The sequence below is a fragment of the Paenibacillus foliorum genome, assembly GCF_013141765.1.
In the GTDB taxonomy this organism is placed as follows: Bacteria; Bacillota; Bacilli; order Paenibacillales; family NBRC-103111; genus Paenibacillus_S; species Paenibacillus_S foliorum.
This window is the reverse complement of sequence record NZ_WHOD01000065.1, coordinates 57,672-99,033: the sequence shown is the minus strand read 5'-3', so window position 1 is coordinate 99,033 and position 41,362 is coordinate 57,672. Positions and strand designations below refer to the sequence as shown.

39 protein-coding genes are annotated in these 41,362 nt (G+C 44.1%); 26 read left to right on the top strand and 13 right to left on the bottom strand.

All coding sequences use genetic code 11. The features are described from left to right. The 3 genes from GC093_RS36435 to GC093_RS16900 all read left to right on the top strand — a co-directional run. On the top strand, positions 1–882 hold an 882-nt coding region (locus GC093_RS36435; protein WP_216624671.1), incomplete at its 5' end, for a BclA C-terminal domain-containing protein. Between the two features lie 334 nt (positions 883–1,216). Then, positions 1,217–2,026, top strand: coding sequence for a hypothetical protein (locus tag GC093_RS16905; RefSeq protein ID WP_171652999.1), 810 nt, complete (start codon positions 1,217–1,219; stop codon positions 2,024–2,026). Positions 2,027–2,177: 151 nt separating this feature from the next. After that, a complete protein-coding gene (locus GC093_RS16900) occupies positions 2,178–3,257 on the top strand; it encodes a glycosyltransferase (RefSeq protein WP_216624670.1) in 1,080 nt (359 codons plus the stop codon). 68 nt (positions 3,258–3,325) lie between these two features. Here GC093_RS16900 and GC093_RS16895 read toward each other — a convergent pair whose 3' ends face one another. The 4 genes from GC093_RS16895 to GC093_RS16880 form a co-directional block, all read right to left on the bottom strand. Continuing rightward, the gene (locus GC093_RS16895; RefSeq protein ID WP_171653069.1) at positions 3,326–4,219 is read right to left on the bottom strand and encodes a right-handed parallel beta-helix repeat-containing protein; all 894 of its coding nucleotides are present in this window, start codon (positions 4,217–4,219) and stop codon (positions 3,326–3,328) included. Positions 4,220–4,237: 18 nt separating this feature from the next. Then, positions 4,238–5,197 carry a glycosyltransferase family 4 protein gene (locus GC093_RS16890; protein WP_246314623.1) on the bottom strand — a complete coding sequence of 320 codons (960 nt, stop codon included), beginning with the start codon at positions 5,195–5,197 and terminating at the stop codon, positions 4,238–4,240. Between the two features lie 23 nt (positions 5,198–5,220). Next, positions 5,221–6,024 carry a glycosyltransferase family 2 protein gene (locus GC093_RS16885; RefSeq protein WP_246314621.1) on the bottom strand — a complete coding sequence of 268 codons (804 nt, stop codon included), beginning with the start codon at positions 6,022–6,024 and terminating at the stop codon, positions 5,221–5,223. 85 nt (positions 6,025–6,109) lie between these two features. Next, positions 6,110–6,811, bottom strand: a complete 702-nt coding sequence (locus GC093_RS16880) for a class I SAM-dependent methyltransferase (RefSeq protein WP_171653066.1) — start codon at positions 6,809–6,811, stop codon at positions 6,110–6,112. A 141-nt stretch (positions 6,812–6,952) separates the two neighbouring features. On the opposite strand from GC093_RS16880, the gene GC093_RS16875 reads away from it, so the two are divergent. Together GC093_RS16875 and GC093_RS16870 are read left to right on the top strand one after the other, a co-directional pair. Beyond that, positions 6,953–7,093, top strand: coding sequence for a hypothetical protein (locus GC093_RS16875; RefSeq protein WP_171653065.1), 141 nt, complete (start codon positions 6,953–6,955; stop codon positions 7,091–7,093). A 9-nt stretch (positions 7,094–7,102) separates the two neighbouring features. Further along, complete coding sequence (locus tag GC093_RS16870) at positions 7,103–8,467, top strand: MATE family efflux transporter (RefSeq protein WP_171653064.1); 1,365 nt, start codon at positions 7,103–7,105, stop codon at positions 8,465–8,467. A gap of 213 nt (positions 8,468–8,680) precedes the next feature. Here GC093_RS16870 and GC093_RS16865 read toward each other — a convergent pair whose 3' ends face one another. From GC093_RS16865 to GC093_RS16855, 3 genes are read right to left on the bottom strand one after another with little or no spacing between them, the layout of a single operon-like run. Continuing rightward, positions 8,681–9,631, bottom strand: a complete 951-nt coding sequence (locus GC093_RS16865) for an NAD-dependent epimerase/dehydratase family protein (protein ID WP_171653063.1) — start codon at positions 9,629–9,631, stop codon at positions 8,681–8,683. Continuing rightward, positions 9,628–10,926 carry a UDP-glucose dehydrogenase family protein gene (locus GC093_RS16860; protein ID WP_171653062.1) on the bottom strand — a complete coding sequence of 433 codons (1,299 nt, stop codon included), beginning with the start codon at positions 10,924–10,926 and terminating at the stop codon, positions 9,628–9,630. Before GC093_RS16860 ends, GC093_RS16865 begins: the two co-directional genes overlap by 4 nt. Beyond that, a complete protein-coding gene (locus GC093_RS16855; RefSeq protein WP_171653061.1) occupies positions 10,923–11,906 on the bottom strand; it encodes a sugar phosphate nucleotidyltransferase in 984 nt (327 codons plus the stop codon). The genes GC093_RS16860 and GC093_RS16855 overlap by 4 nt, the downstream gene beginning before the upstream one ends. Before the next feature lie 238 nt (positions 11,907–12,144). Between GC093_RS16855 and GC093_RS16850 the strand changes: the two genes are divergently transcribed. Further along, positions 12,145–12,441, top strand: coding sequence for a hypothetical protein (locus GC093_RS16850; protein ID WP_171653060.1), 297 nt, complete (start codon positions 12,145–12,147; stop codon positions 12,439–12,441). Positions 12,442–12,631: 190 nt separating this feature from the next. Here the strand turns inward: GC093_RS16850 and GC093_RS16845 are convergent, their stop codons facing one another. From GC093_RS16845 to GC093_RS16835, 3 genes are read right to left on the bottom strand one after another with little or no spacing between them, the layout of a single operon-like run. Continuing rightward, the gene (locus tag GC093_RS16845; RefSeq protein WP_171653059.1) at positions 12,632–13,774 is read right to left on the bottom strand and encodes a glycosyltransferase family 4 protein; all 1,143 of its coding nucleotides are present in this window, start codon (positions 13,772–13,774) and stop codon (positions 12,632–12,634) included. Between the two features lie 19 nt (positions 13,775–13,793). Further along, complete coding sequence (locus GC093_RS16840; RefSeq protein WP_171653058.1) at positions 13,794–15,569, bottom strand: CotS family spore coat protein; 1,776 nt, start codon at positions 15,567–15,569, stop codon at positions 13,794–13,796. 30 nt (positions 15,570–15,599) lie between these two features. Then, positions 15,600–16,895: a glycosyltransferase gene (locus tag GC093_RS16835; RefSeq protein ID WP_171653057.1), complete on the bottom strand. Its 1,296-nt coding sequence runs from the start codon at positions 16,893–16,895 to the stop codon at positions 15,600–15,602. 189 nt (positions 16,896–17,084) lie between these two features. Here GC093_RS16835 and GC093_RS16830 point away from each other — a divergent pair, with 189 nt between their 5' ends. Both GC093_RS16830 and GC093_RS16825 read left to right on the top strand, forming a co-directional pair. After that, a complete protein-coding gene (locus GC093_RS16830; RefSeq protein WP_171653056.1) occupies positions 17,085–17,657 on the top strand; it encodes a hypothetical protein in 573 nt (190 codons plus the stop codon). Continuing rightward, a complete protein-coding gene (locus tag GC093_RS16825) occupies positions 17,629–18,705 on the top strand; it encodes a phosphotransferase (RefSeq protein ID WP_171653055.1) in 1,077 nt (358 codons plus the stop codon). Before GC093_RS16830 ends, GC093_RS16825 begins: the two co-directional genes overlap by 29 nt. A 40-nt stretch (positions 18,706–18,745) precedes the next feature. Here GC093_RS16825 and GC093_RS16820 read toward each other — a convergent pair whose 3' ends face one another. After that, on the bottom strand, positions 18,746–19,900 hold the full coding sequence (locus GC093_RS16820) for a Gfo/Idh/MocA family protein (protein WP_171653054.1): 1,155 nt from the start codon (positions 19,898–19,900) through the stop codon (positions 18,746–18,748). A gap of 226 nt (positions 19,901–20,126) precedes the next feature. Between GC093_RS16820 and GC093_RS16815 the strand changes: the two genes are divergently transcribed. The 13 genes from GC093_RS16815 (at position 20,127) to GC093_RS16755 (ending at position 35,552) form a co-directional block, all read left to right on the top strand. Next, positions 20,127–21,605: a response regulator transcription factor gene (locus tag GC093_RS16815; RefSeq protein WP_171653053.1), complete on the top strand. Its 1,479-nt coding sequence runs from the start codon at positions 20,127–20,129 to the stop codon at positions 21,603–21,605. 20 nt (positions 21,606–21,625) lie between these two features. Beyond that, a complete protein-coding gene (locus tag GC093_RS16810) occupies positions 21,626–23,443 on the top strand; it encodes a sensor histidine kinase (protein ID WP_216624669.1) in 1,818 nt (605 codons plus the stop codon). A 98-nt stretch (positions 23,444–23,541) separates the two neighbouring features. Continuing rightward, positions 23,542–25,065: an extracellular solute-binding protein gene (locus GC093_RS16805; RefSeq protein WP_171653051.1), complete on the top strand. Its 1,524-nt coding sequence runs from the start codon at positions 23,542–23,544 to the stop codon at positions 25,063–25,065. 20 nt (positions 25,066–25,085) lie between these two features. Further along, positions 25,086–25,883: a helix-turn-helix domain-containing protein gene (locus GC093_RS16800; protein WP_171653050.1), complete on the top strand. Its 798-nt coding sequence runs from the start codon at positions 25,086–25,088 to the stop codon at positions 25,881–25,883. A gap of 164 nt (positions 25,884–26,047) precedes the next feature. After that, entirely contained in the window at positions 26,048–26,881 is an 834-nt protein-coding gene (locus GC093_RS16795) for a phytanoyl-CoA dioxygenase family protein (RefSeq protein ID WP_171653049.1), read from the top strand. Positions 26,882–26,941: 60 nt separating this feature from the next. Further along, on the top strand, positions 26,942–28,042 hold the full coding sequence (locus GC093_RS16790; protein ID WP_171653048.1) for an amidohydrolase family protein: 1,101 nt from the start codon (positions 26,942–26,944) through the stop codon (positions 28,040–28,042). A gap of 35 nt (positions 28,043–28,077) precedes the next feature. Beyond that, positions 28,078–28,488, top strand: coding sequence for a Rieske (2Fe-2S) protein (locus GC093_RS16785; RefSeq protein WP_171653047.1), 411 nt, complete (start codon positions 28,078–28,080; stop codon positions 28,486–28,488). Between the two features lie 29 nt (positions 28,489–28,517). Continuing rightward, positions 28,518–29,570 (top strand): amidohydrolase family protein, encoded by a 1,053-nt coding sequence (locus tag GC093_RS16780; RefSeq protein ID WP_171653046.1) that lies wholly within the window; start codon positions 28,518–28,520, stop codon positions 29,568–29,570. Positions 29,571–29,602: 32 nt separating this feature from the next. Then, positions 29,603–30,886 (top strand): hypothetical protein, encoded by a 1,284-nt coding sequence (locus GC093_RS16775; RefSeq protein ID WP_171653045.1) that lies wholly within the window; start codon positions 29,603–29,605, stop codon positions 30,884–30,886. Between the two features lie 13 nt (positions 30,887–30,899). Next, complete coding sequence (locus GC093_RS16770; protein ID WP_171653044.1) at positions 30,900–31,928, top strand: Ldh family oxidoreductase; 1,029 nt, start codon at positions 30,900–30,902, stop codon at positions 31,926–31,928. Between the two features lie 39 nt (positions 31,929–31,967). Further along, positions 31,968–33,473: an extracellular solute-binding protein gene (locus GC093_RS16765; protein WP_171653043.1), complete on the top strand. Its 1,506-nt coding sequence runs from the start codon at positions 31,968–31,970 to the stop codon at positions 33,471–33,473. A gap of 95 nt (positions 33,474–33,568) precedes the next feature. After that, on the top strand, positions 33,569–34,534 hold the full coding sequence (locus tag GC093_RS16760; RefSeq protein WP_171653042.1) for an ABC transporter permease: 966 nt from the start codon (positions 33,569–33,571) through the stop codon (positions 34,532–34,534). Positions 34,535–34,673: 139 nt separating this feature from the next. Continuing rightward, entirely contained in the window at positions 34,674–35,552 is an 879-nt protein-coding gene (locus GC093_RS16755) for a carbohydrate ABC transporter permease (protein ID WP_171653041.1), read from the top strand. A 99-nt stretch (positions 35,553–35,651) separates the two neighbouring features. Here GC093_RS16755 and GC093_RS16750 read toward each other — a convergent pair whose 3' ends face one another. Further along, the gene (locus GC093_RS16750; protein ID WP_171653040.1) at positions 35,652–35,828 is read right to left on the bottom strand and encodes a hypothetical protein; all 177 of its coding nucleotides are present in this window, start codon (positions 35,826–35,828) and stop codon (positions 35,652–35,654) included. 95 nt (positions 35,829–35,923) lie between these two features. Beyond that, complete coding sequence (locus GC093_RS16745; RefSeq protein ID WP_171653039.1) at positions 35,924–37,405, bottom strand: oligosaccharide flippase family protein; 1,482 nt, start codon at positions 37,403–37,405, stop codon at positions 35,924–35,926. Between the two features lie 146 nt (positions 37,406–37,551). Between GC093_RS16745 and GC093_RS36010 the strand changes: the two genes are divergently transcribed. From GC093_RS36010 to GC093_RS16725, 5 genes are all read left to right on the top strand, one after another. Next, positions 37,552–37,965, top strand: coding sequence for a LysR family transcriptional regulator (locus GC093_RS36010; protein ID WP_246314613.1), 414 nt, complete (start codon positions 37,552–37,554; stop codon positions 37,963–37,965). A 9-nt stretch (positions 37,966–37,974) separates the two neighbouring features. Beyond that, entirely contained in the window at positions 37,975–38,520 is a 546-nt protein-coding gene (locus GC093_RS36005) for a LysR family transcriptional regulator substrate-binding protein (protein WP_312886552.1), read from the top strand. 451 nt (positions 38,521–38,971) lie between these two features. Next, positions 38,972–39,742 (top strand): HAD-IIA family hydrolase, encoded by a 771-nt coding sequence (locus tag GC093_RS16735; RefSeq protein WP_171653038.1) that lies wholly within the window; start codon positions 38,972–38,974, stop codon positions 39,740–39,742. Between the two features lie 47 nt (positions 39,743–39,789). Then, positions 39,790–40,344 carry a glycerol-3-phosphate responsive antiterminator gene (locus tag GC093_RS16730; RefSeq protein ID WP_171653037.1) on the top strand — a complete coding sequence of 185 codons (555 nt, stop codon included), beginning with the start codon at positions 39,790–39,792 and terminating at the stop codon, positions 40,342–40,344. Between the two features lie 238 nt (positions 40,345–40,582). Further along, positions 40,583–41,338 (top strand): MgtC/SapB family protein, encoded by a 756-nt coding sequence (locus GC093_RS16725; protein ID WP_171653036.1) that lies wholly within the window; start codon positions 40,583–40,585, stop codon positions 41,336–41,338. The last annotated feature ends 24 nt before the right edge of the window (positions 41,339–41,362 follow it).

Genomic DNA, 41,362 nt, shown 5'->3' with positions numbered 1-41,362 from the left:
GGAGCAACGGGAGTAACAGGTGAAACTGGAGCAACGGGAGCAACGGGTGTAACAGGTGAAACTGGAGCAACAGGAGCAACCGGAGCAACGGGAGCAACGGGAGTAACAGGTGAAACTGGAGCAACAGGAGCAACGGGAGCAACGGGAGTAACAGGTGAAACTGGAGCAACAGGAGCAACAGGAGCAACGGGAGCAACGGGAGTAACAGGTGAAACTGGAGCAACCGGAGCAACAGGAGTAACCGGAGCAACGGGAGCAACCGGAGCAACGGGAGTAACAGGTGAAACTGGAGCAACTGGAGCAACTGGGGCAACAGGAGTAACAGGTGAAACTGGAGCAACCGGAGCAACCGGAGCAACGGGAGCAACGGGAGCAACGGGAGCAACAGGGGCAACAGGAGCAACGGGAGCAACGGGAGCAACAGGTGAAACTGGAGCAACGGGAGCAACAGGTGTAACTGGAGCAACAGGGGCAACCGGAGCAACGGGAGAACCAGCTGCAGGTGTTCTATCTTCTTTGGCTGCCACGAATGCTGCCGCTCAAATTGTTGCTTTAGGTAGTCCAGTCGCATTTCCGACAACCATCTCTACATTAGGTACTGATATTACCCCGAATGGTACTGGTACTGTCTTTACAGTAACTTCAGCTGATGATTATCGTGTACGGTTTAATTTACCGACAACACTTGCAAATACAGGGAGTGCACAAGTATTTCTAAATGCAGCAGCTTTTGGGCCAATATTTAGTTCCACGCCTGGTACTCCAATAATTGGTGATGTAACAGTTGCTGCACCAGCGGGTGCTACATTGGAAATACGAGCTGTAGTTGCGGCACTAGATCTAGATACGGGTGCCATTATATTAATTGAACGATTGTTGTAATTTATACCTGTAAGTCTTGAGTACACTGCAAACTTGGGTCGAATATTCACCCACGCTAATCTTCTTATAGACGTTTCACGGAAATAAAGCATTTTCCTGCTGTCCCTTTCTACTATGGCTAAAACCATTGTAGAAGGGGATCTTTTGTATTATTAAGTCAGCCGGAAGTTTCTGCTTGGTTTATATCTTGTATAAATTCCTTCCTACATATGAACTAGTGACCATTTTTACATTTAATGTATGTTCTTTCTCATTCGTACAAACATGCCTCTTTAGTCATAACAATTAAAGGAGGGTGGCAAGTTTCATGAGTAAAGAATAAAAATTCGAGAAAGTGTTAGATAATCTTGATATTGAAGATAGTAAAGAGATTGAGTTTAAGTATTATAACAGCGATAAGTACGAGTTGAAGTTTGATGAAGATGAGGACGAGGATACAAGAGAGGAAATGCTAGAAGATTTTTTGGAGAGAATTAACTGGAAGCATGTAGAGGAAATTGAAATAGAACTGTACAACGGAACCAAAATCGAGATCGAGTTTTATGATGGTGATCATGATTATTATCATGGGTCGACAGGGCCAACTGGTGCAACAGGTGTGACAGGTGCGACAGGAGCCACGGGAGCAACCGGAGCAACGGGCGTAACAGGTCCTAATTTTGCTGTCGAAGGTTTTTCTGCCTTCATACCTACATTAACAGCTATTACTACAAGCACACAACTCTCGGGTTGGAGTGTATCAACTCCTTATTTCGATACTACAGGGTTCGATGAAGCGACAGGAAGCTATACGGTTCCAACTACAGGAAGATATTCGATAAAAGCAACCATAAATTATTCCACATCCGCAACAATTTCAGTTTCCCTCGGCGCTGGTGTGAGTCCTGCATTCGTTGTCCAGAGAACAAGTCCAGTAACAACGAACTTGATAAGTGGCCTGTCCCCTATCTTGGACGTTAATGTTGCACTATTGTCCTTACGAGCCATTCTGGGAGACGGAACAGTAACGCTGGCAGGTGACGTATTGTTAACTGCAGGGGATGTCGTTGGTTTTTTATATGTAGCGAATGGATTGACGATACCTCTAAACCTTGGAGGTTCTAACTTCGCGGGTGTTGTTTGGTCCGTGTATCGATTGACGTAGCTAGAACAACAAATGATCCCTCCCTCCTAAGTATAGCTCGGAGTTATTCCCTGACTATTAACCTGGGAGGGAGTTTTTTATGGCCACACCACCCTGTTACTGCTTGAATATGATAAATGCATAAATAATAATTATGCTGGGAGTGAACTCTTTGGTAACGGTAAGTCTTTGCATGATCGTAAAAAATGAGGAGGGGACGATCGGCAGCTGCTTGTCCTCGATTGCAAAAGCAGTGGATGAAATCATAATCGTCGACACCGGCTCCACAGACCAGACGAAAGCGATTGTACGCACTTTTACCGATAAAGTATATGATTTTAAATGGATAGACGATTTCGCTGCAGCCCGTAACTTCGCTTTTCGTCAGGCCACTATGGACTATATTCTTTGGCTGGACGCCGATGATATATTGAAGGAAGAGGATTGCAACAAATTAGTGAAGCTAAAGAAGGATCTCGACCTATCCGTCGATTCGGTAACCATGGTTTATAACTATGCGTTCGATGAGTACGGTAATCCGACTTCCAGATTCAGGCGTAACCGATTGGTGAAAAGAGAGAATAACTTTAAATGGATTGGTGCGATACATGAGTATCTGGAGGTTAAAGGTAACATAGTGAACAGCGACATTTCCGTTACACACTGCAGAGTTCATCATAAAAGCGACAGAAATCTCAAGATATTTCAGAACAGGTTGATGCGCGGAGAGATATTTACACCTCGGGACTTATATTACTACGCTAATGAGCTGCTGGATCATCAAAAGTACAATAAGGCCATTACTTACTACGATAAGTTTCTTGCGACCGGCAAAGGATGGGTAGAGGACGAGATCTCGTCTTGTGGTAAGCTTGCAGATTGTTACAACAAAATAGGCAATAAGGAAAAGGAACTGGAATCGGTATTCAGATCCTTTCGTTATGATAGTCCGCGTGCTGACTTTTGCTGCCGCCTTGGATTTCATTTCTTGAATCGGAATCTTTATGAAACTGCGATATTCTGGTATAAGTTAGCGACCCAGTTGAAAAGGCCGGATGATGACTGGGGATTTTCTGACCCTACTTGCTCGACATGGTTACCTCATCTTCAGCTTTGCGTCTGTTACGATCGTCTAGGGCATCATGAAACGGCATATGAGCACAATGAAAAGGCACGCAGCTATCGTCCTAGGGATTCAAGTGTCCTGCAAAACAAAAAGTATCTGGAGTCGATCCTAAAAAAGAATGAGTAAGCCAAACACAAACGGCGACCGCTCCCCGGATTATGTCTGGGTGAACAGCCGCCGCTTTAATTAAAGGGCTATAGAGGGGGTTGCAGACTTTCAAAATAAAGCTTAATTACCATTAGGCTTGCTTCTTGTGATGTTCGTTGTCTGTCCGGTACTTGGTCGAGTGTTTGCTGCACTCTCTCCAATAGTTCATTTACAATATTCCTATATTGAACCGATTTATTTTCTGATGTCAACTCCCCATGGCTTTCTGTAGCGCTGGTTGAATTCCTAAATAGAGTAATACCTTTGGATGTGTTATTAACGGCTTCATTGTTGTCAGTTATGCCAGTGTTAGCGAAATCCTCTTCATTGTAAAGAACAATGCCCCAGTGGTTGCTTCGCAGCTCGTTCTCATAGATAAGGGTGCTTGGTCCTAATATGGAAAACCCGGAACTTCCTGTATTTCGCAGAACCATATTACCTAGAAGGGTGTTATGGGTACCCGAAAAGACAGCGACACCATCCGAGCCATTCCCGCTTATTTCGTTATCTACCGTAAAGTTATCGTTTCCATGAATAGCAATGCCTCCCAAAGAGTTTTGTATCACATTGTTTTTCCAGATGAAATTGCTATTCGAGGCAAGACTGATACCGTGTAGACCATTGGATTCGATCAAGTTTTCCAAGAGGCGATTGTGGCCTCCAGAATGAACGAAGATTCCATTTAATGCGTAATTTTTAATTCGGAATCCGCTAATTTCTACATCGGTGCTATGATCCAAAAGAAAAGCGTTAGAAAGCAAGCTGTTGCCTTCAAGAATAGCTTCATTCCTGTCCTCGGCCACTATTCGAATAAAACTGTTTGTGATGTGTACTACTTCTTTATATATCCCTTTTTGAACCAGGACAACATCACCTGTTTTCGCAGCATTAACGCCGGATTGGATAGTCGACTGATCTAGTGGAACGCGAATGACAGCCATAACAATCACCTCAAATGGTTAGCTTTCTTCATTAATGACTTGTTGGTAAATGTCAAGATAACGGTCAGTCATTATACTAGTTGTAAAGTTATTTAGCACGTACGCTCTCATTTCGTCAGAGCTTGGCAAAACCTCATGAGCTGCTTTTTCGCCCATCTGATCAACTGAATGACAAATTAAATTAGGAAATCCGCTCATAACTTCAGAAACAGAACCATTAGACAGAGCGAGGACGGGGGTGCCGCACACAAGAGCTTCAATCATAACAAGACCAAAAGGCTCCTCACATAGAGTTGGAAAGAGCATACATCTGGCCTTTTTCAATAAGTCCTGACGTTCCTGTCCCCCTACTTCTCCAATATATTGAATATTAGGATTCGCAATGATACGCGGAATAATCTGGTGATGGAAATAATTATGGTCATAAATCGGCCCTGCAATAATTAATTTTTGATTCGTACGTACGGCTACTTCTATGGCATGATGAACCCCTTTGTATTCAATGATCGATCCAATGTACAAAAGATAATCATCCTTATGATCGGAGAATTGATATTCATCAGGGTTTAATCCATTGTAAACGTACCTATCCTGATTATGTCCGAACAACTCCAAGTGCCGTTTGCTAAGATATACAGGATGTTTAACAGGGTTGTGCAAAGGATTGTGAATCGTACAAACCGTTGGAACAGGGAGCTTCTTCTGACCGACAACGGAGAGCTGCGTATGGTCGTGAATCACATCGATTCCTGGAGGTAGGGTAAGCTTGACGAAGCTCGGTATTTGCCACATATCATGTCCATGATGTAAGTATGGAATTAGTTTGGCCCTAGTTTGACTTCCTATAGGTGCGTAGAGAGTGACATCATGACCCCTGTCGACAAGTTCCTCTGCAAGTGTATACACAACTCGTTCTATGCCTCCATATTTCACAGGGGGAACCGGGAGATAATCCGGACTTATCAGCGCGATTCTCATTCGTGCTTCTCTCCTTGGCATACTTATTTGAATGGCACATAGTGTCTTTGTGTTCGGAAGGGCTTCTCCCGCTCAACAATGTCGGATGGGTTATAACCATAATTATCAAGCTCAAAGCCTGAGATGCCCAAGCTCCATTTCTTTGCAAATTTATTCGCGTTGTCCAGTGCGCTCGCCGCATAGTTAGTTTGATTGGTTCGAAATGTACTTCCGCCATAATGATGAATATAGACGTCATTGGCTATCCATAATATTTTTCCGCTTATGCGGGCTCGCAGGCAAAAGTCGTCATCCTCATAGTTTCCTGGGAAAAACCTCTCATCCAGTGCACCAATTTGAGCTACGAGACTCTTAGGGAAGAGCATGCAATGGCCAATTAATTTATGGGGGAAAAACCCTTGGTCTTTATGAAGCAGCGCCCATTGTAATGCGAATTGCTCCATCTCCCTAGAGTCACGATAGTTCACACCATTGACTCTTTGTGCCCATGCGACATTATTGGATCGAGGTCCTACAATACCGATAGAGGGGTCTTTATCCAGCCAAGCCAATAAGCGGGTTAACCAACCTTCTGTGACAACCGTATCGTTATTCAGCAGGCAAATGTAATCACCGGAAGCAGCAGTGATACCTTGATTATTACCTGCGGCAAATCCCCGATTCTCTTGATTGCAAATAAGCTTAGACGAAGGGATCGATTGCAAATATTCCAACGTCCCATCGGTCGATCCGTTATCAACAAATACAAACTCAAAATTTTCAGGAGTATGCCGGATAACGCTCTCTATACACTCTTTAGTGTAATTCAAAGCATTGCGAGTCAGCATAACAATTGAGGTTAATGAGGGCATTATAGTTTTCCCCTTTATGTCAGGTTCAAGAATAGATCATGCTATAGAACAAAGGTTTAACTCACAGCCCTGATGTGTCAATAATATACTGCAGCAAGGCATCTGCATGTTGGTCTTTAGGGATTAATATACCGAGTCCATTATTGGAATCAAGGCGGTGAAAGCTAAGGGCGAAGGTTGTTACTTGAAGAAAATCCTCTATAGCCGTCAAAACACCATTCTGCTCGCCATATTCATACAAAGCATTGTTCTGATCTATATTAATTCCGCCGGTTTCAATAAGCTCGCTGGACTCTGCGATCATCCCTTTTTTGGCATACGGCTTCTGAAACTCGATTGGAACATATTCGGGGTAATAGTAGGAATCACGCCTTCCGTAGGGCCATTCTATGTCATGAAGAATGACGACGGGGAATTTTCCATTCTGTGTCGCTATCTGTTCTATATTCATCAGTTCGTGGTAGACAGTGTACCAATTATGATCGCCGTCAATAAGAACGACATCAGCAGAGTTAATATCTGGTAACGCCGTAAGACTATGTTTTTTATGAATAACTAGCTCCTCTGCAAAAACAGCTTCGTAGGCATCAGTATTAAATTCAGGGTTAAGGTCGACTACGGTCAGCTTACTATTCATCATTTTGCAGTACTCTAACAATTTGATGGTGGTACGTCCTGATAGAAAGAATCCAATTTCAACAATGTGCTGTGGATCATACTTGATTAGAATGGGTTTAATTACTTTTTCCCAAAAACGATTCATATCGCACCTCCTATCACTAGATTATTCGATATACAGAATGATTGTTACATACATCCAGTCGGTAAAACAGAAATGGGGGAGTGCCTTGCAGAAGCATGATTGACCGGATGAATATTTCGGCTTACAATAGGGGGGACTCGAATGATTCGAATAGAAGCTTTTCTTATGTATGCGCTTTCTGGCAACTGTGATCCCGCTCAGGCGTTGCGGTCTGTTTTATTAAATACACACTTGGAGGAGCCGTATGGTACATCGATGTGGGCTTATTTGCAATGCAGGTGAATCGTTGAAATGACGCAAACTAAGAAGCTGGGTTTATTCGCTATAACATGGCCGCTATTTATTGAATCCTCTTTGCAGATGTCTATGAGGACAGCGGATACATTCATGGTAAGTCATGTATCTGACGCAGCGGTAGCTGCTGTAGGTGTTTCCAATCAACTGATTATGTTCACATTCTTACTGCTTCAAGTGATTTCAGCGGGTTCGGCAATCGTTATTTCGCAGTATTTGGGGGCAAACAAACCCGATGACGTACGCAAGTTCGCGGCTGGAGCGATTACACTTAACTTTCTTTTTGGGCTCATAATTAGCGCTGTAATGGTAGTGTTCAGTAGGCCCTTGCTTGGCATGTTCGGATTGGAGCTTGATTTGCTTGCCCAGGCACAAATGTATCTGTCTATTGTAGGAGGAGTTCTATTTATTCAGGCTGTAAATTTAACCATTTCAGCGATTACTCAGGTTCACGGTTATACCAGGTATACTATGATGGTGAGTATTGGAATGAATCTTCTTAACCTAACAGGCAATTATTTATTCATTTTCGGTCCATGGGGATTTCCAAAGCTGGGTGTCCCAGGTGTGGCTCTATCGGCTGCGGTTAGCCAATGTCTGGGGCTTATCGTGTATGTGCTCATATTACATAAAGTGGTCAAATTGAATTTGGGCTTAAAGGACCTCGTGAAATGCAAACTAGAACATATGAAAAAAATACTAGGAATCGGTGTTCCGACAGCCGGCAACCAATTATCTTATGCTGCTAGCCAGATTGTGACGACATACTATATTACATCACTTGGAGCGGAGATGCTCTCAACCCGCATTTACACTCAGAACATTATGTATTTCATCATGGTGCTTTCCATATCCTTGGGCAGGGGAACCCAAATCATTATCGGGCGTCTTGTTGGTGCTGGGGAGAAAGAGGCGGCTTATCGGCAATTGTTTAGAAGCTTAGGCTTGAGCTTGCTGCTTTCAATGGGATGTGTCACACTAATTGTCTTTTTTAGAGAGAAGCTGCTCAGCCTATTTACAAGTGATCCGAAGATTATTGCACTAGGTGCGGCTCTTCTTACAATGGGTTTTATGCTGGAGCCTGGCAGATGTTTGAATATTGTCATAGGAGAAGCCCTTCGGGCGGCGGGGGATGCGCGGTTTATCGTCTTTACGGGTGTTTTTGTAATTTGGGGAATGTGCATTCCACTAACCTATCTCTTGGGGATTCATTTTGCGTACGGACTCGTTGGGATATGGGCTGTGTTCATCATCGATGAGTGGGCGCGGGGATTGGTCCTGTTATATCGTTGGAAAAGTCGTGCGTGGGAAAAGAAAGTGCTGGTTCAGCCGGACAAAAAGGGAGCTCATGCAGCGGTTTAGGATATGTTTAAGTAGCCAAACAAATGGAACCTGACCCTTTAAACCTGTACACAGTAACACCCATTTTACGGATATTCGATGAAATGCGGGCCAAAGACTTCTACCAAATCAAGAGGGTGTCAAGCAAGTCTTAACCGACCTTGCTGAGACACCCTCTTTGCATTAGATTTGCGAATCAAATCTATCAGCGTGATATCCGTTCGTGGTTTTGCTCTATAGAGAAGGGTTATTGCATATATCTATAATTTCCGCCCTGAGTCCTTGACGCAAATCGGTTTGGGGCTCATAGCCAAGCAGTGATTGAGCCTTACTGATGTCTGCCCATGTGTGTCGGGGCTCTCCATAGGCTTTGCCCATAAATTGACGCTCCACTTTTGTGCCGAATATCTCCTCGATGATGGAGATACACTCTAGAACGGAAGCGCGTTCCTTGCCGCCAATATTAATTGTTTGGCCAATAATGCCTTCGGCTGTCGCAGCAGCTGCAATAGCTGTGACGCAATCCTTAACGTAAGTAAAGTCACGTGTCTGATTGCCATCCCCGTAAATGGTGATAGGCTTATTTTGCATAATATGATTGATAAATCGGTGAAAGGCCATATCTGGACGCTGCCTTGGTCCATAGACGGTAAAAAATCTTAAGATGACAACGGGAACATTATCGTTATGGGCGTAAACCTTGCATAGCTGTTCACCGGTTAATTTGCTGACACCATAAGGGGAGAGAGGTTCTGTAGTAGCAGCTTCATTTACTTGGCCCGTTTTTTCGCCATAAACCGATGAGGTCGATGCATAGATAAATTTCTTGACTGGGAATTGGCGACAGCCTTCAAGTAATTGCTGGGTGGCCTCAATATTATTTTTAATGTAGGTTTTGAAATCCTTTCCCCAGCTCGACCGCACTCCAGGTATCCCTGCTAAATGATAGACGATGTCAATATTCGGAAGTAGGTTCTCCCAGTTGGTTTTCAGCAAATCTTGTTTAATAAAAGTAAACCGCGGGTGATGAAGTAAATGAGCTAAATTATGTTTTCTTGCCTTTACAGGAGTAGAGGATTTGATATAAGCATCCAATCCTATGACATTATGATTTTCGTCCTGCAGCAGCTGTTCACAAAGATGGGAACCGATAAACCCTGATGCACCTGTTACTAGTATTTTCAATGGTAGTGCCTCCCGATACCGTAGTAATGAAAGCCAAGTTTCGTCATGTGGTTGCCGTCAAGCACGTTCCTTCCATCAAAAACGAAATGTTGGTTCATATATGCTTTAAGCTGGACCCAATCGGCCTTCTTGTACTGCTCCCATTCAGAGCATAGTATTAAAGCATCGCACTGCTCTAGTGTTTCTTCCAACCGATCAACCTGCTCTAGCCTATCGGACAGCAGATCGGAAGGCAGCTTAGCAGCAGGATCGTGAACTCTGACCGTAGCGCCGATTTGGAGCAAATGCTGAATGATTGAGATGGAGGGAGCTTCCCTTAAGTCATCGGTATCCGGCTTAAACGAAATGCCAAGAATGGCAATTTTTTTATTGCGAAAGGTCCCTAATTTCTGCTCCCACACCTTCAGGAAATGCGAATACTGCGTCTGATTGACTTGTATGACCTTGTCAAGAATACTCAATTCGGCCCCATACTGCTTAGCCATATAGAGCATTGCTTTAATATCTTTGGGAAAACAAGACCCACCATATCCAATGCCGGCTCTTAAGAAGTGTTGACCTATTCGATGATCCATTCCCATTCCTTCAGCAACGTCGGAAATATTCACTTCAATGTTCTCGCATAGTCTTGATAATTCATTGACATATGAGATCTTAGTAGCGAGGAAAGCATTCGACGCATATTTGATCATCTCCGCGGTTTTCGGCTTTGTAACGAAAAAGGGAGCCCGTATTTTCTCATATAAGGTTTTCATTAAATCGATTGCTTGATCGCTGTCACAACCGATGATGATTCTGTCGGGGTGAAACGCGTCATTCAATGCGGAGCCTTCTCTAAGAAATTCCGGATTGGAAACAACATCGAATGGAATAGGAAGTGTTTGTGCGTCAGTTATCCACTGATTTAATTGCTTGTTAGTTCCGATGGGAACCGTGCTTTTCACAGCAATAAGCTTATAGTCTTGCATGAATTGACCAATACTCTCAGAAGCTTGGCGAATAAATCGAAGATCCGCACTTCCATCTTTATCGGAGGGAGTACCAACACAAAGAAAGATCACGTTGCTTTCGCGCACAGCGATCTCAGGATCGGAGGTGAAACGGATTCTGCCTGATTCAATGTGCTTTCGTAATAAGGTATCTAATCCCGGTTCATAGAAAGTAAGCTCGCCTTGTGAAAGTGATGCTGTCTTGTTATGATCCGGATCAAGTCCAATGACATTCCAGCCAAGCTCCGTAAATACTAATCCAGTAGTTACGCCGACATATCCTGTACCCATAATTAGAATATTCATTCGTTTGACCCTCCAGTGTCTTGAACGAAAACAGACTGTGGGCTCATAATCGTATTAGATAGGATTCCAGAGCTAGGTGTAAGATAGGGCCCTTCGAGTAAAATACTATTTACAATCGTGCATTTTTCCAGCCTAGCATTGGGTCCGATGGTCACATAAGGTCCTACGACACAATCTATTAATTCACTGCTAGCGTCAATTAATACAGGATAAATAAAGGTACAGCCTTCATATCGATCATGAACACGATGTAGGTCAATATCGTCTATGAGCTGCAGCATCCAACGATTCGCTTCAAGCCAACGGTCCATAGTGCCGACATCTGAGTAATTCTTCTCCGTTACTTGATAGGCGACCGAATATCCTTTATTAATCATCCATTGAATAGCGTCCGTAATTTCATATTCACCTCTAGCTGAGGGGGAGATCGAATGAATGGCTTCGAAAATGGATGGTTTAAAGGCATACGCTCCAAGAATAGCAAGATCAGATTTGGGGATGGCAGGCTTTTCCTCCAACCCAATAATCTGTTCTCCTTGGATCTCGGCAATACCAAAATCACGGGGGTTCGATACTTTTCCTAGTAGAATGGCTGCATCACGGCTATCTTGAAGTATGGAGTGGCATAACCCTTCTAGAGATTGAGTTATTAAGTTATCGCCAAGCAACAAGACGAATGAATGATTATTTAGATAGGCTTCGGCATGTCTTACCGCATCGGAAATGCCTAAGGAAACGTTCTGATTGATATAGGTGATTTCTACACCCCAACGCTCTCCTGCACCTACTTCTTCCATAAATATGGCCGAATGATCTGGACGAATAACAATGCCAATCTCGTAAATCTCCAATTCAACAAGCTTTTCGATACAATAGTAAATAATGGGTTTATTCGCTACGGGAAGCAGCACTTTAGGTTTGTGATTGGAAAAGGGTTGGAGCCTTGTGCCCTTGCCAGCACAGAGAATTAATCCCTTCATAAGTTTTACCTCCTTGTCTATATGAAGACATTATTAATTTATGATGAAATTTTCTAAGTGTAAGGGCGATTATCAGCTAGTAGGGAAAATAATCAGCTATATCTATGCTTTCCTCCATGGAAAATGATATATCCGCTAATCTACTCTATCAACGGCCTATAGCATGACCGTTGGGAAATTCATAGTATGGATGGAAACCTGTAGAGGTTTTAAACTTAAACCGAAGGGATTGGTATTTTTGTCAAATGTAGATAATTTCAAAAAGTTTCTGGAAGGTAATGCTGAGATCGTAGAGGTTCAAGTGGAGTATCTTAACGGTGATAAGAAAGATTATTCTTTGGATGATTCTAGAGAAGAAGCAATCGAAAGCTTGCTTACGGATGTAGATTGGGAGCAAGTTGATGAAATTGAACTGGAATATTCAAATGGATCCAAAACAGAATATTCGTTAAGTGAAGAAGTAGAATACGGAGAAGAAGAAGACGGCGAAGAAGAAGACGGCGAAGAAGAAGAAGAAGAAGAAGAGGAAAACTAAGAAGATGATGATGAAACAACAGACAAATCCAGGTTTATCGTTAGAATAAAGTTTCATCTTATTAGATGAATTACCTCGAATGAATAATGAATAACCCGGTAAATTTACCGGGTTAAATTTTTCTGGAAACTATATAGTTTCAATGGTTTTTTCTGATGGTACAGGCCCATGTAGGTTTAGAGAATCGGCTTTATCTTTGTTCCCACACGGACAGGATATCACTAGCCACTCGATCCCATGTGAAATGCTGCTCGGCTAGACGTCGGCCATTGACACCCATTTGACGTGCCTGCTTCATGTCTGACAGCATTGTATTCAGATTTTGCGCATATTCAGTAGGGTTTTCTGGGTCGGATATTAATATTCCATTATTATTTCTTACAATTTCAGGATTGCCTCCTCGTGCTGTAGTGAGAAAAGGAAGTCCTGCTGCCATGGCCTCATAATGGACCCTAGCCAGTGGCTCTTGCCAGATGGAGGTACAGACAAATATATCGCCGGCACAAAACCAACGGTGCACATCGTGAGCTTGCACATACCCGGTAGTGATTACCGGTAGAGGTGCTCGTTCAGCCAGTGCCCGGACATAGGCAACATAATCGCTTACGGTGTTATCGCTGAACCAGGCACCGCCTACAACAACTAGTACAGCATCGGAATGTCGTAATTCAGACATCGCACGCACCAATACATGGGGTCCCTTATTACGCGACAGTCTGCCGACAAATAGGATTATTTTCTTATTCGAAAGGTTATATTCAGCTCGGATGCTTTCTCGGGCTTCCAATGCGCTTGACGATTCAACCCAAGGGGCAAAACGAGCTAAGTCCACCCCTGAGTATATAGTTCTCAATTTAGGACTAGCTTGAGGGAAGTAATCAAGAAGTGCGCTTCCTATATAATTGCTTATTGTAATAATACGTTCGACTTGCTCCACAACTGCGTGGCCTTCGTCTCTGCGAAGCTTAGCCGGATTAAACATATCGTTGTGCATGCTTAATATAATTCTGGAGTTAGGAGCAGTCTTCCGGACAGGAAGGACCAGCCTAGGGCGATTAAAGATATGAATGATGTCATAATGCTCTTGAGTGTTTTCGAGGTATTCGATCACGCCTCTGGAATAGACGTCTAATAACCCAGCAGAATCAATACGAATATAACGGATGCCGTCTGAAATTTCCTCCAAGGGTAAGTCAGGATCAGTTCTGCCTATAATCGTTATTCTGTGATGCTTGCTCAAGAGGGAAGCCACCCCGCAAATATAGGTTTGGATGGCTCCGCCTCTAATATTCGGGACTGGCAGCTTTTCTGTACAAATCATCAAAATGTTCACAAATTAGCACCTATCTTTCTTAAGCAGTCTTTTGTCTGGAAGTATTCTGCTTTTTCAGTGGATGTGTGACGTTCTTGAAGCCTTTTCCTTTTAAACGCTTCGTAGTGCTCTTTTTTGGTTTTACTGATTTCTTCAAAAGCGGTTTCTTTAGCTTTCGCACAATTTTAATATTTGAGCGAGGTTTGGCTTTGAGTAATCTCTTGCGGTTTTTTCTCTTGGTTTTGCCTGTCTTTTTACTGTTCTTTGTTTTTGTAGAAGATCGCTTTGGTATTCGAAGTGTGAGCTTATTAGGTGCTGGAGCTGGTAATTGGATTAAGGCAGCGGGTATCGGATCTTGATTAACAACGGCTTGCTGCGGTATCTCAGGTGCAGGAGTAAATGGAGTATTTACAGCAGCCTCTGAATAGACAGGTATTTGCACAACCATTCCTTTTTCTAAATAGTCAGGTTGAATAAATTGGGGCGCCATATCTTCGAATGCTGGGACAAGGTCAGGCTGCAAGGTGAGAGGGGTATCCTCATTGGCATCGACCAAGTCAGGTTGAACGGTGAACGCATCATCTGCATCAAAAGGCTTCTCCCAAAAGTCATTTTGCGGAGGCAACAGGAGATCGCCCTGAAGAGAGCGGTCTGGACGGTCGAATTGGTATAATATTTCGCTTTCTTCTACCGTGTAATCTCCGACCAGGTAGTTCGATTTGTCTTTTTCAAGCTCGGTTAAAGCCTGCCATTTACTCGTTTCTGTAGCCATGACCCTTTGAAGAATGGATTCAAGCTCAGTCTGAAGGAATGGAACGGGCTCAAATACAATTTCCTTAACATGCTTATAGAATTCATTAGGGAATGCCATATCTAACCATAAGATCTCAAAGGTTTCCTGATCTATTGGGTTTGCTTGATGATAAGCGTCGATCATGCCACGAATCCAGGTTATGTCCCAAGTCCCCATGTCATCCATCGTACTGGTCATCAATTTACGCAAATCACGAATAGGAAGGTCGTAGGATACTCCATCTAAGTCTATAACCCAAATACCGCCTGGACCCATTTGTCCATTGGACCAACCATAATCCTGGTGAGCGAGTCCCCAATGAGCTCCGCCCTTAGCTATCATTTTGGAGTAAGGAGATTGTTTGAAGCGCTCCAATATTTCACTAGCTTGCCTGTCAAAATCATCAACAACCGCTAATAAACTTGCGCTTGCAGGAGAGTCTGAATAAGCGTTCGCGATATCTCGAAACCAACTGATTTTGGCAATGATTTTCTCATAGTACTTAGGCCAGCCGTACAGCCGGGAGGATACTTCCGAGCCGAATGGAGGAACGTAGCCCTTGGAATTTTTGTGGAATTCTCCTAGTCCGAAGCAAAGTGAAGCAGCACCCTCCAGGTCGATTTTGGATACAGGAATTAGAGGCTCTATCCATTCGGTTACGATCCACAACTTTCCCCCAGCTTCAACGCAGAGATTGCCGTCTTTGGTTGGAATGAACGAGGGGACTCTCGCCCCTATATTTGCCATATAATCCTGCGCTCCGATACTGAAGAGGCTTCTTGCAGGGCGTCTGTGCAGGACCTTAATACTGCGATTTCCTTTGTTAGTACCAATTTTCCAAATAGCGCCGCCTTTGTCAGGCTTAGAGGTAATAAGAATCATCTCATTGACCTGCATATCATAAAGCTCCATTACCTGTCTGGCCATTATCTCCATCTCAGGTGGGACATATTGCTCATGAACTATTTCCGGAGATAAAATATCATTGATCCACGGAACGATTTGATAATTTTCCACCACCATCACTCCATAACATGGTTTAATTAATGATTATTATTGCTGGGCAATGCGTTCTTGCTCATCTTTCATACTTTGCTGAATGGAATGGCGATAAATATCCATAAGTTGATCCACCTTTTTTGATATTTGAAACTTATCGGTCACAAATTTTCTTCCGGATTGAACTAAATGTGTTCGGATTTGTGGCTCCATATTGAAAAGTTTTCTCAAATTGGCTGTTAATAGGGCTTTCGATAATTTTTTGTCACAATCATGGTCCCCAAACCAGCAATCCCATGCTTTTTCGTAACTATCCGGTTTGACAATACCCAGAAATCCTTTACTGCCAGTAGCAATTAACGGCCGCTCACATGACAGGGCTTCTAGTGCCACTCTCCCCGTACCAATAACACAATCGCTTACCGAATAATAAGCACCCATGTTCATTACCTCTCCAACATAATGAATGTATGTTTCGGAGCCGGGCTGCTGTTTAGTAGTAGACAGCTTGATAATATCTTCCTGTTTGTTCCCTCCCCCTGCGACAATCAGATGCAAATTCGGGTATCCATTATTCCTCATAGAATCAATCGTATGAATGATCTCCTCGCAAATCTCCCCTTTCTCCCAGGATAAACGCCCAGCGTACAAGACAATAGTCGCATAGTGAGGAATGCCGAGCTTAGCACGGAAATGGTCCAGATAAGCCGATCCGTAAGCATGATATTCTTGAGTGTCCATACCATTGGCAATTACTGTGGAGTTGATTCCCTTTGATAGTAGCAGTTTCTTTATTGAAGGACTTACGCAAGTAATCGTTGATTTTTTTTGAGTAACACTTAAAAAATCCTTATCATAGTAATTGCCATGAACGGTAAATACATAAGGAATATTCATTTGTTCAGCTGCTATCTGAGCTAGGCTCCCGGAAGGGATTTGATGCCCGTGTATCAGATCGATTTGCTCCGTCAAAATGACAGATTTCAGCAGCTGCAAATGCTTGATATGGTTTTCATGATCAGCCTCATAATTATCCAATACAAAATCAATTTCGTAGTAAGGACAGCCTAATCCCAAAAAGTGTTCAAGCAGCTTCCCTTTTTTACTGGCAATAACTACAAAAGCTCCTTTTTTGATGAGTTCTCTGGTTATGGAAAGCGTATAGGTTTCCGTTCCGCCTATATTTAACTGATCCACCACCATTAAGATGCGTAATGGCGCTGAATGCCTTGGAATGAAAGGGGGTTCCAGGTTTACAGGGGTAGGAACGTGGGGTTTCCTTAGCATGGGTGCGGTTTGTTTTTTCTTCTTTGGCAGTAAGGATTGTGCTCCCCGTTTTTTCTTTAGCATGGAATCACCTCCATTAAGCAGGTTTGGTTTGCATCTATTTCTAAGCATATGTCATTAGGTGAATGGTTGATATGTACATTAGTGGATTTTAGTCAAAAGCAATTTAAATCCGTCATAATCCCATATTCTTTTTCCGTTTCACGAATAATGTGTATATATGTGCACGTTTAAAAAGATGAGGTGGGAAGCTTGGATATCAATCAGCTACCTCCCGGCGCGGTGTTAATCGGGCGGGGAAAACAAGGATCAGTTTATAAGCTTTCATCCGACCGATGTGTTAAATTTTATAACAATGAAAAACATGCTCGAAAGGAATACAATGCTTATCGACTAGCAGAAGGCTCCCCGATTATTCCAAAGCTTTATGAGAATGGGCCTAATTACTTGGTCATTGAGTTCATTCAGGGGGAATCATTAAAGAAAACATTAGCCAAAAGAGGAACCATTACTAGAAGCGACTCCGAGCAAATCTTACACATTATTTATGAAATGAGACGCTTAGGCTTCACAAGAATTGATACTGCACTCTTTCACATTTATATCCAAGCAGACCATTCATGTAAAATTATAGATTTGGTTAACTCTTACAACAGGGAGTATGATATACCAAAAGTCATGCTCAAAGGATTAGCAAAAATGGGATTGCTGGCTCCATTCCTGCTGCACGTCAAAGGATTGGACCCCGATATGTACACCAAATGGCTGGATCATATAGAGACGAGGAGAGATCGTTATGGGAACCTCCGGGCATTTAACAAATGACGTTCTATTTGCGATCAAACACCTATCTGATTGGTTTCCTATAGGGAAGCTTAAGGGGGTAGGACGGAAATTAGGGGGATCCTATAACCTGAATATTAAGGTAGAAACGAGTCAAGGTGAATTTGTGGTTAGAGTTCTCAATAGTTCTAATACCGAAGAGCATTTGCGTTATACTCAAAAAGCATTTACGGTTCTGGGCAAACATGGCGTTCCAGTTCTAAATCCGATCCTTACATTAAGCGGGGATCCTTTTGTTTATTACAGGGAGAAGCTGCTGCAGGTAACTCGATTCATCAGGGCGGATGCTTTTAAATATCGGCCTGATCAAGTTAGGGCTAGTGCTCAGATGCTTAGCGTCTTTCACCAATCCTTGAAAAACACTATAGCAGGGCCAGATCCAAGCTGGTCTTTTTATCGCTCAAACGATTATTTTAAGAATGCAATCGGACTTTTGAAGGGTATGTCTGATATTCCAGAGTATGAGCTTTATAAAGTGGAGAAGCTGGCTGAGGATATACTGGAAGCTTGGGAGAAGTCTCAGGATGCTTTGCCAACTGCGATCCTGCATGGGGATTGGCATTTTTGGAATCAGCTATATAAAGCAGATGAAGTGTATAGAGTAATGGATTTCGATTTTATTCAGCAAGGAAAACGTGTTCATGACATCGCATATTCTTTATGGGCGATCTATATACTGATGCCGGGATACTCCAAAACCTTTGATGAACTATTTATAAAAGGGTATGCGAACCTAACGGATGAGGAAGTGAAAATTCTTCCGGTTGCTATTGCTAAGGTGAGTTTATTTTTCTTATGCCAGTCCGCGTATTCTTCCACACCAAAAGAGAAGTGGCGAAGACAGTTTCGCAAACAAATGCCCTTGATACAATGGTTATTATCGGATGGTGAGCAAAGAATGTATGAGTTGGTTCATGGTAAAAAAGAAGAAACGATTCTTGAACCTGAGGATGAAGAATCCGATATTGAAACTAATATCGAGGCGGACCTTGAATCTGATTCCGAATCTGATTTGGAAGAATTGGAATGAAAAAGCCGTAACCCTACTGAAGTGGTCACGGCCGTAATAGTTATTTCAAGTAGTTACTTCCGGTTGAAATCGCTGTGTCCTGGAAATTTTCTACAGAAGCTTTCTTCTCGTAAAAGTGGGTCGCGTTCGCCTGAATGCCCTCACGCGTGTAGAACGGGTCGTCCGGATTAAGCGGAAACTGTACTTTAACTCCGGTGCTGGCTGACTTGTAAATACCTATGATTAATTCCAGCGTATTGCGTCCGCTCAAGCCATCAATGAGTACTGGAGCGCCGGTTTCAATAGCGGTCATGACATTATCGATTTGTCCGGTATGCCCATCGAACTGGACCTCAGGCAACCCATCGTATAAGGCTTGTATTTGTCTCTCCAAATCCGGGTACGCTTCGGGAAATCCATTACTTCTGGAGCTTGAGGCTTTCAGCTTCCAAGGAGCAGAGACTCGCGCATCCTTACCTTGGAATATGAGCTGCTGTTCTTCACCATGATGAACGACAGAGCTGGTGATTTGAGCGAGTGCTCCTGTCGGGAAACGCAGCATAGCGATCGAAAGATCCTCAACCTCGGCATTGTCATGTGAGGTGTTGCTCATAAATGCCTGCAGTTCACTTGGCCGCCCCATCATCCAGAGAAATGCATCGATATGGTGAACGGCATGGTTGAGAGTGCAGCCTCCGCCTTCTTTTTCCCAAGTGCCGCGCCACCATAGGTCATAATAGCTGTGTCCGCGCCACCAGAAGGAATCCACCTGGGCGTGGACTATAGGGCCCATCAAACCGCTTTCGAGCACCGATTTCAGCTTCATCATCGGTGTTTTGAAGCGGTTTTGTGCTACAACGGAGAGGGTTTTTCCACTTTCGCTAGCGGCTTGATTCATTTCATCACATTCTTGCAGAGAAGATGCCATAGGCTTTTCTACAAGGACATGCTTACCAGAACGAAGAAAGTCTACTGAAATAGATGCATGGGTATAAGGTGGAGTACAGACGGAAACGAGATCGATATCCTCAAGAAGTAGTTCTTGATAATCCATTACCGCCCTAGCACTCAGGTTGTATGTATCAATTCGCGCCTGCGCTTTGTCTTCGTAGATGTCTGCAACCGCAACAATTTGACAGCGTTCAGGAAATTGCAGGTAAGCCTCGATATGAGCCGCGCTGATTGCACCTGCTCCGATAATAGCTACTTTTAACATCGTATAGAACCTCCATGTATTTGGACTATTCTTTAACCCGACTAATCAGAGTATACATGTGTACTTGTATACAAGTCAATCGGAAAATACATTTGCATACGGGTTGAAAATGCAGGGATAGCGTTATGCAAATGAATGAATAAAGGATACAATCATATGTTAAAATGGAAGCTGATGAAAAGGCATTAACTGATTATTTCATTCGTACATGAAATGGGGATGCGACATGTATAGTGTATTGATCGTGGATGACGAGCCTTGGATTTTGAAGGGAATTCGCAGCACATTTAAATGGGATAAGCTTGGGTTCCAAGTCATCGCGGAAACTACGGATTCCTTGGAAGCTTTCGAAATCATAGTCCGCCAGAAGCCGGACGTTATATTGACAGACATCAGAATGCCGGAATTATCGGGCATCGAATTAATGAAGCAGTGCAGAGAGCAGGGGATAAGGTCCGAGTTTATCATTATAAGCGGTGCATCTGATTTTCATTATGCCCAGGAATCGATCCGGCTCGGCTGTTTCGATTACTTATTGAAACCGCTTCAATTCGAGGAAGCAGAAGCATTGCTTGAGCGGCTATTGCGCCATCTGGAGCGGGCCAGACATCAGAGGGATATGGATTTCTTGGATACTTTGAACCATGGGGAAGATGCCATCATTCAGGAGCTGTTAATAAGCAGGGGGATCATGTCGGCTACATTCCAAACGGTTTATCTATCAGCCACTATACCCGAACAACTGGAGCAGGCTGCTGCATGGGTTGAGAATGTAGAGCACATCCTTGTTCGTGCGGATCCTAATAAAATGATCATTATCCTCAGTAGCAGTGAAAACCAATATCCTCTGCTCGCTGCCCAGTATGAAGCGGCTTCACCCGATATCAAAGATCGTTTCTACTTGGGAGTCAGTGAGACCTCCTCTTCTCGAGAAGAAATCTCGAAGCTTATTGAGGAAGCTCATGTTGCAATGCATTCCTCCTTCATCTACTTAACGGGTGGGGTGTATAAGCAGAGCAAAGAAATTCACACAGCGATCCGCAAGGCGGTTCAAGTTATTTGTGCCGCCGTACATCATTCTTCTCCTGATCAGGTTAGCATCCTGCTAAACGATATTCCCGAGCTTTTTAGAAAAGAAGGGGCGGGTATGAAGGATGCGGTATATTTGTGGAACCAGATTATCTCTACATTTAATAATAAATATAACGGAGGAGAGGTTCGTTTTCATGAGGAGCTATCATTCATGGATTACGGAGCCCTTGTCAACAAGTTCGAAAACCTGCAGGAGCTGTGTGAATGCTTGAATCATTTTATTCAATCGGACATTGAATCTACCTTGCCGGAGCCTGATCCGACGGTTAATGAAAATTTCAAAGAGCTGCTGGAGTTTGTGAACCTTCATTATGAGGAAGATCTTCATCTGAGAGAGCTCTCCAATAAATTTTACATCAACTATACATATTGCTGCGATTTGTTCCAGAAAACGGCCAAGGTTACCTTTACAGATTATGTAACTCGACTGCGTATGAAAAAGGCGGGACGCCTCCTGAGGGAAAGCGATTTAACGATTTCAGAAATTTGCCGGGAAACGGGTTATAAGGATTACCATTATTTTAACAAGGTATTTAAAAAGTGGTACGGAATCACACCTACTAATTACAAGAAGAGCCAGACGGCTCCAAACTACGGAGAAGGCAGAGGATAAGGATGAGAATCATATCCCGATTGAACCTTAAGAATCAGCTGCTGCTGCTCGTCGGTATTTCTACCTTGATGATATTTTCATTGCAAATCTATTACTATAGTAAATTTTACAGCTTGGCTGAAGATAAGGAGAATGTGCATACCTCAAGAATTATCAGGCAAGTAGAGGAGAATATTATCTCCTTCACTCAGGATATCAAGGATGCCGCCTTGGCCTCCTCGTACAACACCGTAATTCACGACTATATGGGCTCGGATGATCCGATCTACAGGCTTAAGCTGAATAAAAATGTGCTGGAGATAATATCGGGGATCAAATCATCCAATAAAAATATTGAGTCGATTATTTTAGTGGATAAAGAACGGAATATTGTCGGCGCCTCCAGTCCGTTTGATTATCTCATTCTTGGGGAGCTTGAAAAGAAGTACCATCCCGATATGCGCTATCCGGAATCACAATTTTTCGGTAAAATTTACAATCCCGAGAAGATGGAAAAATTGGCCTATATCTATGTTCATCCCGTGTTTTCCTCCTTGAATGAAACGAATGACTTTACTGAATTGGGTATGGTTATTGTTGTTTACAAGACGGAAATTCTGGACCGGATATTGACAGATATCAAAGCGACTCCAAGCTCATTGCTGCTAATTCTTGATAGCGAGGACAACGTCGTTTCTGCTGATGAGCGTTTTATGAAAGGAAGCTTGTTTGACAGCGAGATTCTAAAAGGAATTGAAAGCAATAATAAGGATCGTCAAATACTGTTTCGGGGAAAGCTGAATCATGTTCAAGCAAAAGATATAGAGCTGTTGAATTGGAAAATTGTAAGCTTGATTCCTGTAAACGAGATGACGGATGAGCTGCGTTTGGTCCGAAATATAGGTTTTATTATGGGTACGGTAATGACTCTGCTTATTTTAATAATGGGACTCATATTTATCCGCAGTGTAACCATTCCTTTTGGCCGAATTGTCCGTTTTGTTAATTTTATTGGAAACCATGGAGGAAAGCAGAGATTGCAGCTGCCCATAAAAAATGAAATAGGGATACTCTCCGTAGAAATTAACAAGATGCTGGACAAGCTGGATGAAACGAATGAAAAGTTCATTCAAGCCAAAACCTCCCTATACCAAATGGAAATTGCCAAAAAACAGGCCGAATTATCATTTTTGCAAAGTCAGATTAATCCTCATTTTCTTTATAATACATTGGAATGCATCCGCAGTATCGGGCTGGCCCACGGGGTGATGGAGATTGTGGAGATTTCCACATCGATGGCCAAAATTTTCAGATACAGTATCAAAGAGGACAACTTTGTGCGCATTAGAAATGAGCTGGACTGTATTCAGGACTATGTACGTATCATGTCGATTCGTTATATGGATAAATTTAGCGTCACTATTAGCATAGATGAGGATATTCTGGATATGAGAATGCCCAAAATGATTTTGCAGCCGATCGTAGAGAATGCTATTTATCATGGTCTTGAACGGAAAAACGGGAAAGGAATATTGACCATTACTGGCTTGGTGACAGCGGATCAGACGGTCAGGTTCGATATATCAGACAGCGGTAAGGGAATGAAGGTGGAAGAATTGGAGAATCTGAGACAATCCTTGCGTGCAGCTGTCCCGACCGAGGGAGGCATTGCTTCAAGAGGGCTGGGGCTGCTTAATATCCATCAGCGCATTCGGCTTGCTTTCGGAGAACAGTACGGTATTGAAATTAACAGTATTGATAATGAGGGTACACAAGTTATTTTACATATTCCCCTTTTATCAAACCGTATGGAGGTAAGTTCCGAAAGTAGTACCCTATGTTCCGAAACGAATCCGTAGCACAATTTCGGAAAGCGGTTACAATTAATAGTGTAGTTACGCAATCCACAGATCTATGGTGAAATGATTTTCTCCGGTAATAAAAGGGAGGGCCGTGTATGCGCCGAAGGCTTGTATTACCACTGACCATTTTTCTGTTTGCAGCTATGGTTTCCGGATGTACCACTGCTGATAGGCAGAGGTCCGTCGAAAAAGCTGGAAGCAGGAACGATGAGGACTTGCTTGCTGCGGAAAGGATACCAGGCCAGAATGAGCGGTTCACATTGAAGGCACTGTCGAACACTCCGTTGGAAACGCCGGACTTGAACAACCGCTTTTGGACCCGCATTCAGGAAATGTTTCAAGTAAAGCTGCAAGCAGAATTTATTCCGCTTGACGACTATGACAGAAGATTGAGACTGGTGCTTTCTTCTGGAGATTTGCCCGAGGTTATGGTATTGAATACCATTGATGACAGTGTGTTTAATAAAGCCGTTAAGCAAGGGCTGTTCTGGGATTTAAATGAATTGGCAGGAAATCTGAGCGACTTTCCAAATTTGAAGCAGAATATTTCAGAAACCGCTTGGAAATATACGAAAATCGAAGGTAGAAATTACGTGATTCCCCGTGCACGCCCGCTGTTAGATGGGGGGCTCCATTGGCGTCCCGATTTATTTAACAAGCTGGGACTGCCCCAACCCAGAACGTTAGATGAATACGTTAATTCCTTGAAGAAAATTGTTGATGCTAATCCTGACAAGCGTTATATCGGGCTGCATTTTGAGGAAGCCTTTTTCAATGCATTTGGCGGGTTTGAAACGGTTTATAACAACGAAGGCGGGCTAGTCTACAAATATTTTACCGACAGCTATACGGAGTTTGTGAAATGGTACCGTCATGTTTACAGCATGGGATTGATGTCAAAGGAATTCGCAATTCTAAAGGGGAGCGACAAAGAAAATATGTTCCGTTCGGACAAAGCTCTCACTTATTTCAGGAACATGTATCACAGCTATACGTATGAGCAAGAATTGAAGAAGATCGACCCCAGCTACGAGGCTGGTGTTATCACTTACTTGAATGGGCCCAAAGGACATTCGGGAGAATACGGAATGGCATTCACAGGGGGATTCGTCATTGCCAGAAGCGTTCCCAAGGATAAGGCGCTGCGAATTCTGCACATGTACAACCAAGCTGCCGCTCCTGAGGTGACGGACCAGCTGCTGCGCGGGTTTGAGGGCATTCATTACAATAAGGTAGATGGTAAACGTATTCCAACCGAGCTGGCTAAAAAAGAGATTAACAATGCTGTTATGCAAATTTTCCCCAACGCCGATGACGAATGGCAGAAGGTCGTGAACTACACCGCACCCAAGGAATGGAACGATAAAATGAAGACAGTGGCCCAAACATTATACGAAGCGGAAGCAAAAATAGATCCATTCCGCGTCATCAGATCGGAAACCTGGTTAAAGCAGTGGCCTAAGGTGCAGGACGATTATATATCGATAAGAACCCAAGCTGTAATGGGCTTGATTCCAATGGAAGAGTATGAGGACTTCGTGAAAAAATACAGGGAGAAGCCTGAGTTTAAAAGAGCTTTTAAAGAGTTTGCGGACAGCTTCCAGCTTATGATGAATTAACGGACAGAGAGGAATAAACCTTGAAGGGACGGATGTATATGTTGGAGCTTCAATCATGCTATGTGAAGGATCTGGACAGTAAGTGGACGATGAGCCATTTATCGAATCCCTACCATCTACTGCTGTTTATTACAAGCGGGCGATTAATTTATTGGGTGGATGATGAGACTATACCGCTGCAAAAAGGGGATGTCTTGTTTGTTCCGGCCGGCTCCGTGCGCAGCGGAAGCGCTATAGAATACCATCAAAGATATGCCACGTTTTTTGGAGTGCAGGAAGATGAGCTAAATAGACTGGGGCTCCCGATACTGAATAGGCAGAAAACCTTCAAATTGAAAGTTCAAAACTTCCCTTATTTCAAACAGAGGTTTTCCTTATTAAATCATCATTGGTTGATGAAAGGGGCCTATCTCGATACATTTTGTAACGCTATCCTGCTGGAAATGCTCAGTATGGTTAATTATGACTTGGATTATGAGGAAGTTAGCTCTAAAAAAATGAAGCTTGTAAAGGATATTAAGAATTATATTCTTAAGCATTACAACCAGTCTATCAAGCTGCAGGAGCTATCGGAATTCGGAGGGAAAACCCCTAATTATATTTCCTGTATTTTTAAAGAGGTAACCGGCTTTACCCCGATTGAATATCTTCATGATGTCCGAATATCGATGGCCAAGGATATGATGCTATCGAAGGGGATGTCCATTCGTGAAATATCGGAGGAAACGGGGTTTTGTGATCAGGCTTATTTTAACCGAGTGTTTAGGAAGCTGAGCGGCTGCTCGCCTACAGACTTTTTAAATGAGAAATCGGGCTGAAAAAAATATTTCGAATTTTTGTAGGATTATACAAATGTACGGAGATCGTTAATGGTGCACAACGGGAAAAGAAATTATGCTTACGGTGTAGGGATGAGCTTTTGGTTCCCGGACCTACTGGGCTCGCTAACCTCGCTAAAACTATTCAAACGGAGGTATCAGCAATGGAGCAAACTTGCTTACAGTACGCTTTAACCGAGGAAGAACGGAAAGCTTTCGAAGAAACCGGATATTTGATTGTGGAGAATGCTTTATCCCCCGAGCATGTGGCAGCGCTGACAAACGAAGTTGACCGTATATTCGATGAAAATGTAAAGGCCGGTCATGATACAACGAAAGCCTTATTTCATCCAAACTTTATTCCGGATCATGAGATGTTTCTCGATCTGGTTGATTATGAGAAAATACTGCCGAAGGTGTGGGGAATTCTTGGCTGGAATATTTACTTGTATCATGCACATATGATTGTGACCCCTCCGACCGGACAGCAGCCTACGGACAAAACATTCGGATGGCATCAGGACAGCGGACGGATGAATGTAGAGATGGAGTCGGAGCCGCGCCCGCGTATGTCGATTAAGGTAGCTTACTTCCTGTCAGATCTGACAGAAGCGGGCCGAGGCAATTTCTGGATCGTACCGAACAGTCATCTGAACAATTCGATGAACCGTCCGGAAAGCGGATCTGGTCAGCTGGAGGGGGCGATTCCGGTTTGTGTGAAGCCGGGAACGGCTGTATTTTTTGACCGGCGTCTGTGGCATTCAGCAAGCCCGAACTGGTCGGATATTACTCGGAAAGTGCTCTTCTACGGCTATGGCTACCGTTGGATCCGGACGAAGGATGATATGACGGTTCAAAGCCTGTGGTCCAAGGCCGATCCGATTCGCCGTCAGCTGCTGGGAGCGGGAACGAATTGCAACGGGTATTATACACCTACCGAAGAGGATGTCCCGCTGAGAGAATGGCTCAAGGAGTATTCACCCAGTCAGGTGAAATAATGGAGCCTGCATGGCAATCACTTGCATTGGAGGAAGAAAAGCTCTAAGGAGGTGTCGTGTATGTCCATCAGTGAAGAAACCGTTGATTCAGCAGCAAGACAGAAGAAGAGAACGAAGCCGGGGATTATCGATTGCGATGTGCACCCGATTCCTAAAAGTATGGATCAAATCAAAACTTATTTGCCTAAATATTGGAGGGACCGCTTCCGTGGAGGCGGGAGAGGATTGTTTTACGGCAATCCGTTCCATGGCATGCGGCAGGATTCGCATCCGCCGGGTGGCGGCCCAGCAGGCTCTGATCCAAGCTTTGTAAGGAAACAATTAATAGAAGAAAACAATATTAAGACGGCTATTCTGATACCTCGGGAAAACAGCTGTCAATTCCCGGATCTGGACTACGGCAATGCGATTGCTTCCGCCTATAATGAGTGGATCGCAGATACTTGGATTGGACCGGATAATAACGATGGGGTATTCAAATCATCGATTGTCATCAATCATAGCGATCCGGTTAACGCTGCCAAAGAAATCGACCGATGGGCTGGTCACAAGCACAACATTCAGGTAACGACCGATTCTGGCGCCAGATTTCTGATGGGTCACCGGAATTTTCACCCGATCTTCGAGGCATGCTGCCGCCATAACTTGCCGCTGGCTCTACATCCCGGATTGGACGGAATAGGCATTAATATTCTTCCGTCACCTGGCAATCCGAGCCACTACATTGAATGGCATACCTGTATGTCGCTCAGCTTTCAGGCGCATTTGGTCAGCCTGCTCACAGAAGGAACCTTTGAGCGTTATCCCGATTTACGGATTGTGCTGGTAGAGGGCAGCTCCACATGGCTAGTTCCTTTAATGTGGCGGCTTGACATGGAATACAAGGCACTTCGGGTTGAGATTCCATGGGTGAAGAAGCGTCCTAGTGAATATTTGCGCGACCATATTCGCTTAACTTCACAGCCGCTTGAACGGCCGGATAACGATGAGGATTTACTGCATATGCTTCGTATGATGGATGCCGAGCATCTGCTGATGTTCTCCAGCGATTATCCTCACTGGGACTTTGATAATCCAAAGCTGGCCTTCCCGAAGCTTCCGGAGAAGCTTTATAACCGTATCTTTTTCGAAAATGCGGAGGAGTTCTACGGCTTGAAGTGAATCATCCGGCTTGAATTCAGGAAGGAGAAACGTTCATGGCTAAGCATATTGTTGGGAATACAAATGAAATTTTACCAGGCCAGAAAAAAATCGTATCGCTAGAAGGTCTTTCAATCGGTGTTTTTAACGTGCATGGCACGTATTACGCTGTGAAGAACAGCTGTCCGCACCAGCAGGCTCCCTTATGTGTGGGAAAAGTGTCGGGCACCACGCTTCCGTCCAAGCCTGGCGAATTTCTGTACGGCCGGGAGGGAGAAATCTTGAGATGCCCATGGCATGGTTGGGAGTTCGACCTGACTAACGGCCATTCCCTCTTTGATCCCAACCGCTGCTGGGTGAAGACGTACGAGGTTGAAGTAGGTCAAGTCGAGGAGGAGCCTCCGAAGCTGGAAACGTATCCGGTTAATGTGGAAGAAGAGCAAGTGATCGTATCTATTAATAGATAAATGGTAAGTTTGAAGGAGGCCGCATACCATTGTCACAGACCAAACGAGGCATTATCGATTGTGATGTACATCCCTATCCCAAAGACAAGGATGAGATTAAAGCCTTCCTGAGCCAGCCTTGGAAGGATAGGTACAACAGCGGAGGCAGAGGCTTTTTTGGAAACCCGGTTCATGGTGAGAGGCTGGACTCCCGTCCTCCCGGTGGAGGTCCCGGCGGCTCCGATCCTGATTTTCTGAGAGAACAGCATATTAACAAGTTTGGGATCGACCATTGTATCTTATTGCCGCGTGCCTTTTGTAACCTGCATCCAGACCCTGATTTTGGAACGGCTATTGCTGCTGCCTACAATGAATGGCTTGCTGCAACATGGTTAAGCAAGTATAACGGTGATGGTGTGTTCAAGGGATCCATAACCATTGCGCATCAGGACCCTGCGGCTGCTGCTGCAGAAATTGAACGTTGGGCCGACCATCCGCACTTTGTTCAAGTAATGACTGACTCGGGTGCGAGGGCGCCTTTTGGGCAGAGGCAGTACTACCCTATCTACGAAGCATGTGAACGGCATGGGCTTCCATTGGCGATACACCCCGGTACGGATGGGATGGGCATCAATATTCAGCCAACACCAGGATATCCTACCCACTATATTGAGTGGCATACCTGCTTGTCGCTTGGCTTTCAAGCGCATCTGGTCAGCTTGCTGACTGAAGGCGTGTTCGAGCGATTTCCCGGCTTAAAAATCGTGCTGGTCGAGGGTGGAGTTGCCTGGCTTCCTGCATTGATGTGGCGGCTAGACGCCGAGTATAAAGCTCTGCGCTTTGAAGTGCCTTGGATGAAGAAGAGACCGAGTGAATATCTTCGCGAGCATGTGCGGCTTACCTCCCAGCCCTTGGAGAGACCGGAGCCAGATAAGTTTTTACTCCAAACGCTTGAGATGATGGATGCGGAGCATATTTTAATGTTTTCCAGTGATTACCCACATTGGGATTTCGATTCGCCGCAGTTTGCTTTTCCCAAGTTGCCGGAAGCGCTGCACCAATCCATATTTTCGGATAATGCAAGAGCCTTGTATAGACTGTAGCTGAAAGAAATGTTAGGAAGGGGCACATGAGGATGTTCATTAAAGAAGTAGCGGCAAGCCTGTATCCGTGGGATCTTCATGACGAGGGTGCTGACCATTGTATCGATACATTAGCTGAGCATGCTAACGTCAACAGTGTGTATCTGGTTGGCATTATGCATAAGGAGAAACGTCCGCTCAGAGAGCTGTATTATCCGCATAATCCAAAACGTAAATTTTATACGCCTGAAGATAGCTGTGTGTACTATAGACTGGATCAAGCCGATTTTGCGAATACGCCGTTAAAGCCCATTTATAGCACCGTAGATTTTCTTAAGGATACGGATTGGCTCGATGTGCTGATCGAAAGCGCCAGAAGCAGAAAGAAGAAGGTTGGTGTTGAGATTTCCCATACGATTTTCGATGCATCGATTGCGAAGCGAGATTTTCCTTATCTGCTGCAGCGTAAAATAGACGGTTCCCTGTTATCTCTACTATGTCCCAACCATGAGCACGTACGGGAATATATTCGAGGACTGTTTCACAGCTCGGTTAAGCAGCATGATGTTGATTTTATTCAGAGCTGCCTTATCCTGTTTGCTGAGGGTGGGAAGATGGGCTGGAACAATCATGCCGTTGCTGATGAAAAGGAGCTTCATGTGCTGCTGAGTACGGTAGATGCCGGTTGCTTTTGCGGAGCTTGCAGGGCTAAAGCAATGGCTATGGGCTATGACTGGGACCGGATCGTCTCGGATCTGCAGCAGCTGAGCCAAATTCGTAATGGGGTGGAATTGAGTGATGCCTTGGGTAAGAAATTACTGGAGCAAAGCAATTTATCGGCGACAGCCTTGCTGCTGCAGGTTCCGTCATTGTATCAATGGCTGGAATTCCGGCAAAAAAGCATAACCTCCTTGTTCAAGGACATCCATCAGGCCGTCAAGTCGGCTAATCCGCGAGTCGAGTTCCGTTATAATACGTACTTGAAATACCCGGAGCTGTCCGGGCTTGATTTTGCAGCCATTCGGGATTATATCGATTCCATTCGCGAATCCGATTACTCGGAAATGTGGGGAACAACGGAACAACTTGCTGCTAAAAGACAGAAAATTCTGAAAATACGCAGCGGAATAGGCTACGATAAAGATGTCATTGCAGCGATCGATGTAAGGCCAAATGTCAAAGGAGAGAGTAATGAAGATATCATCAAGCGCAGCGTCAAGCTAATTAGTAACCTTGGGATCGATGGCTTATCTTTGGGACATTACGATGAAGCTACACTTTCCAGGCTGCATGCGGTGAAGGCGGGGATGGAAGAATCGGAAATGCTGATTTACTAAGGAGGGCTTCCGCTTGGCCAGTTTAAGTATTACTTTGACGGAGCTGGAACGAATAACGAATCAATTGCTTCAAGCTTCGGGATTAAATGAAGAGAATGCAGCTGTAGTAGCTGATGTGTTCATGAGGGCCACTTACCGTGGCGTCAATCATCATGATGTGAATGAGCTCCCAGGGCGATTAGCCGGTCTTGCTGCTGGCAAGGTGAAGGCCAATCCATCCATTACACGGATTAACAAGTATGGTGCTTTGGAAAATTATGAGGGGGATAACGGATTAGGAGAGCTTTGCGGCATGTTCATCATGAGAAGAGCAGAGCAATTGGCTGATGAGCATGGGATCGGTCTGTGCGCGATACGCAACACCCATCATTTATTAGCCTCAACACCCTATGTGGAAGCTGCTGCGGAGCGTGGCTATATCAGCTATATCGTAACGAGGGGAGCACCAACCATGGGGGCTCCCGGCAGAAAAGAGAAGGTGATTGGCACTAGCCCGATGGGTTATGCGATTCCTACCGATAAGGAGTATCACCTCATGTTCGACGCTTGTCTCGCGTATGCCTCCAATGGGGTGCTGGCGGAAAAAGCAGCGGCCGGCGAAAGCGTCCCTTCGTATTGGGGACTGGATTCTCAGGGAAGGCCAAGCGAGGATCCAGCTGCAATTTCCAAGGGAACCCGTCTTCCAGTAGGTGCTCATAAAGGCTTCGGGCTTACAATACTGGGCGAAGTCATCACTGGAATACTTGCAGAGGGTCAAATTATTGATGAGCCGCAGGCCGGCAGCGGACTTGTGGGCATGCCCTCTCATACCGCAATATGTATCAAGGCGGACGGACTGTTGGGTCAGCGGCAATTCAGGCAGAGGACGACTGAAATGGCAGACAGGATGGAGGCCAGGGCAGCTGGCTTGCAGCTTCCGGGACAGCGATCTGCCAGGAGCAGGAACCAGATCATCGGCGCAGGCGCTATTGAACTGAAAGAAGAATTGGTCGCCAAACTCAATGAGTGGTCCGGTAAGCTTGGTATTGAACCACTATCTTAGAAGTCCAGGGAAGATGATAACCATAAGGAGATGAATGGGATGCAAATAAACGGTTTTAGAAAAACTGCTCCATTGCTTGCCGTTGCTTTAATGTCATCCGTATTTAGCGCATGTTCAGGGTCGCAGCCGGCTAGTGATGGGAAGGGCAGCACAGATGCTCCGGCGGCGACTAATAAACCTTTTAAATATAGCACGATGGTATCTACATTCGCTGAAGTCCCGGATATGAAAAATCAGTTTTGGTCGCGCTTTCAAAAGGAAAATAATTTGGAAATGGATGTTCAGTGGATACCCGATCCTGAGTTTCAGACGAAATTGAATTTAGCGATTGCCTCCGGACAGCTGCCCGACGTTGTTTCCGCACAAAATCCTCATGATGTTAACACGATGAATGCGGTCGACAAAGGTGTGTTCTGGGATCTGGGCCCGTTTCTGGGTGATTTGAGCAAGTATCCGAATCTGAAAAAAAATGTGCCTGAAGCAGCCTGGAAATATTCTAAGTACAAAGGGACCTATTTCTTTATCCCGAGAGCGAGGTCGCAGATTAATACGGGCTTCTTGATCCGCAAAGATTTACTGGACGAGGCTGGATTAGCTATGCCGAAGACTACCGATGAGCTGTACAACGCGCTCAAGCAAATCAAGGCCAAGGACACGAGCGGCAAGCTGATCGGGACTCTCTTCTTCGATAATATGGCCTCCGCCTTCGGTTCCTTCACTCCGCAGTACAATGCTGAAGGAGGACTTTACAGAAATATATTAACGGATGCTTATACCGACATGGTGGACTGGTACCGCAAATTATTCAAGGACGGTCTGATGTCTCCTGAATTCTCGGCAGTGAAGGGGGCAGAGCCGGATAATTTCTTCGCTGCTGGCAAAACGGTGTTCCATACGAAAAACTACTGGCATCAATACCGGATGGAGCAAGAAAATAAAAAGCTGAAGCCAAATGCGCAGGTGGAGATTGTTCCCTATATTAAAGGACCTGGAGGTGCTGCTGCCTACTTGGAGCCAGGTTTTACGGGTGGGCTCTTTATTCCGAAAAGCGTGCCAGAGGATAAGCTGAAGAAAATACTGGAGGTATTCAACGCAGCTGCTGGTGATGACAATTCTAAGGCGCTGTTCTATGGATACGAAGGCGTGCATCACAAAGTTGAAAATGGCAAATACATTATGACCGACGTCGGTCTGAAAGAAATTCAAAGCTTTACGAATGACCCGTTTACAATAAAAAGAAATGAATGGGATAAAGTAGACAGCCCACTTGCACCTGTTGAAGTCGACAAGGCAAACCGCGAGAAAGTGAAGGTAGTTTACGATACACTAACGGTCGATCCTTTCCGAATCATCCGTTCGGCTACTTGGACGGCGGAATGGCCGAAATATTCGGATGAATTCGAGAAGAAAAGAACCGAAGCCATTATGGGAAAAATCAGTATGGATGATTACAAAAAATATATTGACGGGTTAAGAAACAATGCCGCTCTCAAGAAAGCTTTTATGGAGCAAACGCAAAGCTATAAGGAATATTTCGGCAAATAACTAGGAACCTAGGGGACATTAGTCAACCCGTATGAGCTGCTTGTAGACTCGTATGGGTTGACCCTCGCTATTTTCTCAATGAAAGGAGCATGGGAATGAAAGCTGAAGAGGCCGTTTTGAATAACCATGCAGTAAAAGAGCGTGGGCGTGCTCGTACACGTTCGTTCTGGTCGGACTATGTCAAATATCGCTACATGTATCTGCTAGTTATTCCTGGCTTTCTTTATTTCGCCGTCTTTAAGCTCGTACCGATGTGGGGATTGCTCATCGCCTTTAAGGATTACAATCCGATTGTTGGCTTTGCTGAGAGTCCATGGGTGGGTTTAAAGTTTTTTAACGAAATGTTTGCCGATGAGCATTTCTACATCATGCTGCGGAATACGCTGCTGATCAACATATTCGGGCTGGTGTTTTTTTTCCCGCTGCCTATTTTGTTGGCGATCATGCTGAACGAGGTGCGGCACGAAGCTTTTAAACGGATTAATCAATCGTTGGTCTATATGCCGCATTTTTTATCTTGGGTGGTTATTGCGAGTCTTACCTTTTTTATTTTGTCGGTCGATGTAGGTCTGCTCAATAAGCTCATTCGACTTTTGGGCTTGGAGCCGTATTCGTTCCTGAATGATGTGAATTTATTCTGGGGATTGCTGACGGCTCAGAGCATATGGAAGGATGCGGGCTGGGGGACGATTATCTTTTTGGCCGCTATCGCCGGTGTGAATACGGAAAGATATGAGGCAGCCGTTGTGGACGGAGCGAATCGGTTCAGACAAATCTGGCATGTTACCCTGCCGGCCATACGGCCAACCATCGTCATCCTGCTAATTCTTCGGTTGGGGCATATGACGGATGTCAATTTCGAACAGGTTCTTCTGATGATGAATCCGCTGGTGCGCGATGTGGGGGATGTTTTTGACACCTATGTATATAACAACGGAATTTTACGCGGGATGTACAGTGTGGGCGTTGCAGTAGGTTTTTTCAAAAGCCTCGTCGGCCTGGCGCTTGTGATGGCTTCGAATTATGTTGTCAAAAAGATGGGACATGAGGGCATTTACTAGTAATGCTTATGAAGTAAACTTTGCTAACGCAAAGTTCAGTTAATGCTTACGATGCTAGTTTTAGCTAACGCAAAAACTCTAAAGATATTGCTTACGAAGTAAACTTTGCTAAAGCAAAGTTCTTAGGAGGAGTAAAACCGTGAGCTTTGTACATCAGAAAAAGGTTACTGCATTTGATGTCATCAACTACACGCTGCTGGCAATCATCTCTGCGATGTGTTTGTTTCCATTTCTTTATGTGTTAAGCGTGTCCTTAACTCATAGGTCCGTTTATATTCCATATGCGCTGCAGCTGTTCCCAGAAAAATGGTCGCTCGGGGCTTATTCTTACATTCTTTCCTCCAACAGCTTTGAGAACGCATTACAGAGCACTGTATTCATTACAGCCGTTGGTACCTTATTAAATGTTGCCTTTACCTTCACCATGGCTTATGGTCTGACAGAACGCAAATTGCCTCACCGCAGATGGATTTATGGGCTGGTTGTGTTTTCACTTGTATTCAGCGCTGGGATTATTCCAAGCTTCCTGCTTGTTAAGGAATTAAGCTTAATGAACTCCTATTGGGCATTGATCATCCCAGCGCTTACTAATGCGTGGAGCTTAATCGTTGTAAAAAGCTTTATGGATTCCTTACCGACAGAGGTAATTGAATCGGCCAAGATGGACGGCTGTACCGAACTCGGCGTCTTTTTCCGAATCATTCTGCCTTTATCCAAACCCGCTCTGGCAGCCTTCGTGCTGTTTTTCGCCGTATCTCATTGGAATACTTATTTCAATGCGCTGCTGTATTTAACCGATGCCAAAAAGTGGACGCTTCAGGTTTTAGTTAAATCTTTAGTTCTCGATAACAGCGCCAAAACCGTTGGGATGGAAGCTTCCATAGGTGATGCGTCTCCACCGTCAGAAACGGTTCGTTCGGCTTCGATTATCCTTTCCATATTGCCAATTCTTGTCGTCTATCCATTTTTGCAAAAGCATTTTGCCAAGGGAGTTATGATCGGCTCTGTAAAGGGCTAGTGCTGAGATTGTGGACACTGAATTACCGTAAAGATTTGGACGGTGAATACAAATAAGCAGCGGTACTCCGCTGCTTAGAATCAAGCTCCATAAACCTGTTTAATCCGCATCCGTAACTTCATCGAGCTCTGAATCTTCGCGGTTTGCAGCCGCTATCACTTCCTGATCCAATTCACTTTCTCCCTGGATAGTTACAGCTGCTTGGGCTTGATTGTTCAACTGCTCTTCCGTCTGCCCAATTCCATGAGCTTCTTGATGCTGTCTGCTGGTCGCCATTCGAATAACCTCCTAACCAAATTGAATTTGGCATAACAAGGTTATTGTGAACAAAAGACAGCAGAAGCATGCATGTATGCAAAAAAAGCGAACAGCTATGATTTCCCTCGGAAAGAGCGAAAGTTGGGCGTCTTCAATGTGTTCATTTCTACTAAGAGAGTTAACACCAGCAAGCTGGCAACAGCAATGATGAGAAAGCTCGTCATAAATGGCCCTGTAAACCCGCTTACCACCATAAAGACACCCATAACCAGAGTTGGAATTAACGGTTCTCCATAAGCCTTCCACCAATTCAAAGGAAAGCCCTCCAAATAAAAAAACCAGATCATTGATAGTGCGGAAAACGCCCAACCGCCGGTATAAACCCATACGGACCATACTGGATTATAAGTTACAATAAAAGGAACAATGGCGACAACAAAAATGCCCGCTACAACCATAACCCAGAAATTCGCCTTTGTTTTCCCAATGCCCGCGAGAATATTGCCACCTAACCGTCCAACGGATGAGAATAGGACTCCCAGCGCCAACAAACGGATGTATACGGCTGAATCGCTCGATGTATAGCTGTTGCCAAACAAGAAGCCGTTAATTTGGTTCGGATATAAACAGATTATCAAGGTGAGCGGATACAAGATTAAATTATTATACCGGATACAGAGCGTGCCCCTACGCTTGCTTTCGGCTAAGTCTCGCGAGCTTTCAGCTACAAATGGAAAGGTAACGATCATAAACGCCCAGGTGACGATGCCGATAAACCCCGTTATTCGAATCGCATTGGTCAAATAGCCAACGGCAATAACTGAGCTGGAGCCAATCATCATGAGCATAAAAGGCTGCTGGAATGCCTTGGCAATAGTCCCAGCCCAGAGAGGAACGCCGTATTTCATCATTTCCTTGAGCTCCTTTAAGGAGATAGGCCCCCACCATACGGGATGATGTTCTTTTTCAACTTTCCAGCATATATAGGCAGCAGCGAGTATAGCACCGACCCCCATCCAGAAGGAGACTCCCCATAGAACTGAGTTAGAGCCGAGCGGCCATAATACGCCTAGCAATGTTCCCGATGTAGAGAAAATCGTCGAGACAACCATGAAAAATGCTTGTGTCTTGAAATCACGGCTTCCGGAGAAGGAGGATACCCCAATATTGATAATCGAGTTGAACACTAACATTACAGAGCTCATAATGAGTGCCCCTTTGAGTTCAGGCAGCTTATATGCATTAGATAAGATGGGTGCCAGAATAGTAAGGAGCAAGCTCAGTACGACTGCAAAAAAAACACTGCCAAGCAATGCTAGCCGAAGCTTGGATTGGATGGCTTCTTTTGCCTGTGTAGAGAAGGTATATACCAGTGAAGAAGTGAAGCCGACATTTAGAAAAAGAGTTACCATTCCGAACACTTGAAGCAGTAGATTCACTTCGCCGAATTTGCCAGGATCGTCTAACACGCGAGCGAGAATGATACTTCCTACCGTTTGCAGAAGCTGATTAATAAAGAGGCCTAGTACAATGATGGAAAAGCTCCGTATTAAAAAGCGCTGATTATCCTTTAAAGCAAGTTTGAGTCGCGGCATTTCAAACCATCACCTTCTTAGTTGGAATTACCGCTTTATCGTACCAAAGATGGCAGTTGATATTCAATGAATATATTTTGTTGTAGTATGCGTATTTGTAAGTCAGATAAAGCGATAGGGACTAGGACTTTCATTGACTTTCAAACATGAGAATGATAATCTTTATCAATATAATCTGTGATATTGTTGAGGTGTTGAATCTGAAAACATTGGATAAAATTGAAACCTTTATCGTCCTTTCCGAATGTAAGTCATTTACTGATACGGCCAAACGTCTTTATTGCTCCCAACCAACCATCAGCAATCATATTCAGCAGCTAGAGGAGCTGTTTAATGCCACTTTGTTTCACCGTTCAGGTAAAATGGTTCAATTGACTAAGCAAGGTGAGGTTTTGCTGGAATATGCGAAGCAAATAACTAGGCTCATTGAAGATGCATCGTTGCAAATGAAGAATGTCTCTAGACAGGACAGTAATTTGTCTATTTATGTGAGCAATTACATTGCTGGTTATTTCTTTTCGGACATTCTGCAACATTTTCATCATGTGTACCCCAAGTAATTATTAGAGATTTATACCCAATGCTATGATGATCTGATACGCTCTCTACGGGAAGGGAAGACGAATTTTGCTTTTTTACCGCTCTATCCAGAGGATGAATATATTCGGGCCGAGTTTGATATAACGGTTCTTTTTGAAGAGGATTTCCTGTTAGTTTTGCCAGTGGGCCATTCGTGGACTAACCGGAAGGTTATTTATTGTCGGGATTTACATAATGAAAATATACTACTGCCGCAAAGCCTCTATTTACAGCAATATATTTCCGCTCAATTAGAGCAGCAACGGGTGAAGGTGCGTTTTTTACAAATGAGCAATTTTGAAATGATCAAACAAGCGGTCAAGTCGGAGCTTGGAATTGCTTTCCTCCCTTCTCAATCGGTTGTAGAAGACATCAATAATGGAAAGCTTATCACTAAAGCGGTATCTTCATTAAGTATTAAACGGAAAAATGGCTATGTCACTCGGAAGCATACCCCTCTCAATTCAATCGAAATGGCGTTTTGCAAGGATGTTCAACAATATTTCCACGGAAATAAACGTTCTCTAACTATGTAGAGGACGTTTTTTAGCATCTAGAATTTATTTGCTTTGGGGTTGGGGGTGAGCGAAGCTTACCCTTTATTTGCAATCGCGAACTGTGTCTCTATATTGGCAGGTGAGGAACGTAGGTACGCTATTTTTCCATGCACACGTGATCATTCAAGTGGAACGGAAGTACTTCATCATACCGTGCGCCCAAATAACCTTTTCATTAATGGTTTCAACGATAAGCTTAAGTGGATGATATCGGGATGAATTCTACTGTATAATAAATTTTAGTTGACAGAAAGTTCGTTCAGGTTCTATACTTGGTTTCATTAATGAATATACGGTTAGGCACGAGTCCTGGAGAAAACCTTGTCCGTAATCATATCCTTCCTATTAGGGGTGGGTGTGTTTACTGCGATAAGGTTTTTTTTGTATTTCCAGTGCTGCTAACAATTTCAACAGAGAGTGAGGCAGACAGGTGAGAGGTTACATTTTTGACTTGGATGGCACTGTATATTTGGGAGACAAGATGATTGATGGGGCATCAGAAGCAATTCAGGCTTTAAGAGTCCGTGGAGACAAGGTAGTATTCTTATCCAACAAACCCATCGCAACCAGACAGTCCTATGTAGAAAAGCTGAATAAAATGGGGATTCCGACAACTCTGAAGGATGTATTAAACTCCTCACAAATTGTAGCTCAATATTTGCAGCGTCGTCTTAAAGTCGGAGAAAAAGTATTTGTAATTGGGGAAGAGCCAATCAATGAGGAGCTTGCTGAATATGGAATTCCGATAACGCAGGATAGCGATAACGCTGAGTATGTCGTATTATCGTGGGACCGGCAGTTTACTTATGATAAGCTGAACAGTGTCTATCAAGCGGCTATCAAGGGAGCCATCATCATCGCCTCCAACCCGGATACGACCTGCCCATTGGATGGAGGACAAATTCCCGATACGGGAACGTTTATAGCTGCACTTGAGGTGGCTACAGGGAAAGCAATCGATTTGGTTGTTGGCAAGCCTTCATTAATAGCAGCTGAGGCAGCGGTTGCTCATCTGGGACTGGATTATAAAGACTGCTTGATGATTGGCGATCGTCTGGAGACAGATATTAGAATGGCCAATGAAGCGGGGATGGTTTCTGTGCTTGTACTGACCGGAGTTAGTACGGCCGAGATGGCTGAGCTCACAACGGACCGACCCCACTATATTGTTCCAAGCATTAAAGATGTCGTAGATTTATAACCAAGCATGTTATAATGTTCTCACTACAACGAAAGGCGGGGAACTGATTGTATCCGATTGTCGATTTGGTGGAACATCAAACCATTGCAGCTGTGCAGAGAGTAGAAGATATGGATCTCGCTATTAATAGTAAGGTCAATATTGTTTTCCTTCTGGTGGGATCTATCTTTAATATCAAAGACTTGGTGGATCAAGTTAAAGCAGCAGATAAGCAAGTATTTATTCATATGGAGTTTATAGAGGGTATAGCGGCTGATCGCAGCGGCGTTGCGTATGTTGCACAATATATACAGCCTACTGGAATCATCTCCACTAAGAGCAATTTGATTCGAGGAGCTAAGGAAGCCGGACTTATGGCTATACAGCGTATATTTTTGATTGACCGCAGCGCAGTTGTCAGAGGCATCAAGGCTGCCGAGCAGAGCAAGCCAGACGCGATTGAAGTCATGCCGGGCATTATGCCTCGGGTAATTAGAGAGATGACGGATATGACTTCTCTTCCGATTATCGCGGGCGGACTTGTCGGCACGCACGAGGAGATCGAAAGTGCACTTGAAGCAGGTGCACTCGCCGTGTCTGCAGGAACATCTGAATTATGGTAGAAATTAAATAACCTCTAATTCCAAGCAGGAGAGACTAACTGAGAAACCTCTTTGGGAAAGGTGCTGTTTAATTGCACTTTTTCTATTGGGGTTTTTCTTATATTTATAAGTGTTCAGCGGAGCTGAACCATTAACTGATATTGCAAGAAAAGCTACCGCTAAGACACGAATGTATCTTCATCGAAAAGACTTCGAATAGAGGCTTTTCGTATCTAAAGTCATAGGGAAGTGAGTTAGCATGGATAGTGTTTGGCATATCACCCATCTGGAATTAACGATACGTATATTGCTTGCAGCCGGATTAGGAGGCTTGGTTGGTCTTGAGCGCGAATGGAACAATCATGCGGCAGGATTACGAACGCATATTCTAGTTTGCATTGGATCTGCAGCCATCATGCTGCTGTCTATATATGGCTTCTCACAATTTGTAAATGAAGTCAATGTACGTACTGATCCTGCGCGTCTCGCAGCTCAGGTTATCAGCGGTATCGGTTTTCTAGGTGCCGGAACGATTATGCGTACGGGTTCTACTGTATCCGGACTTACGACAGCGGCTTCAGTTTGGGTAGTGGCTGCTATTGGCTTATGTGTAGGGGCTGGTTTCTTTTATTGTGCTGCACTCGCAACTGTCATGGTGCTGTTAAGCTTGTTTGTATTAAACAAATGGGAGAAGCATTTGATGCGCAATAGGAGAACAATGGAAGTGGTAATAAAAATTATCGACAGGCCGGGTGCTCTTGGAAACATCGCAACGAATTTTGGCAAGCATGGGATCCAAATCGTTAATGTCAAAATGAAACCGGAAGGAACGGTGGAGGTTTCGGGGGTGGAAGAACCCGTGATGGAGCTGTGCTTTAGCTTGAAATCCAAGCAAGGGGAGACGCTGTTGCTGGCGATGGAGGGGATTTCTGCTTCCGGAGATATCTTGTCGATGGAATCTAAAGGTTTAACAAAATCGGATGGGTTAAGACAATCTACTCTCGAAGCGCTTTGATTCATTCGCATAGATTGTATTCTT

Bases quoted from the DNA above. Each gene is read 5' to 3' on its own strand.
- GC093_RS16895 (WP_171653069.1), bottom strand. From the start codon at position 4,219: ATGGCTGTCATTCGCGTTCCACTAGATCAGTCGACTATCCAATCCGGC.
- GC093_RS16890 (WP_246314623.1), bottom strand. From the start codon at position 5,197: ATGAGAATCGCGCTGATAAGTCCGGATTATCTCCCGGTTCCCCCTGTG.
- GC093_RS16885 (WP_246314621.1), bottom strand. From the start codon at position 6,024: ATGCTGACTCGCAATGCTTTGAATTACACTAAAGAGTGTATAGAGAGC.
- GC093_RS16880 (WP_171653066.1), bottom strand. From the start codon at position 6,811: ATGAATCGTTTTTGGGAAAAAGTAATTAAACCCATTCTAATCAAGTAT.
- GC093_RS16875 (WP_171653065.1), top strand. From the start codon at position 6,953: ATGATTCGAATAGAAGCTTTTCTTATGTATGCGCTTTCTGGCAACTGT.
- GC093_RS16870 (WP_171653064.1), top strand. From the start codon at position 7,103: ATGACGCAAACTAAGAAGCTGGGTTTATTCGCTATAACATGGCCGCTA.
- GC093_RS16860 (WP_171653062.1), bottom strand. From the start codon at position 10,926: ATGAATATTCTAATTATGGGTACAGGATATGTCGGCGTAACTACTGGA.
- GC093_RS16855 (WP_171653061.1), bottom strand. From the start codon at position 11,906: ATGAAGGGATTAATTCTCTGTGCTGGCAAGGGCACAAGGCTCCAACCC.
- GC093_RS16840 (WP_171653058.1), bottom strand. From the start codon at position 15,569: ATGGTGGTGGAAAATTATCAAATCGTTCCGTGGATCAATGATATTTTA.
- GC093_RS16835 (WP_171653057.1), bottom strand. From the start codon at position 16,895: ATGCTAAAGAAAAAACGGGGAGCACAATCCTTACTGCCAAAGAAGAAA.
- GC093_RS16825 (WP_171653055.1), top strand. From the start codon at position 17,629: ATGGGAACCTCCGGGCATTTAACAAATGACGTTCTATTTGCGATCAAA.
- GC093_RS16820 (WP_171653054.1), bottom strand. From the start codon at position 19,900: ATGTTAAAAGTAGCTATTATCGGAGCAGGTGCAATCAGCGCGGCTCAT.
- GC093_RS16815 (WP_171653053.1), top strand. From the start codon at position 20,127: ATGTATAGTGTATTGATCGTGGATGACGAGCCTTGGATTTTGAAGGGA.
- GC093_RS16805 (WP_171653051.1), top strand. From the start codon at position 23,542: ATGCGCCGAAGGCTTGTATTACCACTGACCATTTTTCTGTTTGCAGCT.
- GC093_RS16795 (WP_171653049.1), top strand. From the start codon at position 26,048: ATGGAGCAAACTTGCTTACAGTACGCTTTAACCGAGGAAGAACGGAAA.
- GC093_RS16790 (WP_171653048.1), top strand. From the start codon at position 26,942: ATGTCCATCAGTGAAGAAACCGTTGATTCAGCAGCAAGACAGAAGAAG.
- GC093_RS16785 (WP_171653047.1), top strand. From the start codon at position 28,078: ATGGCTAAGCATATTGTTGGGAATACAAATGAAATTTTACCAGGCCAG.
- GC093_RS16775 (WP_171653045.1), top strand. From the start codon at position 29,603: ATGTTCATTAAAGAAGTAGCGGCAAGCCTGTATCCGTGGGATCTTCAT.
- GC093_RS16765 (WP_171653043.1), top strand. From the start codon at position 31,968: ATGCAAATAAACGGTTTTAGAAAAACTGCTCCATTGCTTGCCGTTGCT.
- GC093_RS16760 (WP_171653042.1), top strand. From the start codon at position 33,569: ATGAAAGCTGAAGAGGCCGTTTTGAATAACCATGCAGTAAAAGAGCGT.
- GC093_RS16750 (WP_171653040.1), bottom strand. From the start codon at position 35,828: ATGGCGACCAGCAGACAGCATCAAGAAGCTCATGGAATTGGGCAGACG.
- GC093_RS16745 (WP_171653039.1), bottom strand. From the start codon at position 37,405: ATGCCGCGACTCAAACTTGCTTTAAAGGATAATCAGCGCTTTTTAATA.
- GC093_RS36010 (WP_246314613.1), top strand. From the start codon at position 37,552: ATGAGAATGATAATCTTTATCAATATAATCTGTGATATTGTTGAGGTG.
- GC093_RS16725 (WP_171653036.1), top strand. From the start codon at position 40,583: ATGGATAGTGTTTGGCATATCACCCATCTGGAATTAACGATACGTATA.